Origin of the sequence: Antarcticirhabdus aurantiaca, assembly GCF_009765365.1 — a bacterium.
GTDB classification, from domain to species: Bacteria; Pseudomonadota; Alphaproteobacteria; order Rhizobiales; family Rhizobiaceae; genus Antarcticirhabdus; species Antarcticirhabdus aurantiaca.
Genome location: NZ_VTOM01000029.1, coordinates 1 through 54,565, shown reverse-complemented (window position 1 = coordinate 54,565; position 54,565 = coordinate 1). Strand labels below are relative to the sequence as shown.

General features: G+C 69.7%; 57 protein-coding genes, 1 tRNA gene, 1 pseudogene and 1 other annotated feature (1 of these 60 cut by a window edge). Of the genes and pseudogenes, 26 read left to right on the top strand and 33 right to left on the bottom strand.

Annotated elements, in window-relative coordinates; genetic code table 11:
- Positions 1-213: the beginning of a TonB-dependent siderophore receptor gene (locus FZN60_RS25365; RefSeq protein ID WP_158876521.1), read on the bottom strand. 1,980 nt of this gene lie to the left of the window's left edge; 213 of the gene's 2,193 nt are visible here — the first part of the coding sequence; its start codon is at positions 211-213; its stop codon lies off the left edge, out of view.
- A gap of 233 nt (positions 214-446) precedes the next feature.
- Positions 447-502, top strand: a sequence feature (sul1 is cis-regulatory element that is thought to sense ions involved in sulfur or methionine metabolism; They are found in Alphaproteobacteria).
- 70 nt (positions 503-572) lie between these two features.
- Here FZN60_RS25365 and FZN60_RS25360 point away from each other — a divergent pair.
- On the top strand, positions 573-2,057 hold the full coding sequence (locus FZN60_RS25360) for a SulP family inorganic anion transporter (protein ID WP_158876519.1): 1,485 nt from the start codon (positions 573-575) through the stop codon (positions 2,055-2,057).
- A gap of 46 nt (positions 2,058-2,103) precedes the next feature.
- On the opposite strand, the gene FZN60_RS25355 is transcribed toward FZN60_RS25360, so the two are convergent.
- From FZN60_RS25355 to FZN60_RS25325, 7 genes and pseudogenes are all read right to left on the bottom strand, one after another.
- Positions 2,104-3,027, bottom strand: coding sequence for a TauD/TfdA dioxygenase family protein (locus tag FZN60_RS25355; RefSeq protein WP_158876516.1), 924 nt, complete (start codon positions 3,025-3,027; stop codon positions 2,104-2,106).
- Between the two features lie 38 nt (positions 3,028-3,065).
- Positions 3,066-4,418 (bottom strand): LLM class flavin-dependent oxidoreductase, encoded by a 1,353-nt coding sequence (locus tag FZN60_RS25350; RefSeq protein ID WP_158876514.1) that lies wholly within the window; start codon positions 4,416-4,418, stop codon positions 3,066-3,068.
- Positions 4,419-4,471: 53 nt separating this feature from the next.
- Positions 4,472-5,242: an ABC transporter ATP-binding protein gene (locus FZN60_RS25345; RefSeq protein WP_158876595.1), complete on the bottom strand. Its 771-nt coding sequence runs from the start codon at positions 5,240-5,242 to the stop codon at positions 4,472-4,474.
- A gap of 14 nt (positions 5,243-5,256) precedes the next feature.
- Positions 5,257-6,264, bottom strand: a complete 1,008-nt coding sequence (locus FZN60_RS25340) for an ABC transporter substrate-binding protein (protein ID WP_158876511.1) — start codon at positions 6,262-6,264, stop codon at positions 5,257-5,259.
- 43 nt (positions 6,265-6,307) lie between these two features.
- A pseudogene (locus FZN60_RS25335) lies at positions 6,308-7,161 on the bottom strand (ABC transporter permease).
- A gap of 418 nt (positions 7,162-7,579) precedes the next feature.
- A complete protein-coding gene (locus tag FZN60_RS25330) occupies positions 7,580-7,726 on the bottom strand; it encodes a hypothetical protein (RefSeq protein WP_158876509.1) in 147 nt (48 codons plus the stop codon).
- 106 nt (positions 7,727-7,832) lie between these two features.
- Complete coding sequence (locus FZN60_RS25325; protein ID WP_158876506.1) at positions 7,833-8,048, bottom strand: hypothetical protein; 216 nt, start codon at positions 8,046-8,048, stop codon at positions 7,833-7,835.
- Positions 8,049-8,462: 414 nt separating this feature from the next.
- On the opposite strand from FZN60_RS25325, the gene FZN60_RS25320 reads away from it, so the two are divergent.
- Complete coding sequence (locus FZN60_RS25320) at positions 8,463-8,780, top strand: DUF1236 domain-containing protein (protein ID WP_158876503.1); 318 nt, start codon at positions 8,463-8,465, stop codon at positions 8,778-8,780.
- 82 nt (positions 8,781-8,862) lie between these two features.
- Here FZN60_RS25320 and FZN60_RS25315 read toward each other — a convergent pair whose 3' ends face one another.
- The 3 genes from FZN60_RS25315 to coxB are packed head-to-tail and all read right to left on the bottom strand — an operon-like array spanning position 8,863 to position 12,415.
- Positions 8,863-9,219 carry a hypothetical protein gene (locus FZN60_RS25315; RefSeq protein WP_158876501.1) on the bottom strand — a complete coding sequence of 119 codons (357 nt, stop codon included), beginning with the start codon at positions 9,217-9,219 and terminating at the stop codon, positions 8,863-8,865.
- On the bottom strand, positions 9,216-11,798 hold the full coding sequence (gene ctaD / locus FZN60_RS25310; protein WP_158876499.1) for a cytochrome c oxidase subunit I: 2,583 nt from the start codon (positions 11,796-11,798) through the stop codon (positions 9,216-9,218). The genes FZN60_RS25315 and ctaD overlap by 4 nt, the downstream gene beginning before the upstream one ends.
- Complete coding sequence (gene coxB, locus FZN60_RS25305; protein WP_369413077.1) at positions 11,795-12,415, bottom strand: cytochrome c oxidase subunit II; 621 nt, start codon at positions 12,413-12,415, stop codon at positions 11,795-11,797. Before coxB ends, ctaD begins: the two co-directional genes overlap by 4 nt.
- 84 nt (positions 12,416-12,499) lie before the next feature.
- Between coxB and FZN60_RS25300 the strand changes: the two genes are divergently transcribed.
- A complete protein-coding gene (locus FZN60_RS25300; protein WP_158876494.1) occupies positions 12,500-12,997 on the top strand; it encodes a DUF2231 domain-containing protein in 498 nt (165 codons plus the stop codon).
- On the opposite strand, the gene FZN60_RS25295 is transcribed toward FZN60_RS25300, so the two are convergent.
- The 3 genes from FZN60_RS25295 to FZN60_RS25285 form a co-directional block, all read right to left on the bottom strand.
- Positions 12,975-13,532 carry a CopD family protein gene (locus FZN60_RS25295; protein ID WP_246727186.1) on the bottom strand — a complete coding sequence of 186 codons (558 nt, stop codon included), beginning with the start codon at positions 13,530-13,532 and terminating at the stop codon, positions 12,975-12,977. The two genes, FZN60_RS25300 and FZN60_RS25295, sit on opposite strands and share 23 nt — an antisense overlap.
- Positions 13,533-13,683: 151 nt before the next feature.
- Complete coding sequence (locus FZN60_RS25290) at positions 13,684-13,929, bottom strand: hypothetical protein (protein WP_158876492.1); 246 nt, start codon at positions 13,927-13,929, stop codon at positions 13,684-13,686.
- A 31-nt stretch (positions 13,930-13,960) separates the two neighbouring features.
- Positions 13,961-14,143: a hypothetical protein gene (locus FZN60_RS25285; protein WP_158876489.1), complete on the bottom strand. Its 183-nt coding sequence runs from the start codon at positions 14,141-14,143 to the stop codon at positions 13,961-13,963.
- Between the two features lie 248 nt (positions 14,144-14,391).
- Here FZN60_RS25285 and FZN60_RS25280 point away from each other — a divergent pair, with 248 nt between their 5' ends.
- From FZN60_RS25280 to FZN60_RS25225, 12 genes are all read left to right on the top strand, one after another.
- The gene (locus FZN60_RS25280) at positions 14,392-15,468 is read left to right on the top strand and encodes a glycosyltransferase family 2 protein (protein ID WP_158876486.1); all 1,077 of its coding nucleotides are present in this window, start codon (positions 14,392-14,394) and stop codon (positions 15,466-15,468) included.
- The gene (locus FZN60_RS25275; protein WP_158876484.1) at positions 15,458-16,567 is read left to right on the top strand and encodes an acyl-CoA dehydrogenase family protein; all 1,110 of its coding nucleotides are present in this window, start codon (positions 15,458-15,460) and stop codon (positions 16,565-16,567) included. Before FZN60_RS25280 ends, FZN60_RS25275 begins: the two co-directional genes overlap by 11 nt.
- Positions 16,564-17,274: a PIG-L deacetylase family protein gene (locus tag FZN60_RS25270; protein ID WP_158876481.1), complete on the top strand. Its 711-nt coding sequence runs from the start codon at positions 16,564-16,566 to the stop codon at positions 17,272-17,274. Before FZN60_RS25275 ends, FZN60_RS25270 begins: the two co-directional genes overlap by 4 nt.
- Positions 17,271-17,852 carry a class I SAM-dependent methyltransferase gene (locus FZN60_RS25265; RefSeq protein ID WP_158876478.1) on the top strand — a complete coding sequence of 194 codons (582 nt, stop codon included), beginning with the start codon at positions 17,271-17,273 and terminating at the stop codon, positions 17,850-17,852. Before FZN60_RS25270 ends, FZN60_RS25265 begins: the two co-directional genes overlap by 4 nt.
- Before the next feature lie 186 nt (positions 17,853-18,038).
- Positions 18,039-19,043: a thiosulfate ABC transporter substrate-binding protein CysP gene (gene cysP / locus FZN60_RS25260; RefSeq protein WP_158876476.1), complete on the top strand. Its 1,005-nt coding sequence runs from the start codon at positions 18,039-18,041 to the stop codon at positions 19,041-19,043.
- A gap of 88 nt (positions 19,044-19,131) precedes the next feature.
- Positions 19,132-19,953 (top strand): sulfate ABC transporter permease subunit CysT, encoded by an 822-nt coding sequence (gene cysT / locus FZN60_RS25255; protein ID WP_158876590.1) that lies wholly within the window; start codon positions 19,132-19,134, stop codon positions 19,951-19,953.
- A complete protein-coding gene (gene cysW / locus FZN60_RS25250; protein WP_158876474.1) occupies positions 19,950-20,849 on the top strand; it encodes a sulfate ABC transporter permease subunit CysW in 900 nt (299 codons plus the stop codon). Before cysT ends, cysW begins: the two co-directional genes overlap by 4 nt.
- A complete protein-coding gene (locus FZN60_RS25245) occupies positions 20,846-21,634 on the top strand; it encodes a DUF1684 domain-containing protein (RefSeq protein ID WP_158876472.1) in 789 nt (262 codons plus the stop codon). Before cysW ends, FZN60_RS25245 begins: the two co-directional genes overlap by 4 nt.
- 284 nt (positions 21,635-21,918) lie before the next feature.
- Positions 21,919-22,311 carry a hypothetical protein gene (locus tag FZN60_RS25240; RefSeq protein WP_246727185.1) on the top strand — a complete coding sequence of 131 codons (393 nt, stop codon included), beginning with the start codon at positions 21,919-21,921 and terminating at the stop codon, positions 22,309-22,311.
- Between the two features lie 29 nt (positions 22,312-22,340).
- Positions 22,341-22,727: a hypothetical protein gene (locus FZN60_RS25235; protein WP_158876585.1), complete on the top strand. Its 387-nt coding sequence runs from the start codon at positions 22,341-22,343 to the stop codon at positions 22,725-22,727.
- A complete protein-coding gene (locus FZN60_RS25230) occupies positions 22,697-23,188 on the top strand; it encodes a hypothetical protein (RefSeq protein WP_246727181.1) in 492 nt (163 codons plus the stop codon). The genes FZN60_RS25235 and FZN60_RS25230 overlap by 31 nt, the downstream gene beginning before the upstream one ends.
- A gap of 16 nt (positions 23,189-23,204) precedes the next feature.
- A complete protein-coding gene (locus FZN60_RS25225) occupies positions 23,205-23,687 on the top strand; it encodes a hypothetical protein (protein ID WP_158876467.1) in 483 nt (160 codons plus the stop codon).
- A gap of 69 nt (positions 23,688-23,756) precedes the next feature.
- On the opposite strand, the gene FZN60_RS25220 is transcribed toward FZN60_RS25225, so the two are convergent.
- Positions 23,757-24,110, bottom strand: a complete 354-nt coding sequence (locus tag FZN60_RS25220) for a helix-turn-helix domain-containing protein (RefSeq protein WP_158876464.1) — start codon at positions 24,108-24,110, stop codon at positions 23,757-23,759.
- A gap of 171 nt (positions 24,111-24,281) precedes the next feature.
- On the opposite strand from FZN60_RS25220, the gene FZN60_RS25215 reads away from it, so the two are divergent.
- On the top strand, positions 24,282-24,818 hold the full coding sequence (locus FZN60_RS25215; RefSeq protein WP_158876462.1) for a PAS domain-containing protein: 537 nt from the start codon (positions 24,282-24,284) through the stop codon (positions 24,816-24,818).
- A gap of 40 nt (positions 24,819-24,858) precedes the next feature.
- On the opposite strand, the gene FZN60_RS25210 is transcribed toward FZN60_RS25215, so the two are convergent.
- Positions 24,859-25,491 carry a LysE/ArgO family amino acid transporter gene (locus FZN60_RS25210; protein WP_158876459.1) on the bottom strand — a complete coding sequence of 211 codons (633 nt, stop codon included), beginning with the start codon at positions 25,489-25,491 and terminating at the stop codon, positions 24,859-24,861.
- A gap of 74 nt (positions 25,492-25,565) precedes the next feature.
- Between FZN60_RS25210 and FZN60_RS25205 the strand changes: the two genes are divergently transcribed.
- Positions 25,566-26,450 carry a LysR family transcriptional regulator ArgP gene (locus FZN60_RS25205; RefSeq protein WP_158876582.1) on the top strand — a complete coding sequence of 295 codons (885 nt, stop codon included), beginning with the start codon at positions 25,566-25,568 and terminating at the stop codon, positions 26,448-26,450.
- Between the two features lie 25 nt (positions 26,451-26,475).
- On the opposite strand, the gene FZN60_RS25200 is transcribed toward FZN60_RS25205, so the two are convergent.
- From FZN60_RS25200 to FZN60_RS25140, 13 genes are all read right to left on the bottom strand, one after another.
- The gene (locus FZN60_RS25200; RefSeq protein ID WP_158876457.1) at positions 26,476-27,333 is read right to left on the bottom strand and encodes an alpha/beta fold hydrolase; all 858 of its coding nucleotides are present in this window, start codon (positions 27,331-27,333) and stop codon (positions 26,476-26,478) included.
- Between the two features lie 82 nt (positions 27,334-27,415).
- The gene (locus FZN60_RS25195) at positions 27,416-28,747 is read right to left on the bottom strand and encodes an ABC1 kinase family protein (protein ID WP_158876455.1); all 1,332 of its coding nucleotides are present in this window, start codon (positions 28,745-28,747) and stop codon (positions 27,416-27,418) included.
- 127 nt (positions 28,748-28,874) lie between these two features.
- A complete protein-coding gene (locus tag FZN60_RS25190) occupies positions 28,875-31,130 on the bottom strand; it encodes a TonB-dependent receptor (protein ID WP_158876453.1) in 2,256 nt (751 codons plus the stop codon).
- Positions 31,131-31,307: 177 nt separating this feature from the next.
- A complete protein-coding gene (locus tag FZN60_RS25185) occupies positions 31,308-32,066 on the bottom strand; it encodes an iron ABC transporter ATP-binding protein (RefSeq protein ID WP_158876451.1) in 759 nt (252 codons plus the stop codon).
- Positions 32,063-33,031 (bottom strand): iron chelate uptake ABC transporter family permease subunit, encoded by a 969-nt coding sequence (locus tag FZN60_RS25180; RefSeq protein ID WP_158876449.1) that lies wholly within the window; start codon positions 33,029-33,031, stop codon positions 32,063-32,065. Before FZN60_RS25180 ends, FZN60_RS25185 begins: the two co-directional genes overlap by 4 nt.
- Positions 33,024-33,974, bottom strand: a complete 951-nt coding sequence (locus FZN60_RS25175; RefSeq protein WP_158876579.1) for an ABC transporter permease — start codon at positions 33,972-33,974, stop codon at positions 33,024-33,026. The genes FZN60_RS25180 and FZN60_RS25175 overlap by 8 nt, the downstream gene beginning before the upstream one ends.
- Before the next feature lie 70 nt (positions 33,975-34,044).
- Positions 34,045-34,956, bottom strand: a complete 912-nt coding sequence (locus tag FZN60_RS25170) for a siderophore ABC transporter substrate-binding protein (RefSeq protein WP_246727180.1) — start codon at positions 34,954-34,956, stop codon at positions 34,045-34,047.
- Positions 34,957-35,030: 74 nt separating this feature from the next.
- Complete coding sequence (locus FZN60_RS25165; RefSeq protein ID WP_158876446.1) at positions 35,031-36,170, bottom strand: ABC transporter ATP-binding protein; 1,140 nt, start codon at positions 36,168-36,170, stop codon at positions 35,031-35,033.
- A gap of 13 nt (positions 36,171-36,183) precedes the next feature.
- Positions 36,184-37,026, bottom strand: coding sequence for a carbohydrate ABC transporter permease (locus FZN60_RS25160; protein WP_158876445.1), 843 nt, complete (start codon positions 37,024-37,026; stop codon positions 36,184-36,186).
- 3 nt (positions 37,027-37,029) lie between these two features.
- On the bottom strand, positions 37,030-37,962 hold the full coding sequence (locus FZN60_RS25155; protein WP_158876444.1) for a carbohydrate ABC transporter permease: 933 nt from the start codon (positions 37,960-37,962) through the stop codon (positions 37,030-37,032).
- 73 nt (positions 37,963-38,035) lie between these two features.
- Positions 38,036-39,286, bottom strand: a complete 1,251-nt coding sequence (locus tag FZN60_RS25150) for an ABC transporter substrate-binding protein (RefSeq protein WP_158876576.1) — start codon at positions 39,284-39,286, stop codon at positions 38,036-38,038.
- A gap of 34 nt (positions 39,287-39,320) precedes the next feature.
- Positions 39,321-40,490 (bottom strand): PLP-dependent transferase, encoded by a 1,170-nt coding sequence (locus FZN60_RS25145; RefSeq protein ID WP_158876443.1) that lies wholly within the window; start codon positions 40,488-40,490, stop codon positions 39,321-39,323.
- Positions 40,487-41,200, bottom strand: coding sequence for a FadR/GntR family transcriptional regulator (locus FZN60_RS25140; RefSeq protein ID WP_158876442.1), 714 nt, complete (start codon positions 41,198-41,200; stop codon positions 40,487-40,489). The genes FZN60_RS25145 and FZN60_RS25140 overlap by 4 nt, the downstream gene beginning before the upstream one ends.
- Positions 41,201-41,393: 193 nt before the next feature.
- On the opposite strand from FZN60_RS25140, the gene FZN60_RS25135 reads away from it, so the two are divergent.
- From FZN60_RS25135 to FZN60_RS25105, 7 genes are all read left to right on the top strand, one after another.
- Positions 41,394-41,786, top strand: coding sequence for a hypothetical protein (locus FZN60_RS25135; protein ID WP_158876441.1), 393 nt, complete (start codon positions 41,394-41,396; stop codon positions 41,784-41,786).
- A gap of 385 nt (positions 41,787-42,171) precedes the next feature.
- A complete protein-coding gene (locus tag FZN60_RS25130; RefSeq protein ID WP_158876439.1) occupies positions 42,172-43,056 on the top strand; it encodes an AraC family transcriptional regulator in 885 nt (294 codons plus the stop codon).
- A gap of 132 nt (positions 43,057-43,188) precedes the next feature.
- Entirely contained in the window at positions 43,189-44,244 is a 1,056-nt protein-coding gene (locus tag FZN60_RS25125) for an ABC transporter substrate-binding protein (protein ID WP_158876437.1), read from the top strand.
- A 91-nt stretch (positions 44,245-44,335) separates the two neighbouring features.
- Positions 44,336-45,148 (top strand): ATP-binding cassette domain-containing protein, encoded by an 813-nt coding sequence (locus FZN60_RS25120; protein ID WP_158876571.1) that lies wholly within the window; start codon positions 44,336-44,338, stop codon positions 45,146-45,148.
- A complete protein-coding gene (locus FZN60_RS25115) occupies positions 45,145-46,398 on the top strand; it encodes a sugar ABC transporter permease (RefSeq protein ID WP_158876435.1) in 1,254 nt (417 codons plus the stop codon). The genes FZN60_RS25120 and FZN60_RS25115 overlap by 4 nt, the downstream gene beginning before the upstream one ends.
- Positions 46,399-46,470: 72 nt before the next feature.
- Complete coding sequence (locus FZN60_RS25110) at positions 46,471-47,199, top strand: SDR family oxidoreductase (protein WP_158876433.1); 729 nt, start codon at positions 46,471-46,473, stop codon at positions 47,197-47,199.
- A 37-nt stretch (positions 47,200-47,236) separates the two neighbouring features.
- Positions 47,237-48,853 carry an FGGY-family carbohydrate kinase gene (locus tag FZN60_RS25105; RefSeq protein WP_158876431.1) on the top strand — a complete coding sequence of 539 codons (1,617 nt, stop codon included), beginning with the start codon at positions 47,237-47,239 and terminating at the stop codon, positions 48,851-48,853.
- A gap of 19 nt (positions 48,854-48,872) precedes the next feature.
- Here FZN60_RS25105 and FZN60_RS25100 read toward each other — a convergent pair whose 3' ends face one another.
- Positions 48,873-50,000, bottom strand: coding sequence for an extracellular catalytic domain type 1 short-chain-length polyhydroxyalkanoate depolymerase (locus FZN60_RS25100; RefSeq protein WP_246727174.1), 1,128 nt, complete (start codon positions 49,998-50,000; stop codon positions 48,873-48,875).
- A 52-nt stretch (positions 50,001-50,052) separates the two neighbouring features.
- Positions 50,053-50,469, bottom strand: a complete 417-nt coding sequence (locus tag FZN60_RS25095; protein WP_158876429.1) for a ribbon-helix-helix domain-containing protein — start codon at positions 50,467-50,469, stop codon at positions 50,053-50,055.
- Positions 50,470-50,839: 370 nt separating this feature from the next.
- Here FZN60_RS25095 and FZN60_RS25090 point away from each other — a divergent pair.
- Both FZN60_RS25090 and FZN60_RS25085 read left to right on the top strand, forming a co-directional pair.
- Positions 50,840-50,916: transfer RNA gene (locus FZN60_RS25090), tRNA-Arg, on the top strand.
- 339 nt (positions 50,917-51,255) lie between these two features.
- Entirely contained in the window at positions 51,256-52,215 is a 960-nt protein-coding gene (locus FZN60_RS25085) for an alpha/beta fold hydrolase (RefSeq protein WP_158876427.1), read from the top strand.
- Positions 52,216-53,079: 864 nt separating this feature from the next.
- Here FZN60_RS25085 and FZN60_RS29345 read toward each other — a convergent pair.
- Positions 53,080-53,454 (bottom strand): erythromycin esterase family protein, encoded by a 375-nt coding sequence (locus FZN60_RS29345; protein ID WP_369413076.1) that lies wholly within the window; start codon positions 53,452-53,454, stop codon positions 53,080-53,082.
- On the bottom strand, positions 53,339-54,424 hold the full coding sequence (locus FZN60_RS25080; protein ID WP_369413075.1) for an erythromycin esterase family protein: 1,086 nt from the start codon (positions 54,422-54,424) through the stop codon (positions 53,339-53,341). Before FZN60_RS25080 ends, FZN60_RS29345 begins: the two co-directional genes overlap by 116 nt.
- Positions 54,425-54,565: the final 141 nt, after the last annotated feature.

Here is a 54,565-nt window from a genome sequence, read left to right as displayed (position 1 = left end):
GGCCGGCGTGGTGACGCCGCTCGAGCGCTGGCCGGTCGCGGGAGAGGCGGTGGTGCTCGTCCCCGTCCCGCCGGCGCCGGCGCCGGCTTCGCCTCCGCCGTCGACGACCACGGTGTCGAGGGTGATCGATCCTCCGCTCTGCGCCGCGGCGTCCTGCGCGATGAGGCTGCCGAAGCAGGCGGCGGACAAGAGGAGGTGGCGGCGCAGCAGCATGGATCAAGTTCCGAAGGAGTGGACGAACCTCCTTCGCCGGCCAAACATGACTCTTCAAGTCAATTTAAGAACGCGGCGATGCGATCCGCGGCCAATGTGGCGGATCGGTGACGTTTCGGGCGGCTGACGGTCATCGGGCATCGGCGGCGCAGGCGAAGATCGGGCCCGTGCTCCGGCGCGCCGCGCGACGATGTTGCGGTGCAAGGCGCGCGGCCTTATGAGGAGACCATTCGACTGGACCCGGTGAAAGCCCGGGTGGCTCTTCCGGCCGCCGATCCGCCGGACAACGCAAACGACACGCGTCTTCTCGCTGCCCGCATTCGAGCCGGGCAGGCGGTCATGCTTTGCGGACATTTCCCATGAAAATGCCTTACCTGTCGCGCCGGGAGTGGGTATCGAACCCGCGCGGCGATGTCCTTTCGGGCCTCGTCGTCGCGATCGCCCTCGTTCCCGAAGCCATCGGCTTCTCCGTCATCGCCGGCGTCGACCCGAAGGTCGGCCTCTACGCCTCGGTGGTGATCGCCACCGTGATCGCCTTCGTCGGCGGGCGTCCCGCCATGATCTCCGCCGCCACCGCCGCGACCGCCGTCCTGATGGTCGACCTCGTGCGCGACTACGGCGTCCAGTACCTCTTCGCCGCCACCATCCTGATGGGTCTCATCCAGATCGTGGCGGGCGCGCTGAAGCTCGGGCGGCTGATGCGCTTCGTCTCGCAATCGGTGATGACGGGTTTCGTCAATGCCCTCGCGATTCTCATCTTCCTCGCCCAGATGCCCGAACTGATCGGCGTGCCGACGGCGACCTACGCGCTGATCGCGGCGGGGCTCGCGATCATCTACGGCCTGCCGTTTCTCACCAGGGCGGTGCCTTCGCCGCTGGTCGCGATCGTCGTTTTGACCGTCTTCGTCTGGGCGAGCGGGCTCGACGTGCGCACCGTCGCCGATCTCGGCGAGCTGCCCTCGGCGCTGCCGAGCTTCGCGCTGCCGGACGTGCCCTATACGCTGGAAACGCTTCGGATCCTGCTGCCCGTCGCCCTGGCGCTCGCCGCGGTGGGCCTCCTGGAATCGCTCCTGACCGCGCAGATCGTCGACGACATGACGGACACGCCGAGCAGCAAGAGCCACGAATGCGTGGGCCAGGGCGTCGCCAACATGGCCTCCGCGGTCTTCGGCGGCATGGGCGGCTGCGCGATGATCGGGCAATCCGTCATCAACGTGTCCTCGGGCGGGCGCGGGCGCTTGTCGACGCTCGTCGCCGGCCTCTTTCTCCTGGTGCTCCTCGTCCTCCTGCAGGACCTCCTGGCGGCGATCCCCGTGGGGGCGCTGACGGCGGTGATGATCATGGTCTCGATCAACACCTTCTCCTGGCGCTCGATCGCCCGCCTGCGCTCCAACCCCGTGCCGTCCTCCGCCGTCATGCTGGCGACGGTGGCGGTGACGGTGGCGACCCACGACCTCGCCAAGGGCGTCCTCGTCGGGGTGCTCCTGTCGGGCGTGTTCTTCGCCGGCAAGGTGGCCCGGCTCAGCCGGGTGTCGTCCTCGCTCTCGGCGGACGGACGCACGCGCACCTACCTCGTCGAGGGGCAGGTCTTCTTCGCCTCGGCCTCGACCTTCGCCGAGGCGATCGACGTGCTGGAGCCGGTGGAGCGCATCGTGATCGATGTCGGCGCGGCCCATTTCTGGGACATCTCGGCCGTGGGCGCGCTGGACCGGGTGGTCATGAAGGCGCGCGGCCACGGCCGGATCGTCGAGGTGCGCGGGCTCAATGCCGCCAGCGCCACCATGGTCGAGCGCTTCGCCGTCCACGACAAGGCCGGCGCCGGCGACGCGGTGACCGGCCACTGATCTGCGAATGGGCGCAACCGGCCGCGCTCAAGCGCGGCCGGCGCCGTCAGGCCGCCTTGGCCGCGGGCTTGGCCGCCACCCGCAGGGCGGTGCTGGGACGCCCGTCGACGCCCACCGGCACGTCGCCGTCGACGGTCACGCGGCGCACCACGCGGTGGGCGTCGCCGTAGTCGTTGACGGCGTAGTGCTGCGTGGCGCGGTTGTCCCAGATCACGACGTCGCCCGCCTGCCAGCGCCAGCGGACCGTGTTCTCCGGCGCGGTGACGTAGGACTGGAAGAGGTCGTAGAGCACGGCCGAGTCGCGCTTGGAGAGGCCGGCGAAGCGCTGGACGAAGTTGCCGAGAAGGAGCGAGCGCTCGCCGGTCTCCGGATGGACGCGCACCACCGGATGCTCGGTCTCGTAGACGGTTGAGGTGAAGACCTCCTCGTAGTGCCGGCGCTCCTCGGCGCTGGCGCGCGGTCGCACGGCGGCATAGTCGTAGACGTTGCTGTGGATCGCGCGCAAGGTATCGGCGAGGCGCCGCAGGGGCTCGGGCAGGGCCTCGTATGCGGCATGGGTGTTCGACCAGACCGTGTCGCCGCCGGCCTCCGGGATCACGACGCCGCGCAGCACGGAGAACTTCGGATAGGCGTCGACGAAGGTGACGTCGGTGTGCCACTGGTCGGCCCGCCCGCCGCCCCGACTGGAGTCGAGGTTGAGGATGGAGGCGCTGTTGTTGAAGGCGCCCTGGGTCGGGTGGGGCACGAGGTCGCCGAGCCGCCGGGCGAACTGCTCGTGCGCGGCGTCGTCGAGGTGCGCCTGACCGCGGAAGAACACCACCTTGTGGGCGAGAAGCGCGGCGTTGATGGCCGCGATCGTCGCCTCGGGCAGGTCGCCCGACAGGCGGACGCCGCGGATCTCGGCGCCGACGCGGGCCGTGACGGGAACAACGGCGATCGGCGCGGCCTCGGCGAGGGAAAGGCTGGTCATGCAGGTCTCCTGGGTTCGGGACGGGGGAGGGGGTCGAGCTATTCCGCCGCGGCGGCGAAGCGGGAGGCAGAGCGCGCGGCCGGGTGATCGAGGCCGAGGTTCTGGCGCAGGGTCGCGCCCTCGTAGTCCTCGCGGAACAGGCCGCGGCGGCGCAGTTCCGGCAGCACCAGCTCGACGAAGTCGACGAGCCCGCCGGGCTTGATCGGCGACATCACGTTGAAGCCGTCGGCGCCGTAGGCCTCGAAGCGCTCTTCAAGGAGGTCGGCGACCTGCGCGGGCGTGCCGACCACCTGCCAATGGCCGCGCGCGCCGGCGACGCGCTTGTAGAGCTGGCGGATCGTCAGGTTCTCGCGCCGGGCGAGCGCGAGAAGGAGCGCCTGCCGGCTGCGGTTGCCGTTGGTCTCGGGCAGGTCCGGCACAGGGCCGTCGAGGGGATAGGCCGAAAGGTCGACGCCGATCGTGGTGGACAGGAAGTCGAGCCCGACTTCCGGCTGGATCAGCTCCTGCAGCGCCTCGAATTTCTCCTCGGCCTCCGCCAGGGTGCGCCCGACCACGGGGAAGACGCCCGGCAGCACCTTCAGCTCGTCCGGCCGGCGGCCGTAAGCGGCGAGCCGCCCCTTCAGCCGGGCGTAGAAGGAAACGGCATCCTCCAGCGTCACCTCCGCCGCGAAGACCAGCTCGGCCGTGCGCGCCGCCAGCTCCATGCCCGCCTGCGAGGCGCCGGCCTGGACGAGAACCGGATGCCCCTGCGGCGAGCGCGGGATGTTGAGCGGCCCGCGGACCTTGAAGTGCTCGCCGCTATGGTTCAGGAGCCGGAGCTTCTCGGGGTCGAAGTAGCGCCCGCTCGCCCGGTCGCGGACGAAGGCGTCGTCGTCCCAGCTGTTCCAGAGGCCGAGCACGACGTCGGCGAACTCCTCGGCGCGCGCGTAACGGTCCGCATGGCGGATCGCCGCGTCGTGGCCGAAGTTGAGCGCGGCCTCGGGGTCCGCCGAGGTCACGAGGTTCCAGCCGGCGCGCCCGTTCGACAGGCGGTCGAGCGAGGCGAACTGGCGGGCGAGGTTGTAGGGATCGGAATAGCTGGTCGAGGCGGTCGCCACGAGCCCGATGCGGCTCGTCACCGCCGCCAGCGCCGAGAGGAGCGTGATCGGCTCGAAGGGGGTGACGCCGCTATGGGCCTTGCGGCTCGCGGCCTCGCGGTCGGACAGGCGCACGCCCACGCCGTCGGCGAGGAAGAGGGCGTCGAACTTCGCGGCCTCGGCGATGCGGGCGAGCTCGACATAGTCGACCAGCTCGGTGCCCTGCTGCGCGTCCGGATGGCGCCAGGCGGCCAGGTGATGGCCGGTGAAGTAGAGGAAGGCGCCGAGCTTCATGCGCTCGTTGCGGCGGGCCATGGGATCGTCCTCGTTTTGGATCTGGGGGAGATGAGGGGCGAGAACCCCGAGCGTCAGTGGAGGCCGAACTCGGCCATCAGCTCGCCGCGCAGGCGCACGAAGCGGGGATCGCCGCGCTCGCGCGGGCGCGGCAGGTCGACGTCGAGGATGCGGGCGCCGCGCTCCTTGTCCTTGGGCAGGATGAGCACCCGGTCGGCGAGAAACACCGCTTCCTCGAGGTCGTGGGTGACGAGTACCATGGTGACGTTCTCCTCGCGCCAGATGCGCGCGAGTTCCTCCTGCATGGTGATCTTGGTCATGGCGTCGAGCGCGCCGAAGGGCTCGTCGAGGAGGAGGATCTCCGGCTGGACGGTGAGCGCCCGGGCGATGCCGATGCGCTGCGCCATGCCGCCGGAGAGCTGGCGGGGATAGGCCTCGGCGAAGTCGTCGAGACCGACGAGGCGGATGGTGTCCCGCGCCCGCGCCTCGGCCTGCGCGCGCGGGGTGCCGCGCACTTCGAGGCCGAAGGCCACGTTGCCGAGCACCGTCTGCCAGGGCAGGAGGCGCGGCTCCTGGAAGATCACCGCGCGCTCGGCGCCGACGCCGCTGAGCGGCCTGTCGCCGATCGTCACGACGCCGGCATCGGCGGCTTCGAGGCCGGCCAGGATGCGCAGCAGCGTCGTCTTGCCCGAGCCGCTGGCGCCGACCACCGCGAGGCATTCGCCCGAGCGGATCTCGAAGCTCAGCCTGCGCAGGACCGACAGCGGCCGGCCGTTGAGGGGATAGGACTTCGACAGGTCGCGGATCGTCACCTCTCCGCGACCGGCCCGCGAGGTCGTGGCCATGGCTGCGCGGCTCATCAGTTCGTCGCCTTCGCGGCGTCGGGCTGGAACAGGAGGTCGGCGGCCTTGAACTTGCCCTGCGGCAGGCTGCCCTCGCGCTCCAGCACCTCGATCCAGAAGGACAGGTCGCGCTCCGTCGCCCGGCCGCCCTCGCGCAGGCCGAAGCCCTTCCAGTAGCGGGCGATCTCGGCGTTCTCGCCGCGCTCCTCGAAGATGCGAGCGAGCACCTCGCGCGCTTCCTCCGGGTGCTCGCGCGACCAGTCGGCGGCGCGGGCGGACTGCTCGACGAAGTCGCGCGCGGCCTTCGGATGAGCCTCGACGAAATCGCGGCGCAGCACCGCGAAGCCGCCGGCGATCTCGCCGAGGACGTCGGTGTCGTCGAAGATCGGGCGCACGCCGCCGTGCTCGAGGAGGACGCCGCCGAAGGTCGTCTGCCAGTAGCCGATGGCCGCGACGTCCACCTGGCCCGAGCGCAGGACCTGCTCCAGCTGCGGGCCCGGCACCGTCACGAGGTTGGCGGCGTTCGCCGGCAGCCCGGCGCCGTGCAGCGCTTCGCGCACGGTATAGTCGAGATGGGCGCCGAGCGTGTTCACCGCGATCGTCTTGCCCGGCAGATCGGCGATGGAGCGGATCGGGCTGTCGTCGAGAACGTAGAAGACGCTTTGGACGCCGTCGTTGATGCCGTTGGTCGGATAGGCCGCGACGAAGTCGTTTCCGCCGGTGATCGAGTTGATCACGGCGGCGGTGGCCGCCGAGCCGATGTCGACGCTGCCGGAGGCGAGGCCGAAGAGCGATTCCGGCCCGCCCTTGGCGTAGCCGACGTTCTCCAGCGTGATGCCGAGGCCGTCGAAGTAGCCGAGCTCGAATGCCAGCTCGTGCGGACTGACGCTGCCATGGCTGGCGAGGAAGCGCAGCGTGACGGGCTCGGGCGTCTGCGCGCCAGCCGGGCCGGCGGCGAGGAGTCCGAGAACGAGGCCGCCGAGCGTCGCCCGCGCGAGTCCGCGAGCCTGCGAGAGGATGGTCATGGGAAGATCCTTTGATCGGGAGGAGGGATGAGAAAAAGGGAGGTCAGACGGCGGCGTTCGGGCCGTTCCAGCGGCAGAGCCGGCGCTGCAGGCGCACGAGCACGGCGTTCGCGGTGAGGCCGAGAATGGCGAGAAGCGCGATGGCCGCGAACATCAGCGGGATCTGGAAGTTGTACTGGGCGTTCATGACCTGGAAGCCGATGCCCTTGTTGGCGCCGATCATCTCGGCGGCGATCAGGAGCAGCAGCGCGGTCGTCGCGCTGAGGCGCAGGCCCACGAAGATCGCCGGCACGGCGCCCGGCAGCACCACGCGGCGGAACACGGTGAGGCGCGAGGCACCGTAGGTGCGCGCCATCTCGACGAGCTTCGGGTCGACCTCGCGCACGCCCCCGATGGTGCTGAGCAGCAGCGGAAACAGCGTCGCCCAGAAGATCACGAAGACCTTGGACGCTTCGCCGAGCCCGAGGATCAGGATGAAGACCGGATAGAGCGCGAGGGCCGAGGTCTGGCGGAAGAGCTGGAGGATCGGGTCGAGCGCGGTGTTCACCGCCCGCACGTGACCCATGAGGAGCCCGAGCGGGATCGCGACGACGACCGCGCCGGCGAAGGCGATGCCGGAGCGCTGCAGCTGATGGCGATGTCGTCGAGGAGCGCGCCGCCGACGAGGCCCTGCCAGAGCGCGGCGGCGATCGTGTCGAGGGGCGGGAAGACGGCCGGGTTGAGGAGGCCCGTGCGGCTCGACACCTGCCAGGCGACGAGGAAGCCGACGAGAAGGCCGTAGCGGGCGAGGATGGTCTCGGCGAGGCGGCGAAGCCGCGGATCCACGGCGATCCGAAAGGGAGCTGCGGGCGATCGTCGGTCGAGGGCGGCGGGATGGTCGATCCGGTGCAGGGTCATGCGGCGTCCTTCGGCTCGGGATGGCGGAGGCCGTCACCGCAGCGCGGCCGCTCCTTCCATGCCCATGAGCCTAGCCAGCAGCTCGCCCGCTCCCAAACAATAATCTACCAAATCTATATACAAAATTAGAAACGCGGACGGGCTATTGTTGGATTGCTGTCGAGGTTGAGTTCCGCGAAGGGCAGGCCGGGCTCAATCGAGCCTGCCGCGCAACTCGGAGGGACGCGAAGTCCTCAGCCGGGCCCTTTGCCGCCGCGCCGAGGTGGTTGGCTCAGGCGCGCATCACCAGCGAGACCGTGCCATCGCCTGGTCGTCGCCTCAGCGGCGAGGCTGGAAAAGTACCGACCGGATTGCCGGCGGCGAGCGGGTCCGCTCGCAACCCCGGCCGGCGCGCCGCGGCGCGGCGCGCGACGATCGGTCAGAAGACTGGGCGGCCCGGGTTTTCGGAGGAGGAGGTGACGGGGAGGTCGAGCGGCGGCGCGATCACGGACGCGCCGACGAGTGCCATGAGAACGATCATTGCGCCACCGAAGCAGACGGCAATGAAGGGGCGGTCGTCGGCCATCGCGCCAGAAGGTCCGTTGTCGATGTTGCAGGCGGTTCGAGAACGTCCACCTGCCTGACTTGTTCCAGGCCATGAATCCGCCGCACCGGGCGGATGCGCGCCGCCTTCAGGCGGCCAGGCCGATGGCGACCATGACGGCGAGGCTCAAAGGCCAGAGTGCTCCGGCGAACATGCCGATGACGAGGGCCGGAATCCAACCGAGGGTCAGGCCCGCCGCCCATCCATGATCCTGGATCGCGTAGGCCCAGGACAAGGCAAAGGCCGACCCGCCGACGGTCGCGAAGCCGATCTTGTAGAACTGCGCGATCCGTTCGCCCCGCATCTGCCTCGCTCCCTGCCAAAGGGGGGTGCCGTGCGTCCCGACGCCAAGGGCGGGGGCAAGCTCTGCTATGCCGCGCCCGGAACGCTGCGCCTCGTGCGGGCGCTCTCTTCCTCGATAGACGCGCGCGTTGAAACTGTCGCCCCGCCGTTCACCGTTTCGACCAGGTGTTCGATGGTACAGGCGCTTTCCGTTCCAGCCTTCAATCTGAATCAAAGCGTCAGGTTCCCAGAACCGCGGAGTATGTAACCAGCCATCAACCAATATTCGCGCACATTCGAAGGTTGATGATCGTTCCGGTTGTTCGAGGAAAAGGTGCGGTTGGTTGCGCGTTGCGAGGCGCTTGGCAACTCTTTTCGATGACGCACGTTTCGGGGCCACTCGCATGGAAGGGACATCCAAGGTGAGTGAACCATCATGAAGACAACTATCCTGTTCGCGTCGGTCGTTCTCGTCGCTCTCGGTGCGCCGGCCATGGCCCAGACCGGGACCACCCAGACCGTCACCACTCAGACCACGACGACCACCGTTCCGGCCGAGGTGCGCACCTACGTCACCGGCCAGGAGGCGACCTCCGTCACGGTCGACGGCGACGTCGTGGTGGGCGAGGCCCTGCCCGAGACGGTCACCATCACGCCGATCCCCGACAATGCCGGCTTCGGCTACGCGGTGGTCAACAACAAGCGCGTCGTGATCAACCCCGAGACCCGCACCGTCATCGAGGTGGTGGAGTAATCCCTCACCGAGGCGCGGGAGGGCTCGTCGCGAGCCCTCCCGGACAAGGGGCACCGATCGAGCCCGTATGCGGCGGTCACGCTCACAGGCAGGCGGACAGGCCGAGGATCGGGGCGTAGTTGACGAGGGTCGCGGCGAGGGCGACGAGGCTCGCCCAAAGGCTGGTCCGGCCGAAGAAGCCGGCGAGTCCGTCGCCGGCCGATGCCCGCCTGGCCCGTCCCCGCATCCAGAGGACGAGGCCGGCGATCAGCGCGAGGTGGGCGAGCCACAGGCCGACGAGCACGAGGCGCTGGAGGCTGACCGGTCCGACCTGAACGGCCTCCCAGCCGAACGCGCAGCCGATCGAGAGCGCCGCGTAGAGCGTGACGAAGGCGGAGCTCCAGATCACGAGCCCGGCCGTCAGAAGCAGGAGATTGGCGGCGGAGCGCTGGCCGATCATGGGACCGCGAGCTCCCGGAGCGGCGCCAGACGCCCGAGGCCGACAAGGAAGCCGAGAGCCAGGAGGGTCGCGGCCGCCGTGTAGCCGTGCCACAGCGCGCCGGTCCGCAGATCCGCCGAGCGCTTCGCCGACACGTAGCCGGCGAGGCAGCGCCAGGCGCCGAGGCCGGCAAGCACCGCCCCGATCGCTCCGTGAAGCGCCACGTAGCCGAGAACCGCGACGCTCACCGCCATGTGCGCGTGAAGCGTCGGCGTGGGCACGGCGGTCGCGGCGATCAGGATCGCGCAGCCCGCGGCGAGGGCGTGGGCGAGGGCGGCGGCGACGAGGAGGGCTGCCGCGAGGCGCGTGCTCCGGGGCACCGCGATCAGGGCGGCGCGGCCGAGAAGGGCCGCGGCGAGGGCCGAGACGAGAAGGCCGACCGTCGGCGTCCATGGCAGATCGAGCGGCGCCGGTCCCGGCCAGCCCGGCGCGACAAGCCACAGAAAGAGCCCCCCGAACATCAGCGAGGCGAAAAGCGTCGCGTCGGCGACGAGCAGGAACAGCATGCCCCACCACGTGGCCGGCCGCTCGACCTCGGCGTGGAGCGGCAGGGCCAGGCCCATGCCGGCGCTGAGCGGTCCGTGGTCCTGCCGCTGGCCGGCCTGCCCGCTCCAGGCGAGAAGAAGGCCGGTGACGAGAAGGAGGGCGACGGGTGACAGCCAGTAGAGCTTGAACAGGAGCGACAGGACGAAGGCGCCGATGGCGAGCGCCGTGAGGAGCGGCAGAAAGGTCGGGCGCGGCAGGACGGCGATGTGTTCGGGCCGCCCGTCGGCGATGCCGACGACGAGGGTTTCCTGCCAGCCGTGGCGGGGCTCGGCGAGATAGCCCTCGCCTCGCTCAAGCGCCGCGCCGAGATCGGGACGGTCGCGCAAGGGGGTGCGGCTCGACACGGCCGGAATGGCCGCGAAGGCGTAGGGGCGCGGCGGGATCGCCGTCGCCCATTCCAGCGTCTCGGCGCCCCAGGGATCGGGCTTCGAGCGCCGGCCGAAGCGGATCTGGAACAGGACGTCGGCGGCAAAGAGCGCGAAGCCCGCCGTCATCACGAAGCCGCCGATCGAGGAGACGAGGTTCGGCCAGTCCCAGCCGTAGCCTTCCGGCACGACGGCCCAGCGGCGCGGCATGCCGAGAAGGCCAGTGAGGTGCATGACGAGGAAGGTCGCGTTGAAGCCGAGAAAGATCAGCCAGAAGGCGAGCTTGCCCACCCCGTAGAGCGGCTCGCGGCCGGTGACGTGCGGCAGGTAGTAGTAGGCGGCCGCGAGCATGGGAAACACGAAGCCGCCGACGAGGACGTAGTGGAGGTGGGCGACCACGAAGTGCGTGTCGTGCGCCTGCCAGTCGAAGGGCACGATGGCGAGCATGACGCCGGTGAGGCCCCCGCAGACGAAGATCAGGAAGAAGCCGACGACGAAGAGCATAGGCACGCTCATGCGCGGGCGTCCCGCCATCAGCGTGCCGAGCCAGAGAAAGATCTGGACGCCCGTCGGAATCGCGACGAGCACGCTCGCGGCCGAGAAGAAGCTCTGGGCGAGGTGGGGGATGCCCACCGTGAACATGTGGTGGACCCAGAGGCCGAAGGACAGGAAGCCGAGCGCCGTGATCGCGACGACGATCCAGGAGTAGCCGAGGATCTCGCGGCGGGCGAGGACTGGGATCATCGTGGTCAGGATGCCGGCCGCCGGCAGGAAGATGATGTAGACCTCCGGATGGCCGAAGAGCCAGAAGAGGTGCTGCCAGAGGAGCGGATCGCCGCCGCGGGTGGGGTCGAAGAAGGGCAGGTCCGCCGCCCGTTCCAGCTCCAGGAGGATCGAGCCGAGGATCAGCGGCGGGAAGCCGACCAGCATCATCCCGGCGGTGACGAGGATGTACCAGGCAAAGAGCGGCATCTTCGCGAGCGTCATGCCCGGCGCGCGGAACTTCAGGATGGAAACGGTGAGCTCCACCGCGGCGGCGACCGCCGAGATCTCGACGAAGGTGACGCCGAGGAGCCAGACGTCGGCGTTGATCCCCGGCGAATACACGTTCGAGGACAGGGGCGTGTACATGAACCAGCCGCTGTCGGGCGCGACCCCCATCACGAGCGCCGCGATCAGGATCGAGCCGCCGAAGAGATAGCACCAGAAGCCGAGGGCGGTGAGGCGCGGAAAGGCGAAGTCTCGCGCGCCCAGCATCTTGGGCAGGAGATAGATCGCCAGTCCCTCGAACATCGGGATGGCGAACAGGAACATCATCACCGTGCCGTGCATGGTGAAGATCTGGTTGTAGACGTCCGGGCCGACGAAGGCGCTGCGCGGCGAGGCGAGCTGGGCGCGGATCAGCATGGCGAGCACGCCGCCGATGGCGAAGAACACGAAGGCCGCGACGATGAAGCGCCGGCCGAGAACGGTGTGGTTGACCGAGGACAGGCGCCCCCAACCCGGCGGCGTCGCCCAGATGCGCTCGAGGCCGCGCTGCGCGGCGGTGAGCTTGGGCGGCAGCGCGGCGTCGCCCGAGGCGGGCTCGGCGACGTCGCCCGGCACGAGCGGCAGGTCGACCTGGCTCATCGCGGCGCCTCCCCGGACAGGACGGCCGCGAGGGCGGCCTCGAAGCCCTCGGCCTCGTGGGCGAGGGCGGTGAAGATCATGCCGGTGTGGCCGGTCCCGCAGAATTCGGAGCAGACGCCCCCATAGCTGCCCGGCCGGTCGGCGGTGAGGCGGATCGTGTTCACGTGGCCGGGGATCGCGTCGATCTTGCCGCCGAGCCGCGGCACCCAGAAGGAATGGATGACGTCGGTCCCGATCACCCGCACGTCGACCGGTTGGCCGGCCGGGATGTGGAGGGTGCCGACGCTCTCCCCGCCGCCGGGATAGCGGAAGCGCCAGAGCCACTGCTCGGGCAGCGCCTCGACCGTATAGGCCTGCGTGCCGGGATGGGGCAGCAGGCGCTCGCCGGTCGCGAGGGCGAAGACGAGGAGGGCGGACAGGACGACGCCGGGAAAGGCGAGCCCGCCCCAGACCAGCCAGCGCTTCGGCGGCACGTTTGCACCGAGGCCGGGCTTGAGGAGAGCCAGCGCGAGAAGCGCGGATACGAACAGGAAGATCGCGCTCGACCCGGCCAGCATGACCCACCAGAGCAGCGCGGTGGAGGCGGCGTTCGGCCCGGCCGGGTCGAGCGCGGACAGGTTGCCGGCGCAACCCGAAACGCCAGATGCGATCGCGGCGACGAGGGCGGCCCGGCGCCCGGCCGAGGCGAAGGAGACGCACCGATGAAGAGCCCGACGGATTCGAACCCCGTGATCCGCAAGGTCGCCGAGAAGGACGTCAGCTCCGCGGTCGCCATCGCCGGGCATCCGATCCACGCCATGGCCGTGCACTTCCCGATCGCGCTCGCCATTGCGACGCTGGGTGCCGACGTCTTCTACTGGTGGAGCGCCGACCCGTTCTGGGCGCGCGTCGGGCTCTGGTCGATCGGCTTCGCCTTCGCGACGGGCGTCGCGGCGGGGCTGGTGGGCACGGCGGAGCTCCTGCTCGTGCCGGGCATCCGCGCGCGGGCGGCGAGCTGGACGCACGCCATCGCCGCGATGATGTTCCTGTCGATCTGCGGCATGAACTTCGTTCTGCGCCTGGTCGAGCCGGACGCGGTCCTGCCGCTCGGCCTCGCCTTGTCGGGCTTGGGTGCCGTGTTCACGGGGCTGGCTGGCTGGCACGGCGGAAAGCTGATCCTGCATCACGGCGTCGGGATCATGGTGTCAGACCAGGAATGAATTCGGCCGCGAGCGCCCTCAGGCCCCCGGGCTGAAAGAAAACCTCGGGAATCGCGCCCAAGGGCAGCTCGGGCTTGGCGAGCACGACCCAGACGATGCCGGTCATGACCAGCGCGAGTGCGGTGACGCTCGCGCCCACGCGCCAGCGCGCGAAGCGCCCTTCCGGCTCGAAGACCGAGAGCACCACGAGCCCGATCCAGACGTGCAGCGCGACCAGGATGCCGACGAGGACGAGCTTGGCCGCGAACCAGGGCGAGACCACCTCGCGCTGGAAGATCAGCGCCGTTCCCGACGCGATGGCGAGAAAGGCGGCGGGCGAGATCACGGTGATGTAGGCGAAGCGCGTGAAGGCGTGCAGCCGGTGCAACGGCGCTCCGTCGCCCACCGCCTGCCGCTGGCCGAGCAGGAGCGGCATCAGCAGCAGCCCGCCGGCCCAGACCGAGAGCGTCGCGACGTGAAGGAGCTTCAACCAGACGATCGTCATGCGCCGGACGTCGGGCCGAGCCTGCGTCTCGACGGGGGGACGATCACCCATGCGCTCATCGGCAAAACTCCTCCGCCCGCCAAGCCATCACGACAAGGCCGACATATCGCGCCGCGTCGGCGCAGCAACCGTCGATCGTCACGCGCGCGGCTCAAGGCGAAGCCTCGGTCCGGCGGGGCCGATCTCGGGGCAGAAGGCTTCGTCAGTGAAGGGTCGTGCTGGGCGCCTCGGCGAAGCTGTCGATCCCGTATTCCTCCACGGCCGCCCGGAAGGCGCGCAAGGCCTCGCGGTCGGTGGGGAAGGGGTCGGCCCACACGGTCGATCCGCCGCCCTCGTCGATCACCTCGAGCACCCATCCGGCCGCTTCGCCGAGCGCCCGGTAGATGCGCACCTCGACCGTCACGTCGTCTTCGGTGACCGGGCCGCTGAGCGGGGATACGTCGTGCATGGGAACTCGGCTCGCGCGCAGGTCGAAGAGATCATCGATGGGACTTGAGGTACTCCTTGCCGCTGCGCGTGATCTGCCAGCGGTCTTCCTTGCGTTCGGCAAAGCCGAAGGCGGACAGATCGGAGATCAGGCGGGTGTCGGGGGCGTCGATGGGGCCGCGCGCGAGCTGGGAAAGCAAGGTGCGGCCCTCGGCCGTCATACGGGCCAGAGCCATGGGAGTTATCCTTGTGCGTGAAGGCCTTATATATCGGCGGCAAAGCGCCCGGCTGCAAGGGGCCGCGGGCTCGTTCCTCCCGGATGCGGGCCTCTTACCACGAGTCCGGGATCGTGTCCGGTCGCGACCACACTATTTGACGTGTCCTCAAGGTTGTGCGGCAGCAGGCCCGGCATAGTTCGCTGCACAGGAAAGATTCGGTCGGCTACACTTGGGCGACTGCAGAATGGGTCTTTCGGCGGAGGCCCATGCGCGTCGATCGGCAGTTCCTTCATCCCGTGGTCGCCGTACCCGTGCGCAACGAGGAAGGGCGCCTGCCGCGGCTGCTCGCCGCGCTCGCCGCGCAGGATCACCTGGACAAGGCCGGGGAACGGTTGCGCACGGTCCTCGTCCTCAACGGTTGCACCGACGGATCGCGCCAAGCCGCCCTCGCGGCCGCGCGCATCAATCCAGCGCTCGACCTCGACCTCATCGAGACGGCGGCGCCCGAGACCATCTCCCACGTCGGGTCGGCGCGGCGCCTCGGCATGGAGCGGGCCCTTGCCGGCAGCGCCTGTCCGCCCGCCGCGACGGTGATCCTGACCACCGACGCCGATGCCGTGCCGGCGCGAGACTGGGTGTCCATGAACCTCGCCGCCATCGCGGCCGGCGCCGACCTCGTCGGCGGCCACATCGTCGGCGATGCCGAGGAGGAGGCCCTTCTCGGGCCCGGCTTCGCGGCCCGGGCCGCGGCAATCGCCCGGTACGCGGCCCTCGCCGACCGCCTCGCCGCGCTCGTCGACCCCTTGCCGCACGATCCCTGGCCGCGCCACCGCGACCATACCGGCGGCAGCCTCGCCGTGCGCGGCGACGTCTACGCGGCGGTCGGCGGCATGCCCGCGCTGCCGGTGCGCGAGGACCTGGCCTTCGTGTCGCGGGTGCGGGCGGCCGGCGGGCTGCTCGTTCATCCGGCGTCGGTCCGCGTAACCGTTTCGGCCCGCCTCGTCGGGCGCGCGCCCGGCGGCATGGCCGACTGCCTGACGGGCTGGATGCGGGACGAGGCCGAAGGCCGCCCGGTTCTGGTCGAGGCGCCCGACGCGATCGAGGCGCGGTTGCTGCGCCGGCGCTTGCTGCGGGACCTCGACGGCTGCGGCGCCGAGGCGCGGCGGCAGGTCGCCCGCCGGCTGGGCCTGGACGAGGCCGCGCTCGCCGGCAGCGCCGCCGCGCTGATCGAGCGCTTCGCGCCCGACGAGCCGGACGCGCCGGCCGGCGTGCCGGTCGCACCGGCCACCGCGCGCCTCGCCGCCCTGATCGCGAGCCGGGAGGCGGAAAGCCGTGCGGCCTGACCGGACCATCGAGGCCGAGGCCGGGACCACGCCGGTCTCGGCCATGCTGCGGGACGAGGCGGCCGCCCGCGACCGCGACGGCGCCTTTCCCGAGGCCGCCTTCGCGATCCTACGCGCGCAGGGGCTCGTGGCGGATCCGCCGCTCGGGCGGGGCGAGATCCGGCAGCTCCTGCGCCGTCTCGCCGCCGTCGGGCGCGCCGACCTCAGCACCGGCCGCATCTACGAAGGCCACGTCAACGCGCTCGATCTCGCGCGCCGTCACGGCACGCTGGCGCAGGTCGACGACGTCGCGGGGCGGGCGCGCCGCGGCGAGCTCTTCGGCATCTGGAACACCGACGATCCCGGCGATCCGCTGCGCCTCGAGGAGGGACGCCTTCTCGGCCGCAAGACCTTCGCCTCCGGGGTCGACGGCCTGTCGCGCGCGATCGTGACCGTGCCGACGGAGACCGGGCGCCAGATGATCCTCCTGCCGCTCGCCGGCCTGCCGGTCGACCGCTCCTGGTGGCGCCCGCTCGGCATGCGTGCCTCCGGCAGCCACGTCGTCGACTTCACCGGCCTGGCCGTTTCGCCCGACTGGCACCTCGGCGCGCCCGGCGCCTATGTCGCCCAGCCCTGGTTCTCGGCCGGAGCGGCGCGCTTCGTCGCGGTTCAGGTCGGCGGCATGCACGCCGTCTTCGACGCCGCGCTCGATCACCTGACGGCGACCGGCCGGGCCGGGGCGCCGCACCAGGCCCACCGCATCGCCCGCATGGGGATCGCCGTCGAGACGGGCTACAACTGGCTGGAGCGGGCGGCGCGCGACTGGATCGCGGCCGAGGACGCCGATGCCGCGTCCCCGACGGCCGCGCACCTCGTCGCCACCGTCGATGCGGCCCGCTCGGCGGTGGAGGCCGCCGCGCTCGCCGTTCTCGAAGAGGCCGAGCGCGGCGTCGGGGCCGCCGGCTTCATCGCCCCCCATCCCCTGGAGCGCCTGATGCGCGACCTTCGAACCTATCTGCGCCAGCCCAATCCCGACGGAGCCCTGACGAGCCTCGGCGCCGCCATCGCCGCCGGCACCTGGGCGCCGGGAGAAGCCTTGCTCCGGGAGAGCGAGGCGTGAGCCTTCTCGACGCGGCATCAATCGCGGCGCGGCGCGTTCTCGTCGTTTCGCCCCATCCCGACGACGAGTCGCTCGGCTGCGGCGGCCTGATCTGGAGCCTTGCCGGCCGAGGCGCCCTGTTCCACGTCCTCTTCGTCACCGACGGCGGCGCCTCGCATCCCGGCTCGCGGCTCTGGCCCCGCCCGCGGCTCGCCGCGCAGCGGGAAGCGGAGGCGGTGGAGGCGCTGCGCCGTCTCGGCATCGGCGAAGCGGCGCGGACCTTTCTGCGCCTTCCCGACGCCGACATGCCCCCGCCCGGATCGCCCGGCTTCGACGCCGCGGCGGACGCCGTCGCGGGCATCCTCGACGCCTTCCGTCCGGACCTCGCGCTCCTGCCCTGGCGCCGCGACCCGCACCGCGATCATCGCGACGCCTTCGCGCTCGCGAGCGCCGCCCTCGATCGCGCGAGCCCGGACTGCGCGCGGCTCGAATATGCGATCTGGCTGGACGAGCTCGGCGCGCCCGAGGACCATCCCCGCGCGGGCGAGGCCGAGCGGATCGCCTTCGACGTATCGGCCGCGCAGGCGGCCAAGCGCGCGGCCGTGGCGGCGCACCTGTCGCAGACGAGCGACCTCGTTCCCGACGACCCGCACGCCTTCCGCCTGACGGGGGCGACGATCGACCGTCTGACCGGACCGTCGGAAACCTATTGGCGGTCCGCTTCGTGAGGCCGATCACGCCGGACGGCTTCGAGGCGAAGTTCCGCGTCGACGTCGATCCCTGGAACTACCGGGCCTCGCGCTTCGAGGCGGCCAAGCGCCAGGTGCTGCTGCGCGCCTGCGGCGGGCGCAAGGTCGGCCGGGCGCTGGAGCTCGCCTGCGCGATCGGCGTCACCTCGCGCGCGCTCGCGCCCCTCGCGCTGCGGCTCCTCGCGGTGGACGCCTCGCCGACCGCGCTCGCCGAGGCGCGGCGCCTGACGCCGCCGGGCGCGCGCGTCGCGTTCCGCCGGGCGCTCCTGCCGAACGAGCTGCCGCGCGGGCCCTTCGACCTCGTGGTCGTGTCGGAGATCGCCTATTACCTGAACCGGCGCGACCTCGACCGGCTGGCCGCCGCCCTGTGCCGGGTGCTGGCGCCGGGCGGGCGAGTCGTCGTCCTCCATCACCTGCGCCCCTTCGACGATGCCGCGCAGCTTCCGAGCCTCGCCCATGGCCGCCTGTGCCGGCGCCTCGAAGCCGTCGCGGTGCCGCGCTTCGTTCACCGCACGGGCCGCTACGACGCGCGCGCCTTCGCGCGGCGGCGGGGCTGACGGCGGGCGGCGTCGCCCGCTCCGCAGATTTCCAGCGCGACGCTGAGCATTGCCGTTCGCGAAACGCGTCTTGGCGGGAAGGATTTTCTCCGCCGCCGCTCGAAGTGCGGCGTTCGCGCCTCGCCTTGAGCCGGGCGGGACCGCAAGATGGCGGCGCCTCCCGAAGTCTCCAAGGTTATCTCTCCGATGTTCCGTTCGCTGCTTCTTGGCGCCTCGCTGGCCGCCGCAATCCTGTCGCCGGCCGCCGCGCAGGACGCGCCGACGACCCTCCTCAACGCCTCCTACGACGTCGCCCGCGAGCTCTTCGCCAAGGTCAACCCGGCCTTCGCCGAGAGCTACAAGGCCGAGACCGGCCGCGACGTCACGGTCGACCAGAGCCATGGCGGCTCGTCGCGCCAGGCCCGCGCCGTCGCGGAAGGACTGGAAGCCGACGTCGTCACCCTGAACCAGGTGACCGACATCGACTTCCTCCAGACCAACGGCTTCGTCTCGGCCGATTGGAGCCAAGCCTTCCCGAACAACGCCTCGCCCTACTACTCGCTGCCCGCCTTCATCGTGCGCGAGGGCAACCCGAAGGCCATCCGCAACTGGGACGATCTCGTGCGCGAGGATGTCAAGGTCGTGTTCCCGAACCCGAAGACCTCCGGCAACGGGCGCTACACCTATCTCGCCGCCCGCGCCTACGCACTCGAGGCCTTCGACGGCGACGAGGCCAAGGTCGACGCGTTCATCACCAAGCTCTTCGACAACGTGCCGGTCTTCGACACGGGCGGCCGGGGCGCGACGACGACCTTCGTCGAGCGCGAGATCGGCGACGTGCTCGTGACCTTCGAGGCGGAAACGCAGGGCATCGCGCGCGAGTTCGGCGAGGACCGCTTCGACACGTTGATCCCGCCCGTCAGCCTCCTCGCCGAATTCCCGGTGGCGGTGGTGGAGACGGTCGCCAAGCGCCGCGGCTCGGCCGAGCTCGCCAAGGCCTACCTCGACTTCCTCTACACCCCGGCCGGCCAGCGCATCATCGCCGAGCACGGCAACCGCGTGCGCGACGAAACGGTCGCCGCCGAATTCGCCGACCGCTTCCCGGACGTCCGGCTGGTCACCGTGGAGGACGTCTTCGGCGGCTGGAAGAAGGTCCAGGCCGAGCACTTCGCCGCCGGCGGCAAGCTCGACGTGCTTTACGGCTCGCGCTGAGCCCCATAAGCCAGCTTCGCAAGCGGAAACGGTCGGCGGTCGGCGTCGGCCGTTTCCGCGCATCCGATGAACTGCCGGAGTTGCCGTGCTGCCGCGCCGTGTCCTGCCGGGGCTGAGGCTCTCCCTCGGCGTTACCCTGCTCTACCTCTCGATCATCGTCTGCCTGCCGCTCGGCGCGCTCGTGTGGAAGGCGGCGAGTCTGGGGCCCGAGGCCTATTGGTCGATCGTGTCCTCGCCGCGGGCCGTCGCGAGCTATCGCGTCACCGTGCTCTGCGCGCTGGCCGCGACGCTCGTGAACCTCGTCTTCGGCCTCGCGCTCGCCTGGGTGATCACGCGCTACCGCTTTCCCGGCCGGCGCCTTCTCGACGCGGTGGTGGACCTGCCCTTCGCCCTGCCGACGGCGGTCGCCGGCATCGCGCTGACCTCGCTCTTCTCGGCGAACGGCTGGCTCGGCGGCCCGCTCGCCGATCTCGGGATCAAGGTTGCCTACACCCCGCTCGGCATCATGGTGGCGATGACCTTCACGAGCATCCCCTTCGTGGTGCGCACGGTGCAGCCGGTGCTGGAGGATCTCGATCCGGCGATCGAGGAGGCGGCGCTGTCGCTCGGCGCGGGCGAGGCGCGGACCTTCCGCAGCGTCGTCCTGCCGCTTCTCGCCCCCGCCCTTCTCGCCGGCACCTCGCTCTCCTTCGCCCGATCGCTCGGCGAGTTCGGCGCGGTGATCTTCATCGCCGGCAACCAGCCCTTCTCGACCGAGATCACCTCGCTCCTGACCTTTATCCGCCTGGAGGAGTTCGACTACCCCGCGGCCGCCGCGATCGCCTCGGTGATCCTTCTCGCCGCCTTCGTGATGCTCGCCGTCACCAACCTTCTCCAGGCGCGGGCTTCGCGCCACCTGGGGGCGGCATGAACCGCCGGGCGTCCGTGCGCATCGGCGAGACGCCGCTCGCGCGGCGGCTGCTGATCGGCTTCGTGCTCGCTTTGTCCGCCGTCTTCATCCTCGCGCCGCTCGCGGTGATCTTCGGCCAGGCCTTCTCGATGGGGCTCGGCTATTTCGCCTCGACGATCGCCGCGCCCGACACGCGCCATGCGATCCTCCTGACGGTTCTCACTGCGCTGATCGCGGTTCCCCTCAACACCGGCTTCGGCATCGCCGCGGCCTGGGCGGTGACGAAGTTCGACTTTCCCGGCCGCCGCCTCCTCGTCGTCCTGATCGAGATTCCCTTCTCGATCTCGCCGATCGTCGCGGGCACGGCCTATCTCTTCGTCTACGGCCTGCAGGGGCTCTTCGGCCCCGCGCTGCAGGCGGCCGAAATCCGCATCCTGTTCGCGCTGCCCGGCATCGTCCTCGCCTCGATGTTCGTCACCGCCCCCTTCGTCGCGCGCGAGCTGATCCCGCTGATGGAGGCGCAGGGGCGCAGCGAGGAGGAGGCGGCGGTCTCGCTCGGCGCGAACGGCTGGCAGGTCTTCCGCCGCGTGACCCTGCCCAACGTCAAGTGGGCGCTCCTTTACGGCGTGGTGCTCTGCAACGCCCGCGTCATGGGCGAGTTCGGCGCCGTTTCCATCGTGTCCGGCAACATCCGCGGGCAGACCAACACGCTGCCGCTCCAGATCGAGCTCCTCTACAACGACTACAACACGGTCGGCGCCTTCGCCGCGGCCTCGATCCTCACCCTCCTGGCCCTGGTGACGCTGGCCGTGAAGGTTCTCCTGGAATCGCGCGGCGCCGGCCGCCGCCGCCACAGACCCGCCGCAACGCCGGCGCCGGGCGTGGCGGCACCTCGACAGGAAGGATTGGCCCCATGAGCGACCTCAAAGCCGACCACGACGCCTGGAAGGCGCGCCGCCTCGCGGCGCTCGCCGCCCCGGACGGCTGGCTCAACATCATCGGCCGCTATCCGCTGGAGACCGGCACCGTCTCGGTCGGCAGTGCCGCCGGCAACGACATCGTCCTTCCCGCCGGCCCCGACGTCGTCGGGCGGTTGACGCAAGGCGAGGACGGGCGCGTCGTCTTCTCGCCGGCCGATGGCGGGCAGGACCTGGATCTGCCGCTATCCAAGTCGAACCCGCCGCGCTTCACGGCCGGGAGCCTGCTTCTCGAAGTCACAACGCTCAACGGCGAGAACGCCCTTCGCGTGCGCGACACCGCCTCGACGGCGGCGCGAGACTTGAAGCCGCTGCACACCTTCCCCTTCGATCCCGCCTGGCGGATCGTCGCCGACTGGGTGCGGCTCGATGCGCCGGTCTCCCTCGGCATCGACACCAGCCGCAACATCCCGACCGAGGTGGAGGCGACGCACAAGGCCGTCTTTCACAGGGATGGACGGCACTTCGAACTCCTCGCCACGCACGGCACGCCCGAGCGGCCGCAATTCGTCTTCCGCGACGAAACGGCGCGAGGCGGCGAGACCTATCCGGCCGCGCGTTTCCTGTTCGGCGAGAATGTGACGGAGACGACGATCCTCCTCGACTTCAACCGCGCCGTCAGCCCGCCTTGCGCCTTCACCGACTTCGCCGTCTGCCCTCTGCCGCCGCCCGCGAACGTCCTGCCCATCCGCGTGGAAGCCGGCGAACTCGCCCCGACGCATTGAAGCGGGGCGGCGGGCGAGGACGATCCCTCGGCCGCCGCGTCGCGGCAGCGGAACCGGATGCGGGCCGGACTTTTGGCGCGTTCGGAGGCTGCGGAGGATGATAAGCTGGACATAGAGATGTTCAGCTTCGGGCAATCGACCCGAACCATAACTTCTAGCGTTAGATGGCGCGGGCCATCGAGACCAACGCTAGACGAAAACGGCCTATGTGCAGCAGAACGATCATCTCGTCTCTTATTTGTCTCGGGTTGTCGCAGCATGCATACGCGGCAACCGGCAACATCATGTTCAACGGCACTGTCGGAGCGACCTGCGCCCTGAACATCACCAGCCCGACCGGCGTGCTCGTGCCGAGCGGAACGCTGCAGTCGCTGAGTTCGCGTCTTTCGGGCGGCGCGGCGGGCGTCGTGACGGTCACCACCACCGGCGGCGTGACCCTCAGCCTGGAGCCGACCCCGAGCGCCGTCACCGTTCCCGCCGGCGACACGACGTCGACGGTCTGGACGCCGAGCTACAGCGTCACCGGCGCGCAGACGATCGCGAACACGACGACCGCCACCTCGCTGACGGCGGCGGGCACGAACGTCGTCAGCGTCGACCTCACCGGCACGAAGACCGGCTCCAACACCTTCGTCAGCGGCGCCTATTCCGCGACCGTCACGGTCAAGTGCGAGTAGGGCCGACCATGGCCTCCGCTCGCTCCCGCATGTCCCGCCTCCGGCAACTGGCGGCGGCCTGTCTTCTTCTCGCCGGCGGACCCGCCTCGGCCCAGTCGCTGACCCCCATGCGGGGCGAGGTGACGAGCTTCTCGGACGTCTTCGCCGTGCGCGTCTTCCCGTCCAATCCCTATCCCCAGCGCATCCGCATGGAGGTGCGCGTTTACGACCAGGAGTTCCGGCCCGTCGAGGCGCAGGTCTCGCCGGCGGCGTTCATGCTGGGAAGCGAATCGTCGCGGCCCGTCACCGTTGTTGTTCCGTTCGACGGCGCCGAAAGGCGGAAAGTGCGGATCTGCGTCGAGAGTGTTCCCTTCCCCAACCAGCAAACTCAGATCAGGGCGCAGATATGCGGTCGATTTCTCGGGCAGCGGCTCTGACCGCGGCGACGTTCATCTGGGGCGCCCTCGCGCCGCTTGCTCATGCGGAGGACGTTTATTACCTGAACCAGAGCCAGAGCGGCTTCAATCTTCCCGGCGTCAACCTGCCGCAAGGGCAGGACGAGGTGAGGGCCTCGGACGGGACGACCTGCCGCTCCGCCGTGTCGGGATCGGGGGCCTATCTCGACGTCGGGGCGATCGACGGCAGCAACACGGCGCAGGGCAGCATCGCCACCTATGGACGGGTCGTTATTCCCCTGGGCGTCAGCGGACGGCGCCTCGATTGTTCGAAGCTCTACGAGCTCGAAGTGGCGCGGTTGAAGATGGAGCTGGAGCTCCTGAAGATGGGGCTGAAAGGCGAGGGCGCCGCCGCGGCCACGTCGTCGAGCCCGTCGGCCCGCAACTGGGACAAGGACGGCTGGTCCGACGGGAGCGGGAGCAATGTCCTGGTCAGCCAGTAGGTCCGCGCGGGCGGGGATGAGCCGAACCGGAACCCTCGTCGCCGCTGCCGCTCTTCTGCTCGCGGCGGTCCGTCCCGCGGCCGCCGTCCTCGGCACCTGCACAATCGTCGTCGGCGCTCCGGGCGTCCTGACGCCCAATGCCGGCCTGACGACGCTGAGCACCCAGAACAGCGGCGGATCGCCGGCGACGGCGACGATCACGACGCTGGCCGGGGGCGTCATTCCCAGCCTCGTCTGCGCGCTGAACCTGCCCTTGAACTGCTTCCGGCTTTCCTTGACGCAGCCGACCGACTTCATGGCCGCCCCGGCCGCGGCCAGGACGGCCTCGACCTTCAGCGGCGGCTGGCGGGTGGCCGGCGGCTCCAGCTCGCTCAACGTGCTCTCGGCCGTCATTCTGAACGGCACCTACACGATGCATTTCGATCTCACGGCGACCAAGGCTTCGGGCGTGTTCGCGGCCGGAACCTACCAGGCCCAGCAGACGATCCGCTGCGAATGATCGCCGTTCGGACCGGGCCGGTGATGCCGGGCGCGCCAGCGCGACGGGCCCTGCCGGCTCAGGGCGCCGTCAGCGCCGGGCCGCGAGCGCCTGGAGGAGGGCCTCGAAATGGCGCCGAACCTCGGGATCGTCGATCGCCGACAGGATCGTCGGGACTGCCGGTGCCGTCTCGGACCCGCCCGGGGCCGCGCCTCGACCATCGCGAGGCAGCGCGTCGAAGAAGACGTCGATGTCGACGTCGAGATGGAGCGCCAAGCGGTAGAGCGTCGCGGCGCTGATGCGGTTCGCCCCGGTCTCGTACTTGCGGATCTGCTGATAGGTCAGGCCGGCGCTGCGACCGAGCTCGGCCGCCGACAGGGAGCGCGCCTCGCGCAGCTGCTGGAGGCGTCGGCCGAGCGTCACTTCGACAGGAAGTTTTGACATCGCTCCATCACACGACTACGGGTTCCAGAGGACGACTATTTGAAGGATTTGATGCGATCATTTCGTTCAACTTCAAGTAAATAGATGCGGTCAGAACCTCTCATAGTTGATGATGGCGTGCAACATTCATCTGTTTCTTGATCGTGGTCAGGAAGGGAGAAAGGTGAAAGCATGGGGCATGAACCAACGCGGCCGGGCAGCGCCGCAACCGAGGCGCATGTCGGCTTCTGGAGCTTCGACATCGCGTCCGGGCTCAGCTTCGTGGATCCCCCGATCAGCGCCTTGTTCGGGGTCGACCCCGTCGAGGGAGCGAGGGGCGTCGCGCGCGATCGCCTGAGGTCCTGCATCCATCCGGACGATCGCAATGCCGCCGCCCGCGAGATGGAGCGCGTCCTTCGGCGGCATGACCTCTGCTCGTGGTTCTACCGCCTGCGAAACGCCGACGGCACATTCGACACGATGCACGCCGTCGGGCGTTGCTTCGGAGACATGGCTGGACGGCCGACGCATTTCTCCGGCATCCTGATGCGGATCGAGCAACACGAGCAGCATCCGATCGAGTCGGAGCTGATCGACCGACTGGCTTCCCTTCGCGACCTGGCCAAGCTGACCCCCGATCCGATGCTGCCCCGCCTGATCGAGGCGGTCATGCTTCACGTCGGCCGGGAACTCGCCAAGGAGCTCGAGGCGTCGCGCGGTCGGAACTGACCGCGCCCTCGCGCAGCCTTCGGGTCGGTGCCGCAAGCCCTCAGCGCAGGAGCGCGCCCGCGGCGAGCGAGGCCGCGAGGCTCAGCATGACGATCCCGACGCAGGCATCGAGGACGCGCCATGCGGCCGGGCGCGTGAAGACGGGCTGCAGGAGGCGCGCGCCGTAGCCGAGCGCCGCGAACCACGCGAAGCTCGCGCTCGCCGCTCCCAGCACGAAGGCGGGGCGCAGCGCTTCCGGCTGCGCCGATCCCGCCGTTCCCATGAGGAGCACGGTATCGAGGTAGACGTGCGGGTTGAGGAAGGTGAAGGCGGCGCCCGTCGCCACGGCGCGGCCGAGCGACAACGCGCCGGCCGCCCCGACCGATACGGCGCCGGGCGAGGCCGTGCGGCGCAGCGCGGCGATGCCGTACCAGGCGAGAAACGCGGCGCCTCCGAGCGCGAGGATCGTCGTCAGCTGCGGGGCGGCCGACAGGAACGCGCCGACGCCGCCGACGCCGCCGACGCCCGCCGCGATGAGCAAGGCGTCCGACAGGCCGAAGAACAGGACGAGGGCCCCGACATGCTCCCCCCGCAGCCCCTGGCGCAGGACGAAGAGGTTCTGGGCGCCGATGGCGACGATCAGCGCGGCCGACAGGGCGAAGCCGGCGGCGAAGGGCGGAAGGAGATGGGTCATGGCGGCCGTCATGCCGGGGACGCCGCGCGAAGTACAACTTGTTCTTCTAAACCCGATGAAGCATGGCTTCATCCATGCTGGATTATCCCGCCCTGTCCACCGTGGCGGCCGTCGTGCGCGAAGGCAGTTTCGAGCGCGCTGCGGCCGTTCTCGGCATCACGCCCTCCGCCGTCTCGCAGCGCGTGCGCGGCCTCGAGGAGCGGCTCGGCGCGATCCTCGTCGTGCGCGGCCAGCCCTGCGAGGCGACCGATCTCGGCCGCTCCCTCTGCGCCCATCTCGACCGGGTGAGCCTGCTTGAGGCGGACCTTTCGCCGGAGCTGGCGCGAGGCGAGGCCGAGCCTTCGAGAACCGCGCTCAAGATCGCGGTGAACTCCGACAGCTTGGCGACCTGGTTTCCGCGGGCGGTGAGCGCGTTCGGGATCGAGACGGGCATCCCGCTCGACCTGACGCTCGACGACGAGGCACACACCGCCGACCGGCTGCGCTCCGGCGAGGTGCTGGCCGCCGTCACCGCCGAGGCGGGCGCCGTGCAGGGCTGCCGGACGATGCCGCTCGGCGCCCTGCGTTACGCCGCCTGCGCGAGCCCCGCCTTCGTCGCCCGCTTCTTCGCTGGCGGCGTCACGGCCGCCGCGCTGGCGACGGCGCCGTGCCTGCGCTTCGACCGGCGCGACGCGCTCCAGGCGCGATGGGCAAGCCGAGTCGTCGGCGCCGAGTTCGATGCCCCGACCTACCGTGTCGCCTCGACGCACGCCTTCCTGGATCTGGCGCGGGCGGGCCTTGCCTGGGGCATGCAGCCGGTGATGCTGGCCGGCGAGGACATCGCCGCCGGCCGGCTCGTGGAGCTCGTGCCGGGGTCGCGGATCGACGTGATGCTCCACTGGACGGTCGCCCGGCTTCCCGTCACCTCGCTGCGCCAACTGACCGAGGCGGTGCGATCGGCGGCCGCGGCCCTGGCCTGAGCCCGCCGGCCGCGCCCCGTTCGCGTCAGCGCGCGAGAAACGAGAGGAGGGCGGCGTTCACCGCGGCGGCCTCCTCGCGCTGGAGCCAGTGCGTGGCCGCCGGAAAGGTCTGCAGCCGGCCGTCGTCGCAGAAGGCGAGGCTCGCCTCGGCAAGGCCCGGCTCGAGCGCCTGGTCCCGCAGGCCCCACAGAACCAGCGTCGGCACGCCGATCCGCTCGCTCATGCGCGGGCGAAAGCGCAGCGCGCGGTACCAGTTGAGCATCGCGCCGATCGCGCCCGGCCGCTCCCAGGCCTGCCGGTACGCCTCGATGTCCTCGGGCGGAAAGGTTCCCGGACGGCTCGTTCGTTCGAGGGCCCGCACGAGAAGGGCGCAGCGGCGTACCGACAGGACGGCCTCGGGCAGGATGGGAAACTGGAAGAAGGCGGCGTAGCTGCTGCGCAGAACCTGCGAGGGAGAGCGCATGGCATAGGGAAACAGCGCTTCGGGATGCGGCGCGTTGAGGATCACGAGCGTGTCGAGGCGATCGGGCATCCTCGCCCCCGCCGCCCAGGCGACGATCCCGCCCCAGTCGTGGCCGACGAGGTGGAAGCGTTCGTGTCCCAGCGCGTCGGCGAGCGCCGCGACGTCGTCGAGGAGCTTCGGCAGGGCGTATTCGCGGATGCCCTTCGGCTTGTCGCTGGTGTTGTAACCGCGCTGGTCGGGCACGACGACGCGATAGCCGGCGCCGGCCAGCGCCTCGATCTGGGAGCGCCAGCCGATCCAGAAGTCGGGAAAGCCGTGAAGAAGCAGGACCGGCGGCCCGTCGGCGGGACCGGCCTGCGCGACGTGGAGCCGGACGCCTCGAAGGTTGATCTGTCGGTGGTCGATGTCGAGCGGGGTCATGCCTCGGCAACGCGCCGCTCCGCGCCGGGATCCGGTTCGGCCGCCTTGAGACGGGACATCGTGCCGCGCCGATCCGCGGCGATCAGGCCGCGGCGAGGTGGCGATCGAGGAGGGAGGCGAGATCGACGCGCGCGCGAAGGCGCAGGGCGAGAAGATAAAGGCCGGCATATTTGCGCTGGAGAAACAAAGGATCGGCCGGGGGCACGAGGTAGACGTTGCGGTCCTCGGACAGGCGAAGCGCTTCGTCGCGGAGTTCGACGAGGGCCGCGTCGTTCGCGAAGTCGGCCGGCCCCTCGCGCCGGAGAAAGGCCGAGGCGATGGCGAAGAGGTCGAGAATGCGCGCGTGGCGCTCCGGCGGCACGGAGGGGCCGGACAGGCCGAGGGCGACGATCGCCTCGCTCGCCAAGGCGCGGTCCGCCGTCTTGGCCGCCCGCAGGAGATCGCGGCATCGGGACACGAGCGCCTCGTCGAAGCTGCGCGTCGCGCCGAAGTCGAGGAGGGCGATCCGACCGGTCTCCTTCTCGATCCGGTAGTTGGCCGGGTTCGGGTCGGTCTGGACCAGGCGGAAGTCGAAGAGCTCGCGCAGCGACAGGTCGATCAGGGCCGCGGCGATCCGGTCGCGCTCGCCCTGGCTCATCTGGACGGCGGTCTCGATGGGGTCGCTGTCGACGAAGGACATGGCGAGGACGTGCCGCGTCGACAGGTCGGCCTGGAGTGAGGGCACGACGAAGCGCTCGTCGCCCGCGACGAGCTCGCCGAAGCGGGTCAGATGCTCGGCCTCGCGGCCGTAATCCGCTTCCTCGCGAAGCTGCGCCTTCGCCGCGTCGAGGAGCGGCGACACGTCGAGGTGGCGCGGGATCAGCCCGGACATGCGTAGGACCGCCGCGACGTTGTCGACGTCGCTGTCGATCGAGCGGGCGATGCCGGGATACTGGACCTTGATCGCCACGTCGCGCCCGTCCGTGGTCAGCGCCCGGTGGACTTGGCCGATCGAGGCGGCGGCGATCGGACGGTGCGAGACGTATTCGAAGCGGGAGCGCCAGTCTGCGCCGAGCTCGCGCGAGAGCACCTGTTCGAGCTGGGCACGGGGCATCGGCTCGGCGTCGGCGCGCAGTCGTGCCATGATCTCGGACAGCTCCGGCGGCAGGAGCTCGCCTGCGTCCATGGACAGGAGCTGGCCGAGCTTCATCGCCGCGCCGCGCATGCGGGCGAGCTGGTCCGTGGCCTTCGTCACGTTGCGCGGCGTCAGGACGAGGTCGGACAGGCGCGGCCGCTCGCCGCGTGCCAAGCGCCCGGCACCGTCGCGCAGGACGTTGCCGGCGACGCTGCCGGCGAGCCCGCCGATCGCGGCGAGCCGGGACAGCCGGCCGCTCGGCACGGGGCGCCCACGGTCGAAACGGCTGTCATTCGGCATGCTGGACGTCCTCGGTCATTCCGGCGGGCCCGTGCCCGGTCGACCAAGGATCGTGCCGCAGCCTGCGAAGTCCAGCGTTGCCCGGCCGCGGCGAAAGCCCGCGGGGAGAGCCCTGCGGGCCTTCGTCTCAGAAGTCGATCGAGGTCGAGACGAGGAAGGTGCGGGGCGCGCCGGCGGCCAGGAAGCCGCGGGCCGAGGACGCCCAATAGGTCTCGTCGAAGACGTTCTCGACGTTGGCGCGCACCTCGACCTCCTTGTCGTAGGGGCCGGTGAAGGCGTAGCGCGCGCCGAGGTCGACGCGGGTCCAGTCGTCGATCGTCTGGTTGTTGGCCTGGTCGTAGAAGGTGCTGCCGGTGTGGACCATCCGGCCGGTGAGGGTCAGTCCCTCGGTGAGCCAGGTCACGTCGTACTCGCCGTAGAGGTTGATCGCGGTCCGCGCGACGCCCGGCACGGTGTTGCCGTCGAACAGGCCGCCCGCGGTCCGCTCCAACTCCGCGTCGAGGAGGGTGATGCCGCCGAGGAGCCGCACGCCGTCCAGCGGCTCGCCGAACAGGTTGATCTCGAGGCCGCGATTGACCTGCAGGCCGCCGACCGAGAAGACGTTCGTCGCCGGGTCCGTGAAGCCGCTCGGCTGGCGGATCTCGAAGAGCGACGTGGTCAGGCCGACGCTGCCGAGGTCGACCTTGACGCCGATCTCCTTCTGCTTGCTCACGACCGGCGCGAAGATCTCGTTGGCGTTGCGCGCGCGAACCGGCGCGGTCGGCCCTTCGGTCAGGGCCTCGATGTAGTTGCCGTAGACGGACACCTCGTCGGTCAGGCGCACGACGGCGGCTACCGCCGGGCTGAACTCGGCGTCCTGATAGTCGTAGGTGAGGTTGCCGAGCGTCGGGCCGGGAACGGTGGAGTAGGCCCGCGAGCGGATGTCCTGGTAGCGTCCGCCGAGCGTCAGCTGGACGCGCTCGTCCATGACGGACAGCGTGTCGGACAAAGCGAGGCTGGTCAGCTCGATGTCGGCGAAGCGCGGCCGGCCGCTGGCGCGCGGGAAGGCGCTCGAGTCGACGGATCCTTCCGGCAGGAAGGAGGGGTCGTAGATGTTGGTGCGGAAGGTCGGCAGGACGATCCGCGCGAAGCCGCCGCGATCGTTCTCGTTTCGCGCCTGCGCCGCGGACAGGTTGAGCTGGTGGCCGACGGGGCCGGTCTCGAAGCGCGAGCGCAGGCCGACTTCGCCGGTGATGCCCTCGATCTGTTGGGGCTGGATGGCGAGGCTCGCGGTCGCGTTGCCGCTCGGATCGTTGATCAGGTAGGACGAGGTCAGGAAGTCCTCGCGGTAGCGGCTGGCGCCGCCGGCCGCGTAGAGCGTCGTGTTGTCGAGGATGTCGTATTCGATCCGGCCGGCGGCCATGGCGTGGACGCTGTCGATGTATTCGAAGGAGTTCGACGTGTTGATCCGCCCGTTTGGCGCGCGCGGGATGCGGATGCCGGGCGCGGCCGCGTTGAACAGCGAGGTCGGCGCGTCGATCTTCTGGTCGGAATAGTTGACGTCGAGCGAGGCGCGCAGGCGGTCGCCGCGATAATCGAGGCCGAGCGAGGCGACGCCGACCTCCTGCTCGTTGCGGTCGAGGGCGGTGTCGCCGTCCCGGTAGGAGCCGTTGACGCGGATGCCCCACTCGCCCTCCGCGCCCCAGCGGCGGCCGACGTCCATGTGCGTCCAGACCTGCGTGTCGCTGAGATAGGTCGTCGTCAGGCGCGTCAGCGGCTCGTCGGTCGCGCGCTTCGGGATGAGGTTGATGGTGCCGCCGACGCGGCCGGTGCCGCCGTTGAGGAGCGCCGAGGGGCCCTTCAGCACCTCGACCCGCTCGATCCCCTCCAGGAAGGAGCGCCGCGGATTGGCGATGTAGAACAGGCCGTCATAGGCGGTGTCGAGGTTCACCACCGAGAAGCCGCGGATGAAGAAGGCGTCGCGCTCGCTGAAGGCGGGCGCGTCGTTGCGCACGGACGGGTCGTTGAGGACGACGTCGGCGACGGTGCGGGCCTGCTGGTCGCGGATCAGCTTGTCGGTGAAGCTCGTGACGCTGAAGGGCGTGTCGAAGATCGAGCGGTTGCCCAGGATGCCGAGCCGCGCGCCCGAGGCGACGTCGCCGCCCGCGAAGGGCGCGGACGGCTGTCCGATCGTTCCGGTGGCCGGGGGCTGGCCGCTCCCGGCGCCGCCCTCGACCACCACCGTGTCGAGAACCAGGGTCCCGGCGGGCGCGGCGGTGCCCGCTCCGTCGGCGCTCTCGGCGGCTCGACGCGGCTCCTGGGCCAGCGCCGAGCCGGCCAGCATCGCGAGCAGCGACGCGCTCAGGGACATGAGGCGCAAGCGGCTGGTCGCGCGCGGGGACATGGCGGTTCTCCGGGTTCCCACGGGCCCCTCGCCCGCGGATTCGTGTCACCTCCGGCTTACGCAGCCGATCCGTTTCCGCTCAACGAAGAACGCCTCTAAATTATGATTAAATTAGTCATCTTTGCAAATCGGCAACAGTGTCCGTGGCGGCGCGGACACGCGCTCCACGGCGGGCCGTCACTCGTAGAACAGGCCGACGCGGCGGCCGCCGATCTCCTGCACGCTGATCGCCATGTCGTAGATCGCCTGCAGCACGGGCTCGCGGATGATCTCCTCCGGCGTTCCCTGGCTGTGGATGCGGCCGTCGCGCATGGCGACGATGTGGTCGGAATGCCAGGAGGCGAAGTTGATGTCGTGGAGGACGATCACCACCGTCTTGCCGAAGTCGCGGCAGGCATCCCGCCAGAGCCGCATCATGGCTGCGGCGTGGCGCATGTCGAGGTTGTTGAGCGGCTCGTCCAGGAGCACGTAGTCGGTGTCCTGGCACAGGACCATGGCGACGAAGGCCCGCTGGCGCTGGCCGCCGGAGAGTTCGTCCAGGAAGCGGCCGGACAGCTCCGTCAGGTTGAGATAGGCGAGAGCCCGGTCGACATGGTCCGCATCGCCCGGCACTGGGCGCCCGCGCGAGTGGGGATAGCGCCCGAAGGCGACGAGATCGCGGACCGTCAGGCGGGCCGTCATGTGGTTGTCCTGGCGCAGCACCGCGAGGCGCCGGGCGAGCACCGGGCCGGCGGTCGTCGCGACGTCCAGCCCGTCCACCGTGATGCGGCCGCCGTCGAGCCCGACGAGCCGCGCGATCATCGACAGGAGCGTCGACTTGCCCGCGCCGTTCGGCCCGATGATCGAGGTGATGCCGCGCGCCGGGATGCGCAGCGTCACGTCGTCCACCACGAGAGCGTCGCCGTAGCGCTTGCGGGCGTTTCGGATCTCGATCATCGGACCGCTCCGCGAATGACGAGGATCAGGAAGACGAGGCCGCCGAGGAACTCCACGATGATGGACAGGGCGGTGTCGAAGGCGAAGACGCGCTCCAGGACTGTCTGGCCGCCCACCAGCGCGACCACCGCGAGAAGCACGGCGGCGGGCAGGAGGACCCGGTGCCGACTCTCGCCGAGAAGCGCGCGGGCGAGGGATGCCACGAGGAGGCCGAAGAAGGTGATCGGCCCGACCAGCGCCGTCGACACGGCGACGAGCACCGAAACGGCGACCAGGATCGTCATGACGCTGCGCCGGTAGTCGACGCCGAGGCCGATCGCCGTCGCGCGGCCGAGCGACAGGATGTCGAAGCAGTGGCCGATGCGCCAGAGAACGAGGCTGACGGCGCCGACGAGCACGAGCGAGATGCCGAGAAGCGTCGTGTCGACGCCCGAGAAGCTCGCGAACAGCGTGTCCTGAAGGACCTGGAAGGCGTTGGGATCGAGCAGGCGCTGGATGAAGGTGGAGAGCGAGCGGAACAGGATGCCGAAGACGATGCCGACGAGAACGAGCCGGTGGAGGCTGCGCTCCTCGCCGGCGAAGAGCCAGCGGAACAAGGCGAAGGAGAAGCCGACCATCAGCGCGACGTCGAGAAGGAAGCGCGCGTGCGGATCGAAAGCGACCAGCATGCCCGTTCCGAAAAACGCGACGACCAGCGTGCGGACCAGAACGAAGAGCGCGTCGAAGCCCATGATCGAGGGCGTGAGGATGCGGTTGGCGGTGGCGGTCTGGAAGAGCACGGTCGAGACCGCGACGGCGTAGGCGACGGTCACGAGAACCAGGAGGCGCCGGCCGCGGAACGGAATGACGAAGTCCCAGCTTCCCCGCGCGCCGAGCGTCATGAAGGCCGCGACGGCGACGATCGCGAGAAGCGTCAGCGCGGCGAGCACGAGCGTCGGCCGCCGGGACCGGCGCGCCTCAGCCATGCGCCCTGCGGTCCCGCAGGATCAGCCACAGGAAGACGGCGCTGCCGATGACGCCGACCACCACGCCGATCGGGATCTCGTAGGGGTAGCGCACGAGGCGGCCGAGAATGTCGCAGGCGAGAACGAAGAGCGCGCCGAGCACCGCGACCCAGGGCACCGACACGCGCATGTTGTCGCCCAGCATCAGGCTGACGAGGTTGGGCACGACGAGGCCGAGAAAAGGGATCGAGCCGACGGACACCAGGGTGACCGCGGCGATCACCGAGACGAGACCGAGACCGAGCGCGACGACGCTCTCGTAAGGCAGGCCGAGGCTCGTCGCGACGTTCTCGCCCATGGCGGCGAGCGTGAAGCGGTCGGCCGCGAGAAAGGCGAGAACCGTTGCCCCGAGGCCCAGCCAGAGGAGTTCGTAGCGCCCGCGCAGCACCCCCGAGAAGTCGCCCGTGGTCCAGGCGAGAAGCGAGGGCAGGAGGTTGAAGCGATAGGCGAGAAAGGTCGTCACCGCCCCGATCACGCCGCCCAGCATGATGCCCACCAGCGGCACCAGCATGGCGTCGCGCAGCGGCACCGCGCGCAGGATGCGCAGGAAGAGGAGCGTGCCCGCGAGCGCGCAAAGGGCGGAGACGGCCATCTTGGCCATGATCGGCCAGCCCGGCGCGAGAAGCGTGACCAGGAGGAAGCCGAGCGAGGCGGCTTCCGTCGTGCCGGCCGTGGAGGGTTCCACGAAGCGGTTGCGCACCACCATCTGCATCACGAGGCCGGCGATGGCGAGCGACGAGCCGGCAAGGAGGAGGGCGAGGGTGCGGGGCAGGCGGCTCGCCAGGAGCAGGCGCGTTTCGCGCTCGCCCGAGCCGAGAAGCGCCCCGAGGCTCACCTCGCCGACGCCGACGAATAGGCTGACGCCGGCGAGAACCAGCGTCAGGAGCCCCGCGCCCGCGAGCAGCCAGGACCCGCCGCGAGCCGAGCGGGCGAGATGGGCGAGCGTCGTCACGAAGGCGTTCGGCGCCGCGCCCTCAGGACGCGCTGCGATAGCCCGCGATGACCTGGTCCAGCATCAGCATGAGGCCGGTATAGCCGTGCATGGTGACGTAGGCGGCGGCGGGATCGAGATAAACGATCTGGTTCTTCGTCCAGAAGGTGGTCTGGTGGACCAGTTCGTTGTCGAGCGTCGCGCGCGCCGAGCCCTCGTTGCCGATTCCCGCATCGCGGTCGACCACGAAGAGCCAGTCGGGATTTTTCTCCAGGAGGTACTCGAAGGAGATCGCGTCGCCGCCGTGGTCGCGGTCGTCGACGTCGTCGATCACGGAGGGAACGTTCAGCGCGTCGTAGATCCAGGCGACGCGTGAGCCCGGACCGTAGACGCCGAGCCGCCCGCCATTGACGACGACGACGAGGCCGGTGCCCCGGCCGGCGGCCGCTTCGCGCGCCTCGGCCAGCTTCGCGTCGAGCGCGGCGATCAGCTCGGCGGCCCGCGCCTCGCGCTGGAAGATCTCGCCGTAGCGCCGGATGTTCGCCGTCACACCGGCGACGATGTCGGCGTTGTCGACGGTGGTGTCGATCGTCGGCGCGATCTGGCTGAGCGTCGGGAAGCTCTGGCGCGAGCGGGCGGCGACGATCACGAGGTCCGGCTCGGCCGCGGCGATCGCCTCGACGTCGGGCTCCTGCAGAGAGCCGATGCGGGGCGTGTCGGCCGGAACCTTGCTCGCGAGATAGGCGGGCGTCGCGGTGGCGGGGACGCCGGCCACGGGCACGCCGAGCGCCTCGAGATTGTCGAAGGCCGCCCAGTCCGCGACGATGACGCGGCCGGGAACGCCTTCCAGAACGGTTTCGCCCTGCGCGTGCGCGATCGTCACAGGCTGGGCCGCGGCCGGCAGGCTCATCTGCGGCGCGAGCGAGCAGCAGGCGAGCCCGACCGAAACCAACACGTGCTTCAACATCCTGGCACCCCAGCGAGATCGACGAACGACGAGACGGGCCGGTGCTAGGTAATATGAATTAGCTAGTCAAGTTTCGTGCCGGCCGGCCGCTCCGACAGCCCAGGCGAGTGCCCGGACGCGGCCGGCTCGATGCGCGCGCCGCTCGCCTCGTCGAAGAGGTGCATGTGCTCGAGGGGAAGGCGGACGTGGACCCTCTGGCCGGCCGTCCATTCGGTGTAGCCGGGCCGGTAGGCCTTGAGGGCGACGTCGCCGAGGCTGAGATGGACGATCGTGCCCATGCCGGTCGGCTCCACCAGCTCGACGCCGCAGGCGATCGCGCCGGGCGTGTCGCCGTCCGCGACGAGGACGTGCTCGGGCCGGATACCGACGGTGACGGCGTGGCCGTCGGGTTGATCAAGGTCCGGCAGGGGGAGGGCGGCGTGGTCGGCCTGGAGGTGCGGCGGGCGGCCCGCCGCTGCGGCGCGGTAGGTGCCGGACACGAAGTTCATCGCGGGCGAGCCGATGAAGCCGGCGACGAAGCGGTTGGCGGGGCGCCCGTAGAGGTCGAGGGGCGTGCCGATCTGCTGGATCTTCCCCGCGTCGAGCGCGACGATCCGGTCGGCGAGGGTCATCGCCTCGATCTGGTCGTGGGTGACGTAGATCGAGGTGGCGCCGAGGCGCGCGTGCAGCTTCTTGATCTCGGCCCGCATCTGCTCGCGCAGGCGCGCGTCGAGGTTCGACAGCGGCTCGTCGAACAGGAAGGCCCGGGGGCGGCGCACGATGGCGCGGCCCATGGCGACGCGCTGGCGCTGGCCGCCCGAAAGCGCCCTGGGGCGCCGCTCGGTGAGCTTGGACAGGCCGAGCGTCTCGGCCGCGCCCTTCACCGCTTCCGCGATCCGCTCCTTGGCGGTCTTCCGCAGCTTCAAACTGTAGCTCATGTTCTGCGCGACGGTCATGTGCGGGTAGAGCGCGTAGGACTGGAACACCATGGCGATGTTGCGGTCCTTCGGCGGCACGTCGTTGACGCGCTCGCCGGCGATCCGGATGTCGCCGGAGCTCGCCTCCTCCAGGCCCGCGATCATGCGGAGCAGGGTGGACTTCCCGCAGCCGGACGGGCCGACGAGGACGACGAACTCGCCCGAGCGGATCTTGAGGTCCACCGGCTCCAGGACGTGGACGGGGCCGAAGGACTTGGCGACGGCGTCGAGGTCGATGGTGGCCATGGGTTTTGGTCCTTCAGCCCTTCACCGCGCCGGCGGTGAGGCCGGCCACCAGGAAGCGCTGGATCAGGAGGAAGAACAGGAGCGCAGGGATGAGCGCGAGGACGCCCGCGGCCATCATCTGCCCGAAGTTGACGCCGAACTTCGACACGAAGGACAGGAGCCCGACGGGGAAGGTGCTGGCGTCCGCCTTGGAGATCAGCATCAGCGCGAAGAGAAGCTCGCTCCAGGCGGCAGTGAAGACGAAGCCGAGCGTCGCCGCCATGCCGGGAAGCGTGAGCGGCACGATGATCTGGCGGAAGGCCTGGAAGCGGCTCGCCCCGTCGATCATCGCGGCCTCGTCGAGGTCCTTCGGGATGGCGTCGAAGAAGGACTGCATCAGGAAGACGGCGAAGGGCACGTTGAAGGCGGAATAGACGATCACGAGGCCGGTCAGGCTGTTGGTGAGGCCAAGGGGCGTCAGCATGCGGAAGATCGGCGCGATCAGCATGACCAGCGGGAACATCTGCGTGACGAGAAGCAGGCCGACGAGCCAGAGCTTGCCGCGGAAGGAGAAGCGCGACATCGCGTAGCCCGCGCCCGCCGCGATGATCGTCACCACCACCGCCGTGGACAGCGAGACGATGAGGCTGTTGCGGAAGAACAGCGGGAAGTCGCTGTTCCGGAGAACGAAGACGAAGTGCTCGAAGCTCGTCTGCGAGGGCCAGAGCCGCACGCCCTCGCTGTAAAGGAGGGCGTTCGGCGTCACCGACACCTTCAGGAGCCAGAACAGCGGAAACAGCGCGACGAGGATGTAGAGAAGGATCGCGGCGCGGTGGGCAAGGGTGCCGGCGAGGCGCCGGCGGGCGACGGCAGCCATGGCTCAGGACCTGTTCAGAAGGGTTTGGCGAAGCGCCACGAGGAGGAGCGAGTAGATCATCAGGAGCGCCAGGAGGACCATGGCGATCGCCGAGGCGTAGCCGAAATCGAGGCGGCGGAAGGCGGTGGTGAAGATGTAGCTCGCCACGATCTGCGTCCGGTCCGCCGGGCCCCCGTTCGTCATGACGACGATGAGGTCGGCGAAGTTGGCGATCCAGACGGTGCGAAGCAGGATGGTGATCGCGATGGTCGGCGCGAGAAAGGGCAGGGTGATCGAGCGGAAGCGCTCGAAGGCGCCCGCGCCGTCGATGGCGGCGGCCTCGTAGATGTCGCGCGGGATCGACTGGAGCGCGGCGAGCAGGGTGATCGCGAAGAAGGGGATGCCCCACCAGACGTTGGCGACGATCGGCCCCCACATGGCGAGGTCCGGGTCGGCGAGGATGTTGAAGGGCTCGTCCATGACCCCCAGCGCCGTCAGCCAATGCGGGATCGGCCCGACCACGGGGTTGAACAGCCAGGCCCAGTCGAGGCCGGACAGGAAGCTCGGCACCGCCCAGGGCAGGAACACCAGCGCCTGCGCGATCCCGCGGCCCGCGAAGGGGCGGTTGAGGAGGAGGGCGAGGATCAGGCCGAAGGTGAACTGGAGGACGACCGAGGTACCGGTCCAGAACACGGTGTTGCCGAGCGCCAGGCGGAAGTCCTGATCAGCGGAGAGCTTCACGAACTGGTCGAGCCCGACGAAGCCACCGCTGAAGGGATTGAGGAGGCGGATGTCGCGGAAGGCGTAGGAGATGCCGATGACGAGCGGCACCAGCATGATCGTCGCGATGAGGATCACCGCCGGTGCGGCGTAGAGATAGGGCTCGAGCCGCGTCGCCCAGCGGCGGCGCGCGGGCAGGCGTCCGGGCTCGAGCCCCGTATGGCCGATAGCTGTCATGAGCGCTTCGTCGCGGATGGGAGAGGGAGGCGAAGGGCGGCGCGGTGCCGCCCTTCGTCGAGGCGCGAAAGGCTCAGTTGCCCATCTGCTTCTGCTTGGCAGCGGTCAGGTACTCCGCCCACTGCTTGGCCAGATCTTCCGGCGCGATCGAGCCGAGAAGCGCTTCCTGGCTAGTCTTGATGACAAGCGAGTCCTTGAAGAAGGCGAACTCCTCGAGGTCGGTCGGCATCACGGTGGGGACGACGTTCGGGTCGGACAGCTCCTCGAACCAGCCCTTGAACTTGTCCTGCGCGTAGAAGGGGTCGTTCTCCGCCGACTTGTGGATCGGCAGCGCGCCGGTGCGCTTGTTCCAGGCGATGTTGCCCTCTGGTCCTTCGAGAGCGGCGATGAGCTTCCAGGCGAGGTTTTTGTTCTCGCTCGACGCGAACATCGACCAGCCGGCATAGCCGATCGTCGGAAAGGCCTTGCCCGCGGGCCCCTTGGGCATGGGCGCGACGCCGTACTGCTCGGGGGTCAGGTGCTCGTCGACGGCGATCAGCGCGTCCGGGTCCTGGTCGAGCATGGCGCAGGTGCCGGAATAGAAGCCCGCGACGATCTCGTTGAAGCCCCAGTTGATCGAGTCCTTCGGGGCGTAGCCGTTCTTGTAAAGGTCGACGACGTAGGTGAGGCCCTTCACCCAGCCGTCCTGGCTGAAGGTCGAGGTGCCGTCCTGCGTGAAGAACGCGTTGTCGCCGTTCATCGTGGCGCCGAACATGACCCAGCCGTTGAGGCCGCCGGGACCGCCGCGCAGGCAGTAGGCCGCCTTGCCGGCGGCCTTGATCTTCTCGGCGGCGGCGGTGAACTCGTCGAGCGTCGTCGGAGGCGCCTCGACGCCGGCGGCCTTGAAGACGTCCTTGTTGTAGAACATCGCGCGCAGGTAGAAGCCGTAGGGCAGCATGTAGGCCGTGTCGTCGACGGCGCGGGCGAACTGGAGCGCGCGCTCGTTGAGGCCGGCGGTGTGCTCCCACTTTTCGAGATAGGGCTCGAGGTTCTCCAGCGCGCCGTTCTTGGCGTAGAGCGCGAGCCAGGTGTCGGGCATCTCGACGACGTCGGGCGTCTCGCCGGCCGAGACGGTGGTTGCGAACTTCTCGAAGGCCTCGCCCCAGGGCAGCGAGGTGATCTCCACCGTCACGCCGGGGTTCTGCTGCTCGAAGGTCGAAACGATCTCCTTCAGCGTCGCGGTGCGCTCGGGGCTGGTGATGACCTCGGTCAGCTTGAGGGTCTGAGCGAGGCTTGGGCTGGCGAAGAGTCCCGCGAGCATCGTCGCGGCGAGAAGCGTCCTAATCATGTCATTCCTCCCTTGGTTCGTCGTTGATGGTTCAGAGCGTTGCGGCCGCGATGGCGGCTTCGAGGTCGCTCCACAGGAGCGCCTCGCCTTCGAGGCCGACGTGGAGGCGCACGGAGCGCGGATGGATGCCGAAGGCGAGCGCCGAGTTCGGCTGCGCCGCCTGCGCGCGCACGATGGCGCCGGGAACCGCCAGGCTCTCGTGGCCGCCCCAGCTCACCCCGAGCGCGAAGGTCGAGAGCGTGTCGGCGAAGCGCACGACGTCGACGCCGTCGCGAAAAACGAAGGAGAAGAGGCCGGAGGTGCCGCGAAGCCCCGGCGGCAGCGCGTTGGCAAGGCCCGGATGCGCGACGCTCTCCACCGCCTCGTGGCTCTTCAGGCGCCGCGCGATGGAAAGGGCCGCCGCCTCGTGCGCCTTCATGCGCAGGGGAAGCGTGCGCAGGCCGCGGACGAGGAGCCAGCCGTCGAAGGGCGAGAGCTTGCCGCCAAGATAGGGGTGGGTCTCGCCGCGGATGCGCCCGACCAGCGCCTTCGACCCCGCGACGACGCCGGCGACGACGTCGCTGTGGCCGCCGAGATACTTCGAGGCCGAATGGAGGACGAGGTCGACGCCGAGCGCAATCGGCGTCTGGAAGACCGGCGAGGCCCAGGAATTGTCGATCACCGTCATGACGCCGGCCTCGCGCGCGAGGCGCGCGAGCGCACCGACGTCGTGCGCCTCCATGACCCAGCTCGTCGGGCTTTCCATGTAGAAGAGCTTGGCGCCGGGCAGGGCCCTGGCGACTGCGTCCTCGTCGAGCCCGTCGACGTAAGTCACGGCGATGCCCATGCGCTTGGCGAAGGTCTCGAACAGGCGGTAGGCGTCGGGATAGACGTGGCGAACGGCCACGATCCGCTCGCCGGGCGACACGAAGGTCAGCACCGTCGAGGCGATCGCCGCCATGCCGCTGGCGAAGGAGAGGGCGTCCTCGGCGCCTTCGAGGGCCGCCACCTTCTCCTCGAAGATCCGCGTCGTCGGGTTGAGCCCGCGCGAATAGGTCGGGCGCTGCACCTCTCCGCGGTAGACGCCTTCCATCTCGGCATAGGAGCCGAAGGTGAAGAGCGAGGTCTGGACGATCGGGGGCACGACCGCGGCATAGGGGTTCGGCGCGTCGTGGGCGACGATGCCGGATGCGAGATCGAGCCAGTCGGCCCCGTCGGTCATTTCGACATGTCCTTGATGTCTTCCTCGACGATGGCGAGGATCTGCAGCGTCTTTTCGCGGGCGAGGGGGGCATCGCGCCCGGCGATCGCGTCGAAGAGCTCGCGGTGGAAGGGAAAGGAGCGGCGCGCGAAGTCGGGCCGGTCGAAGGGCTTCTCGAAGAAGCTCTCGAAGGCGCCGCGCATTTGCTCCATGATCTGGCCGAAGAGCGGGTTGTGGGTGGCGTCGTAGATCGACAGGTGGAAGGCGAGGTCCTCGCGCCCCGCCGTGCCCTTTTCCAGGTGGACGCGCTCCATCTCCTCCAGCGTCGCCCGCATCTTCGCGATGTCGTCCGCGTCGGCCCGGACCGCCGCCAGCATGCTCGCCTCGACCTCCAGGCCGCGGCGCACGTCCAGCGTTTGCAGGAGGCCGTCGCGCACCGGCCCGGGATCGAAGGACAGCGGCACGTGGACGGTCGCGGCCGAGACCGGCTTCAGGAGGAAGGAGCCGGAGCCGCGCCGCGTCTCGACGACGCCGAGCGCCTGGAAGTGACGCATGACCTCGCGGACCGTCGAGCGCCCGATGCCGAGGGCCGCCATCACCTCGTGCTCGGTGGGAAGGCGCTCGTTCGGCTTGAGGCCGGTGCGGGAAATGTATTCCGCAATGACGTTGATGGCGTCCCGCGTGCGGTTGGCCGGGGGTAGGCGCGGCAGTCCCGTGACGCTCCCCGACATGACCCCCTCGCTGCCGCCTGAAAGTTATCAGACAACAGACATCAGGGCGGTTGCCGAGTCAAGAAGCGGCCGGAACGGTGCTTGGCCGGATCGGCTTGGCTAACGAATCCGCGCCGCCGCGGCGTTTCGCCCCGCGGAACATTGCCGTTGATCGAGCGGTTGATCGTCACACTGATGGAGAGGAACGAGACCAATGATCGATTTTGACATCGTCCGCAGGACAGGCTTGGCCGCGGCGGTCGGCCTCGCGATGGCCGCGAGCGCCCCGGCGATCGCCTTCGCGCAGGACTCCGGCGGATCGTCGTCGAGCTCGAGCGGCGACAGCGGCGGCACGTCCGGCGACACCGGCGGCACCTCGGGCGACGACGGCACGACGGGTGGCGACAACGGCACCACGGCAGGAGACGACAGCTCATCGGGCGCCTCGGGAGCGGCGTCGGCCGCTTCGGGATCGACGGCGTCGGGCGGCACCGGCAGCGACACCTGCGGCGGGACGGACAACGTGCCGGGCGGCGAGGACGTCCAGTGCGACAACCCCACCAACAATGGCGCGACCTCGTCGAGCGGCGCGTCCTCGTCCCAGTAAGCGGATCAGTTCCGGTTACGGAAAATACCTCGGAGGCCCGGCAGCCCTGCTGCCGGGCCTTTCGTTTTTCGCCCCACGAGTTCGGTGACGGGGCAGCCTCGAACCTCCGGCGCGGACCTCTCCCTTCCGGACATCATGCCGAAGCGAGTCCCATCCGCACTCCGCCTGCGCGACGCACCCGTGATTGCCGTTCCGCCCGTCTGTGCGGCATTGATGCAACGCGTCTCGTTTGGAACGACAAAAAAGTATCGATCGGCGGAAAAGCGCGAGGTAGCCCGGCACCCGCGGCTCTCGTAGGTTCAGGGTCGCAGAGGGCGGGGAACGCGCTCCTGCGGCAGGGCGCCGGGAGGCTTCGAAACGGAAGCGGGCGCCGGGAGGATCCGACATGCATCCGGACCTGGAGCTCGTCCAGATCAGGCAAGGTGAGTCGTTCAAGGCGTGGGTGCACGGCTATCCGTTCCACACGGTCCGCTGGCACTTCCACCCCGAATACGAGATCCACCACGTCGTCGCGACCAAGGGCGACTATTTCGTCGGCGACTTCATCGGCGCCTTCGAGCCGGGCAACCTCGTCCTGACCGGGCCGAACCTTCCGCACAACTGGGTCAGCGACGTTCCCTCGGGCGAAGCGATCGCGCTGCGCTGCCGCATCGTCCAGTTCTCCGAAGGCTTCGTGGGCGAGACGACGCGCGCCCTTCCCGAATTCGCCGCCTGCGCCGACCTTCTGGAGCGCAGCCGCCGGGGCGTCCTGTTCGGCGCCGAGGCCACCGCCGCGGCCGGCGCGCTGATGGAGGCGATCGTGGGCGCCGCGGGCCTCGGCCGCCTCGCGCTGTTCATGTCGCTGATGGACGTCCTCGCCAACGACGCCGACGCCCGGCCGCTGACGAGCGCGAGCTATTTGCCGGACCCCTCCGGCTTCATGAGCGGGGGCGTCAACGAGGCGCTCGCCTTCATCAACGAGCACCTGACGCAGGACTTCACCGAAGGCGACCTCGCGGCGATTTCCGGCCGCAGCCCGAGCACCTTCTCGCGCGCCTTCCGCCGCCACACCGGCATGACGCTCGTCCAGTACGTCAACCGCCTGCGCGTCAACCTCGCCTGCCAGCTCCTGACCAGCGACCCGGACCGCTCGATCACCGACATCTGCTTCTCGGCCGGCTACAACAACGTATCGAACTTCAACCGCCAGTTCCTCGCTCAGAAGGGCATGTCGCCCTCGCGCTTCCGGAGCCTGTCGCGGCGCAATCAAAGCCTGTCCTTCGCCGCCTGACCCGTCGAGGGGCGCGGCGCCCGATCACCTTCGAACTCGGACGACACCGCGCATGGGAGGCGCGGTCGCCGTGATGGGCCCGGCGTGCCCGAAACGCCCGACCTGCCAGCGCAACACATGGGAGACACTGTCATGACGCATCGCCTCGACCGGATCGGCGGCCTCGCCGTTCTCGCCCTCGGCCTTCTCGCCGGCACCGCCGGCCTCAGCCACGCCCAGGAGGCGACGGTCGCCTTCCTGATGCCCGACCAGGCCTCGACCCGCTACGAGGAGCGCGACTATCCCGGCTTCAAGGCCGAGATGGAGAAGCTCTGCTCGGGCTGCACCGTGATCTACCAGAACGCCAACGGCGACGTCGCCCTGCAGCAGCAGCAGTTCAACTCGGTGATCGCGCAAGGGGCGACGGTGGTCGTCCTCGATCCCGTCGATTCCTCCTCGGCCGCCTCGCTCGTCCAGCAGGCCCACAGCCAGGACGTCAAGGTCATCGCCTATGACCGGCCGATCCCCGACACCCCGGCCGACTACTACGTGTCCTTCGACAACAAGGGCATCGGCCAGGCCATCGCCCAGTCGCTCGTCGACCATCTGAAGGCGAGCGGCGTGCCGGATGGCGCGGGCGTCCTCCAGATCAACGGCTCGCCCACCGACGCGGCTGCCGGCCTCATCCGCGACGGCATCGACGCCGCACTCGACGCCAGCCCCTACAAGACGCTCGCCGAGTTCGACACGCCGGACTGGGCGCCGCCGGAGGCGCAGCAGTGGGCGAGCGGCCAGATCACCCGCTTCGGCGAGGAGATCAAGGGCGTGGTGGCCGCCAACGACGGCACCGGGGGCGGCGCAATCGCGGCCTTCAAGGCGGCGGGCGTCAACCCCGTGCCGCCGGTGACCGGCAACGACGCGACGACCGCCGCGCTCCAGCTGATCATCGCGGGCGACCAGTACAACACGATCTCCAAGCCCTCGGAGATCGTCGCGGCCGCCGCCGCCAACGTCGCCTTCCAGATGATCCAGGGCAAGACGCCGGAGCCGAAGACGACGCTCTACGACACGCCCTCCGAGCTCTTCGTGCCGGTCGTGATCACCAAGGAGAACATCAAGGCCGAGATCTTCGACAAGGGGATCACGCCGGCCGCGACGGTCTGCACCGGCGACTACGTCGCGGCCTGCGAGGCTCTGGGCATCAAGTAACTCCCGACGCCCGGAGCCGCCGGCCGCCGCCCCTCCCGCGGCGGCCGGCATTCCCCGTTCCCTGTACCCGGAGGCACGTTCCGTGGCCGACATCGCGTCACCCGCCGTCCCGCCCGATCCCGGCCGCGGCGAGCCGGTCATTTCCTTGCGCAACGTGTCGAAGAACTTCGGCGCCGTGTCCGCGCTCACCGACATCGAGCTCGACGTCTATCCCGGCGAGGTCGTGGCGCTCGTCGGCGACAACGGCGCGGGCAAGTCGACGCTCGTCAAGGTTCTCGCCGGCGTCCACCATCCCTCGTCCGGCACGATCCGCTTCAACGGCCAGGAGGTCTCGCTGTCGAGCCCGTCGGCCGCCCTCGACCTCGGCATCGCCACCGTCTTCCAGGACCTCGCTCTGTGCGAGAACCTCGACGTCGTCGCCAACATCTATCTCGGCCGCGAGGCCAATCCCTGGAAGCTCGACGAGGTCGCGATGGAGGTCCGAGCCTGGACGCTCCTGAACGAGCTCTCGGCCCGCATCCCCTCCGTCCGCGAGCCCGTCGCCTCCTTGTCGGGCGGTCAGCGCCAGACGGTCGCCATTGCCCGCTCGCTGCTGCTGGAGCCGAAGCTCATCATGCTGGACGAGCCGACGGCCGCCCTCGGCGTCGCGCAGACGGCGGAAGTCCTGAACCTCATCGAGCGGGTTCGCGAGCGCGGCCTCGGCGTCATCGTCATCTCGCACAACATGGAGGACGTGCGCGCCGTCGCCGACCGCATCGTGGTGCTCCGCCTCGGGCGCAACAACGGCGTCTTCACGCCGGACGACTCCCACAACGACCTCATCGCCGCGATCACCGGCGCCGCCGAGAACTCCGTGTCTCGCCGCGCCGAGCGCCGCGCCGCCAGGCAGGAGGGCCACGCGTGAGCTCGAACCCGAACTCCGTCGCGGGCCGCGCCCTCGACCGCGCCGACGCGCGCCTGCGCCAGGACGAGGGCCTCGGCGGGGCGCTGCGCGGCTTCCTCGACCGGGTGCGCTCCGGGGATCTGGGCATGATCCCCGTCGCCGTCGGCCTCGTCCTGATCTCGGTGATCTTCACCGGGCTGAACCCGGTCTTCCTGCGCCCCGGCAACGTGTCGAACCTCCTCTACGACTGCGCGACGACGGGCATCATCTCGCTCGGCATCGTCTGCGTGCTGCTTCTGGGCGAGATCGACCTGTCCGTCGGATCCATGTCCGGCCTCGCCTCCGCGATCCTCGGGGTGCTCTGGATCAACCACGGCTGGCCGGTGGCGTGGGCGATCGTCGTGGCGCTCGGCCTCGGCGCGCTCGTCGGCGCGCTCTACGCCACGCTCTACAACCGCATCGGCATGCCCTCCTTCGTCGCGACGCTGGCGGGCCTCCTCGCGCTTCTCGGCTTCCAGCTCTACCTGCTGGGAAGCTCCGGCTCGATCAACCTGCCCTTCAGCCTGCCGCTCGTGGTGTTCGGACAGAACGCCTACATGCCGAACGGGCTGTCCTTCGTCCTGGCGCTCCTGCCCGGCGCCGCTCTCCTGTGGAGCGGTCTTCGCGCCCGGGCGCGCCGGCAGGCGGCGGGCCTGACCGGTGGGGCGGCGAGCGTCGTCGTCGCCAAGGCCGCGGCGCTGACGATCGGCCTCGTCGCCGTCGTCCTCTACCTCGCGCAGGGGCGGGGCGTGCCCTGGATGTTCGCCCTCTTCGTCGGCCTCGTCGTCGCGATGGACTACGCCATCCGCCGCACCAAGTGGGGCCGCTCGATGATGGCGGTGGGCGGCAACCGCGAGGCGGCCCGGCGCGCCGGCATCAACGTGCGACGCATCTATCTCAGCGCCTTCGTGCTCTGCTCGACGCTGGCCGCCCTCGGCGGCATCCTGTCGGCCGCCCGCCTCGGCTCGGCCTCGCAGCAGGCGGGCGCCGGCGACGTCAACCTCAACGCCATCGCCGCGGCGGTGATCGGGGGCACCTCGCTCTTCGGCGGGCGCGGCTCGGCCTATTCGGCGCTGCTCGGCATCATCGTGATCCAGGCGATCTCGAACGGGCTGACGCTCCTGAACCTCTCGTCGAGCCTTCGCTACATGATCCTCGGCGGCGTCCTCGCCCTGGCGGTCATCGTCGACTCGCTCGCCCGCCGCTCGCGCGCCTCGCACGGCCGGGGCTGACCGCGCCTCCGTTCCGCCGCGCGGAAGGCGCGCGGCGGGACCTTTCCTTCGATCCAATTGGGAACCGCCTCCATGAGCCAGGATCTTTCCGGCAAGGTCGCCGCCGTCACCGGCGCCGCCTCCGGCATCGGCCTCGAATGCGCCCGCGCGATGCTGGGCGCCGGCGCGACCGTCGTTCTCGTCGACCGAGCCGAGGACCGCCTCGCCGCCCTCTGCGCCGAACTCGGCCCCAAGGCCCACCCGCTCCGCGTCGACCTCACCGACGGCGCGAGCGTCGACACGATGATGCCGCGCATCCTGGAGACGGCCGGCCGGCTCGACATCTTCCACGCCAATGCCGGCGCCTATGTCGGCGGGCCGGTGATCGAGGGCGATCCCGATCAATGGGACCGCATGCTGAACCTCAACGTCAACGCCGCCTTCCGCTCGATCCGCGCGGTCCTGCCGCACATGGCCGAGCGCGGCTCCGGCGACGTCGTGGTGACGAGTTCGGTCGCGGGCCTCGTGCCGGTGGTCTGGGAGCCGGTCTACACGGCCTCGAAGTTCGCGATCCAGGCCTTCGTCCACACGCTGCGCCGGCAGGTCATTCCGCACGGCATCCGCGTCGGGGCCGTGGCGCCAGGCCCCGTCGTCACGCCGCTCATCGACGACTGGCCGGCGGCCAAGCTCGAGGAAGCCCGCGCTTCCAACAGCCTGATGGACGCCAAGGAAGTCGCCGACGCCGTTCTCTTCATGCTGACGCGGCCCCCCGGCGTCGTGATCCGCGACCTCGTGATCCTGCCGCAGGGCGTCGATCTCTGACGAAGGACGAAGGACGAAGGACGAAGGACGAAGCGCGATGAGCGACCTTTATCTCGGCATCGACGTCGGCACCGGCAGCGCGCGGGCCGGGCTCTTCGACGCAGACGGCCGGCTCGTGTCGAGCGCCAAGCGCCCGATCCGCATCTGGCGCGAGGCCGGCGAGATCGTCGAGCAGTCCTCCGACGACATCTGGGCCGCGGTCTGCGAGAGCGCCCGCGAGGCGCTGGCGCTCGCCGGCGGCGATCCCGTCCGCGTCAAGGGTATCGGCTTCGACGCGACCTGCTCGCTCGTCGTCGTGGGCAAGGACGGCGAGCCGCTCGCCGTCGGTCCGTCCGAGGACCCGGCCCGCAACGTCGTCGTCTGGATGGACCATCGGGCGATCGAACAGGCGGGCCGCATCAATGCCGCCGGCCATCCCGTCCTCGCTTACGTCGGCGGGCGCATCTCGCCGGAGATGGAGACCCCGAAGCTCCTGTGGCTGAAGGAGAACCGGCCGCACACCTTCGATCGCGCCGGCCACTTCTTCGATCTTGCCGACTACCTGTCCTGGCGCGCCACCGGCAGCCTCCAACGCTCGGCCTGCACGCTGACCTGCAAGTGGACCTATCTCGCCCACGAGAAGCGCTGGGACGAGAGCTACTTCCGCGAGGTCGGCCTCGGCGTCCTCGCCGACGAGGATTTCGCCCGGATCGGCCGGGAGGTGCTCGACATCGGCGAGCCGGTCGGCGCGGGCCTGACGCCGACGGCCGCGACCGAGCTCGGCCTTCGTCCCGGCACGCCCGTCGGCGCCGCGCTGATCGACGCCCATGCCGGCGGCGTCGGCACCGTCGCCGCGGCGGGGGGCGACCTCGCCCTCATCATGGGCACCTCGGCCTGCGCCATGGCGGTGACGCCGGAAGCGCGCTTCGTCGAGGGCGTCTGGGGGCCGTATTTCGGCGCCATGCTGCCGGGCGCCTGGCTCCTCGAAGGCGGCCAGTCCGCCTATGGCGCGGCGCTCGACCACCTCGTCGCCTCCCATCCCGCTTTTTCCGCCGTCAAGGCCGAGGCGGACGGCGAAGGACGCTCTATCCTCGACCACCTGGAAGCCCGCGCGATCGCTCTCGCCGGCTCGATCGAGGCGGCGGCCGAGCTTGCCGCCGACCTCCACGTCGTGCCCGACCATCTCGGCAACCGCTCGCCGCGCGCCGACCCGCAGGCCACCGCCGTCGTCTGCGGCCTGACGCTCGACGGCGGCTCGGACGACCTCGTGCGCCTCTTCGTCGCGAGCCTGTGCGGCCTCTGCTACGGCACGCGCGACATCGTCGAGGCGATGCGGGGGGAGGGCGTGTCGCTGGAGCGCATCGTCGTCTCGGGCGGCGCCGCGCGCTCGGCGCTCCTGCGGCGCATCCTCGCCGACGCGACGCGGATGCCGGTCGTTCTGCCGGAAACCGCCGAGCCCGTGCTTCTGGGCAGCGCCATGCTCGGCCTCGTCGCCTCGGGCGCGCAGCCGAACCTTGCCAGCGCGGCCGCCCGCATGTGCCGCACGCAGGAGGTGGTCGAGCCGGCCGGCGGCCGCACGGCCCGCTTCCACGACGCCAAGCACGCGGTCTACCGCCTGCTGCAGTCCGGCGAAGCGCGCGCCCGCGCCCTCATGGCACAGGCGATGCGGGGCTGACGCGCGGCGCGCCCGGCTCCTAGCGGCGGGGGTGCTCCAGGAAGAACCGCAGCATCTCGCGCGACGCGTCGGGACCGGCGGGATCGGCGTAGGAGCCGTGGGAGTCGCCGCCCGACCAGGCATGGCCGAGGCCCTCGACGCGCCAGAGCTCGCGCGCCGGCGCGGTTCCGTCCGCCGGCCGCACGCTTCTGACGAAGGCGCGACCGTTGGCGCTGCCCTGGATCACCCTCTCGTTCGCTTGCCGTCCGGCTGTGCCGAGCCCCGCGAGCTGCTCGCCATTGGCCGGATGGACGGTGGTGTCGCGGGTGCCGTGGAAGATGATGGCGGGCACCTCCGGCGCGCCGGCGTCCCGCTGGGAGCGACCGCTGCGCATGACGGAGAGCGCCGCGGCGACGCTGTCGGCGCTGCCGCGCGGCAGGCCCGAATGGATGCCGACCGCGGCGAAGAGGTCGGCCCGGGTCGAGCCGAGAACGGCGGCCATCGCGCCGCCGGCGGACAGGCCGGCGGCGAAGATCCGGTCGCGGTCGACGGGGTGGCTGCGGGCGATGTCGGCGACGATCCCCGCGAGGATCGCCGGCTCGCCGGCGCCGCCGCGCTGATGAGCCGGATCGAACCAGTTCCAGCACAGGGACGGATTGGCCGAGCGCGGCTGCTCGGGATAGGCGACGAGGAGGCCGAACTCCTCAGCCAGCGCGTTCATCCGCGTGCCGGCGGCGAAGTCCTCCGGGTTCTGCGTGCAGCCGTGCAGCATCACGACGAGCGGCCGCGGTCCCTCGTCGGCAGCGGCAGGGACGTAGAGGCGGAAGCTGCGGCGGCCGAAGGGGCCGTCATGTTGGAGGCGAAGGAACTCGGCGCCCTGCGGAATGTCGACTTCGGCCGCGGCCGGGCGCGGCGGTGTCGTCGCGCCTTGCGCGAAGGCAAAGCGCGGCCGGCTGCACAGGCCGGCGCCGGGCGGGGGCGGCGCCGGGCGCGTCCCGGCGGCCGGTTCGGCCGACAGCTCGATGGTCAAGCCGTCGAACCCGGCCGCGGAAGCGTTCGAGGCCGGACGCGCGCCGAGCCGCTCCTGGATGAGGGCGGTCGCCTGCGACAGGCGCTGGGACAGAACGAGGCGTTGCGCCTCGGCGATGAAAGGAAGGGGAAGATCCACGGAGCGGCTCCTTGCCGGATGGTGTGACGGGACGGGCGGGCCGCTGGGCCCGTCAGCGGATGCGGTCGGCCAGCGCGGCTTTCACCGCGGCGCTGGCCTGAAGGGCGCCGAGAACGGTGATCGACCCGATCGTTTCGCGGGCCAGATCCGGCGGAATGTCGTCGTCGAAGGCCGCCAGACCGAGGACACGGACGTGGAGGAGGCGGCCGGCAGCCCGTGCTTCTTCGAGGTCGGCGCGGGAGAAGTGGCGCAGGCCGAGTTCGAGCGTCAGCCGTTCGGAGGACTGGCGCAACGCCGCTTCGTGGGCGTCGAGGTGCCTGCGGATGGCGGTCCTGATAACGTCGCTCCGGTTGGAATAGAAGCCCTCCCGCACGAGAAGGTCGATGCGGCCGAGATCGACGTAGCCCAGATTCAGGGTCACCTTCTCGGTCTCGCCCGCCTTGTCCTGCCCCTCTGCCTTCCTCGGCATCTCCGACACTCACGTTATGACATCCACTTGGATGTTATATGGCTTCTTATTTGACGCATACAAGGCTGAGCCAAGCGCCTCTGCGAGGCAGCCGGGCGCTTCCGACGCGTCTCCGAGAGGCGAAACCATTCGCGGCCCGTCAGGCTGACGGCATGAAGCCTCGGCGAGGGGAGGCGGGATCGATCCAGCTCTGCCTCTGCGCGGCGCCGCGGTCCTGTCCAGCTGCCGCCCTCCGCGGGTTGCCCTGACGGTCGCGCCTTGCGTCCGTCTCGCCCACCGCCATCAGGCCAGACTCCGTGCAGCGACAACAGAAGCGCACACCCCCGGCCAGTTGACCGCTGCCCGACGTTCGGGTTAGGGAGAATGCTAGGCACCCGTAGCTCAGCTGGATAGAGTGACGCCCTCCGAAGGCGTAGGTCACAGGTTCGAATCCTGTCGGGTGCGCCAAAATTCGACCACTCCGGTACAGAACTGCGAACACAGACCGGATTGGGCCGAAAGCTGACGGGTCGCTTCCAGACGCCGTAGATGGAAAGCTGCCGGTCAGCGGCCTGCCGTCGTGCCGCGCACGACCAGCGGCCCGTCGATCTTGATGAGGTGCGGACGCGAAGGTTTCGCTGTGTTTGCAAGCCGGATCTGTTGATCGACACCACCTGGTGGGGCGCCGACTTCGACAGAGCTAACGAGTTGAGACGTAGATCGGCGTCGAAGTTCGGTGCTTAAACACAGGGCTGAACTATCAACGGCCGCCTTCGTTGATTTTCATTCTGGTAGTCGGAGCCCGACATGTCCCGGAAGGTTCTGATCATCGCTGCAGCACTCGCCGCCGGCACGGCAGCGGCCATTGCGCTGCGCACGCGGCAGGCCGAGCGGCAAAACCCGCCCCTTGGTAGCTTCATCTCGATCGACGGTGTTCGGCTGCACTACCTCGAAGCTGGATCCGGTGAGACCGTCGTTTTCCTCCACGGTAATGGTAGCCTGATCCAGGATTTCGCCACCAGCGATCTCATCCGCCTCGTTGCGCAGACGCACCGCGTCATCGTCTTCGATCGTCCCGGTTATGGCTGCAGCGAACGTCCTCGCGACCGGATCTGGTCACCGGCCGCCCAAGCCGATCTTCTTGCGAAGGCCGCTCTCCAGATGGGAGCACGACGTGTGCATCTCCTTGGACATTCCTGGGGAACGCAGGTGGCTCTGGAATGGGCTCTGCGGCAGCCCGAGAGTGTGAGATCCCTAACGCTTGCTTCTGGCTACTACTTTCCGACGCCGCGCTTGGATGTCGCGCTCGCCGCAGGCCCGTCTGTCCCCATCATCGGCGAGGTGATGAGGTACACAATGACGCCGGTGCTGGCGCGGCTGATATGGCCCATGCTGCTTCGGAAGCTGTTCGCCCCTGCACCGACGCCGGAGCAGTTCCATGCCGTACCACGAGCAATCGTCCTCTCGCCGCGATCTCTGCGGGCGTCGGCCGAGGAGTCCGCGATGATGATCCCTGCGGCCGCAGCGCTGGAGGATCGATTTGCCGATCTGGAGGTGCCGGTGCTGATCGTGACGGGTGACGGCGACCGTCTGGTTGATCATGAGCATCAGTCCGTCCGGCTCCACGACCTGCTGCCGAACAGCAGACTCGTCGTTCTGGCAGGGGTCGGACACATGGTGCATCACCTGGAACCAAGACAGATGTCCGAAGCGATGATGGAGATGATGAACTTAAGCCGCATCGCGGCTGGAGCGACAGGCGCGTAGCTGGTCAGATGGGTCGAGTCCGCCCACCCCGTAGAAGGGCAGGCGGGATCGATTATCATTTCAACGGAGAGGAACGTGAAGAGGTCAGGCGTATACCGCACGGGCCTCTACGAACATTGGGGGGCGCGGCACGGCAACCGCGGCCGCGCTCGGCGGTGGATCGTCGTCATCGTCTCTGCCCCATCGCCACCTGGGCTCCCTCGGGAGCGGCAGGATAGGGGATCCTCGCCGACGCCCGAAGCTGATCCGCCAAGGCCGAGACGTTCTAGGCTGAGCCTCCGTCTCATCGAGACGCGTCATGGCTCGCAAGACATCATCGATGCCGATGACAGCACCATTGTCGAGCTGGCGCAACGCCGGTGCGTTTTTCACGGCGCGGCTGTCTGACGCCCATGAAGCCAGGATCGCCCGCTTGTGCGCTGTGGACAGCGAAAGGTCAGCGAGAACGTCCTCAGGATGGCTGAAGAAGTCCACCTTTGATGGAAGCCCGCCTGTGGAAGCGGAGGAACTCGGGGTGTCCTCGAAGGCTGAACCGTTCAGAAGACCTGAAACTTCGTTGCTTTGCATAGCCACATCCTCTGGTGAGCAACATGGATACACGACGCCGCCGGAGCGGCGATCAGAGCCGGACCTTTGCAGGCTCCAGCGACATCATAATGTGCAATGCAAGCAGAGGCTCGTCAACCGCGTCAGGAGTGGCAATACTTCGACGGCCGCTTCGGCAGTGTTGTTCGGCGGCAACCTCTGCCAGCTGGAAGGTCGACTGGGTCGACACGTTGCCGCACCGAGCGGCGTCGAAGCTGCATGACGATCTATAGTCCAAGCATCGAAAGCCTTCTTTTCAGTCTGCAGTGTGTCGGCTCCTCAGGTGCCGAATGGGTAGGTCTCTGGCACTCCAGATGGCTGGACGCTCGGCAGCGGGGTTACGGCTCTCGTATCGTCAAACCACACATAGGCGTCGAACTGCTCGGGCAGCACGGCTTGAAAGTAGTGGCTGTGGAACTCGGTTCGAGGACGATAGAGGACGCCGATCGCCCGCTCCAGTCGCGGCTCTATGAGGACCTCTCGCGCCGCCTCGTTCACCGGCGATCTCAGATCGAGAAGAGCGCGAGGAAGGCCAACGTCATGGAAGACGCGTTCGTAGGAGTCGTCCCGCGAGGGCAGGACCGTCTTCACCTGCATCGGCTCGTCCCAATCGTCTGCCGCAGCCACCGTGCCGTGATCGGTGCCGAACCCGATGAGGATGGTTTCTTTTCCAAAGGCGGTGCGGCACAACATCTCCGATGTTGAACTCGCCCTGCCACCCCATGGCGGTCGCACTTGCATTGCCGATGTGGGAGTTCTGCGCCCAGACAACCGCCTTGGCATTGGGGCCGCGGGCTTCGATGACCGAGCGAAGAGTGTCGAACATGTGCCGGTCCCGCAGGTTCCAGGACTCGGTCGAACCACGATACATGATGCGGTAGTACTGCTCGGCTGCGCGCACAACCCGGGCGTTCTGCGCGGCATCGAAATAGTCCTCGCGCTCTTCGGGGCTGGCGACGTCGAGCTGACGAGCGAGAAGCTCGCGAAGCTGGGCGGCGACAGCATCCTCGCACGGGTCGCGCTCGCTCCTCAGCACCGCTCGGCCATAACGTTCAGGCTCGCTCTGCCAAGGCGTCAAGCAGCCGTAGCGCTGGCGGGCGGCCTTGGCGCCTTCGGGATCGACGCGATCGAGATAGTCGAGGACCGCACTGACCGAGCTGCGCAGCGAATAAACGTCAAGCCCGCGGAAGGCGGTGCGATCCTGCGGAAGGCGATCGGCGTTGTGGCCGCGCAGCCATTCGACGAAGGCCTCGACTTCGGCATTTCGCCACATCCAGGTGGGAAAGCGCGCGAACGCCTCTTCGTCGTAGGCGTCGCCCGGTCGATGACGGACATAACGGTCCATGCGCGCCGCATCGGGCCAGTCAGCTTCAACGGCAACGATGCGAAAGCCATGGTGCTCGATCAGCCGGCGGGTGATGGCCGCTCGCGCCCGGTAGAACTCGGAGGTGCCGTGGCTTGCCTCGCCAAGCAGTACGACGTGCGCCGAGCCGAAGCGGTCGAAGCAGCGTGCGAAAGCCTCATCCTCGACCTCGGGCAATGGCTCGCAAAAGCACCGGATCGCGTCGGCAGCCTCCTTGGCGCGCTGCATGCCGCCCCAACTGGAAGTACCCGCGTCATCCATGATTGCCCCTCCTTGTGGCCTGCCCCCGTTAGGTGGCCCGGTTCAAATCTAATGCATGGTTGGCTTATCGGCGACGTTTGAGGTGGCCGGCGAAGCGGGTTGGGGTGGCGCAGCCGGCCACGGCACGACGGCTGGTGCCGG

Excerpts from the sequence above, each read along its gene's own strand:
- FZN60_RS25205 (WP_158876582.1), top strand. The coding sequence starts at position 25,566 with ATGCTGGATTATCCCGCCCTGTCCACCGTGGCGGCCGTCGTGCGCGAA.
- FZN60_RS25135 (WP_158876441.1), top strand. The coding sequence starts at position 41,394 with ATGATCGATTTTGACATCGTCCGCAGGACAGGCTTGGCCGCGGCGGTC.
- FZN60_RS25235 (WP_158876585.1), top strand. The coding sequence starts at position 22,341 with ATGTCCCGCCTCCGGCAACTGGCGGCGGCCTGTCTTCTTCTCGCCGGC.
- FZN60_RS25285 (WP_158876489.1), bottom strand. The coding sequence starts at position 14,143 with ATGGCTCTGGCCCGTATGACGGCCGAGGGCCGCACCTTGCTTTCCCAG.
- FZN60_RS25130 (WP_158876439.1), top strand. The coding sequence starts at position 42,172 with ATGCATCCGGACCTGGAGCTCGTCCAGATCAGGCAAGGTGAGTCGTTC.
- FZN60_RS25340 (WP_158876511.1), bottom strand. The coding sequence starts at position 6,264 with ATGACCATCCTCTCGCAGGCTCGCGGACTCGCGCGGGCGACGCTCGGC.
- FZN60_RS25350 (WP_158876514.1), bottom strand. The coding sequence starts at position 4,418 with ATGGCCCGCCGCAACGAGCGCATGAAGCTCGGCGCCTTCCTCTACTTC.
- FZN60_RS25195 (WP_158876455.1), bottom strand. The coding sequence starts at position 28,747 with ATGCCGAATGACAGCCGTTTCGACCGTGGGCGCCCCGTGCCGAGCGGC.
- FZN60_RS25245 (WP_158876472.1), top strand. The coding sequence starts at position 20,846 with ATGAGCGACCTCAAAGCCGACCACGACGCCTGGAAGGCGCGCCGCCTC.
- cysP (WP_158876476.1), top strand. The coding sequence starts at position 18,039 with ATGTTCCGTTCGCTGCTTCTTGGCGCCTCGCTGGCCGCCGCAATCCTG.
- FZN60_RS25240 (WP_246727185.1), top strand. The coding sequence starts at position 21,919 with ATGTTCAACGGCACTGTCGGAGCGACCTGCGCCCTGAACATCACCAGC.
- FZN60_RS25160 (WP_158876445.1), bottom strand. The coding sequence starts at position 37,026 with ATGGCTGCCGTCGCCCGCCGGCGCCTCGCCGGCACCCTTGCCCACCGC.
- FZN60_RS25325 (WP_158876506.1), bottom strand. The coding sequence starts at position 8,048 with ATGCGGGGCGAACGGATCGCGCAGTTCTACAAGATCGGCTTCGCGACC.
- FZN60_RS25200 (WP_158876457.1), bottom strand. The coding sequence starts at position 27,333 with ATGACCCCGCTCGACATCGACCACCGACAGATCAACCTTCGAGGCGTC.
- FZN60_RS25230 (WP_246727181.1), top strand. The coding sequence starts at position 22,697 with ATGCGGTCGATTTCTCGGGCAGCGGCTCTGACCGCGGCGACGTTCATC.
- FZN60_RS25180 (WP_158876449.1), bottom strand. The coding sequence starts at position 33,031 with ATGGCTGAGGCGCGCCGGTCCCGGCGGCCGACGCTCGTGCTCGCCGCG.
- FZN60_RS25320 (WP_158876503.1), top strand. The coding sequence starts at position 8,463 with ATGAAGACAACTATCCTGTTCGCGTCGGTCGTTCTCGTCGCTCTCGGT.
- ctaD (WP_158876499.1), bottom strand. The coding sequence starts at position 11,798 with ATGAGCCAGGTCGACCTGCCGCTCGTGCCGGGCGACGTCGCCGAGCCC.
- FZN60_RS25190 (WP_158876453.1), bottom strand. The coding sequence starts at position 31,130 with ATGTCCCCGCGCGCGACCAGCCGCTTGCGCCTCATGTCCCTGAGCGCG.
- FZN60_RS25330 (WP_158876509.1), bottom strand. The coding sequence starts at position 7,726 with ATGGCCGACGACCGCCCCTTCATTGCCGTCTGCTTCGGTGGCGCAATG.
- FZN60_RS25225 (WP_158876467.1), top strand. The coding sequence starts at position 23,205 with ATGAGCCGAACCGGAACCCTCGTCGCCGCTGCCGCTCTTCTGCTCGCG.
- FZN60_RS25080 (WP_369413075.1), bottom strand. The coding sequence starts at position 54,424 with ATGGATGACGCGGGTACTTCCAGTTGGGGCGGCATGCAGCGCGCCAAG.
- FZN60_RS25345 (WP_158876595.1), bottom strand. The coding sequence starts at position 5,242 with ATGGCCACGACCTCGCGGGCCGGTCGCGGAGAGGTGACGATCCGCGAC.
- FZN60_RS25185 (WP_158876451.1), bottom strand. The coding sequence starts at position 32,066 with ATGATCGAGATCCGAAACGCCCGCAAGCGCTACGGCGACGCTCTCGTG.
- FZN60_RS25360 (WP_158876519.1), top strand. The coding sequence starts at position 573 with ATGAAAATGCCTTACCTGTCGCGCCGGGAGTGGGTATCGAACCCGCGC.
- FZN60_RS25300 (WP_158876494.1), top strand. The coding sequence starts at position 12,500 with ATGAAGAGCCCGACGGATTCGAACCCCGTGATCCGCAAGGTCGCCGAG.
- cysW (WP_158876474.1), top strand. The coding sequence starts at position 19,950 with ATGAACCGCCGGGCGTCCGTGCGCATCGGCGAGACGCCGCTCGCGCGG.
- FZN60_RS25105 (WP_158876431.1), top strand. The coding sequence starts at position 47,237 with ATGAGCGACCTTTATCTCGGCATCGACGTCGGCACCGGCAGCGCGCGG.
- FZN60_RS25145 (WP_158876443.1), bottom strand. The coding sequence starts at position 40,490 with ATGACCGACGGGGCCGACTGGCTCGATCTCGCATCCGGCATCGTCGCC.
- FZN60_RS25140 (WP_158876442.1), bottom strand. The coding sequence starts at position 41,200 with ATGTCGGGGAGCGTCACGGGACTGCCGCGCCTACCCCCGGCCAACCGC.
- FZN60_RS25125 (WP_158876437.1), top strand. The coding sequence starts at position 43,189 with ATGACGCATCGCCTCGACCGGATCGGCGGCCTCGCCGTTCTCGCCCTC.
- FZN60_RS25210 (WP_158876459.1), bottom strand. The coding sequence starts at position 25,491 with ATGACCCATCTCCTTCCGCCCTTCGCCGCCGGCTTCGCCCTGTCGGCC.
- FZN60_RS25155 (WP_158876444.1), bottom strand. The coding sequence starts at position 37,962 with ATGACAGCTATCGGCCATACGGGGCTCGAGCCCGGACGCCTGCCCGCG.
- FZN60_RS25085 (WP_158876427.1), top strand. The coding sequence starts at position 51,256 with ATGTCCCGGAAGGTTCTGATCATCGCTGCAGCACTCGCCGCCGGCACG.
- FZN60_RS25355 (WP_158876516.1), bottom strand. The coding sequence starts at position 3,027 with ATGACCAGCCTTTCCCTCGCCGAGGCCGCGCCGATCGCCGTTGTTCCC.
- FZN60_RS25215 (WP_158876462.1), top strand. The coding sequence starts at position 24,282 with ATGGGGCATGAACCAACGCGGCCGGGCAGCGCCGCAACCGAGGCGCAT.
- FZN60_RS25290 (WP_158876492.1), bottom strand. The coding sequence starts at position 13,929 with ATGCACGACGTATCCCCGCTCAGCGGCCCGGTCACCGAAGACGACGTG.
- FZN60_RS25280 (WP_158876486.1), top strand. The coding sequence starts at position 14,392 with ATGCGCGTCGATCGGCAGTTCCTTCATCCCGTGGTCGCCGTACCCGTG.
- FZN60_RS25220 (WP_158876464.1), bottom strand. The coding sequence starts at position 24,110 with ATGTCAAAACTTCCTGTCGAAGTGACGCTCGGCCGACGCCTCCAGCAG.
- FZN60_RS25095 (WP_158876429.1), bottom strand. The coding sequence starts at position 50,469 with ATGCCGAGGAAGGCAGAGGGGCAGGACAAGGCGGGCGAGACCGAGAAG.
- FZN60_RS25110 (WP_158876433.1), top strand. The coding sequence starts at position 46,471 with ATGAGCCAGGATCTTTCCGGCAAGGTCGCCGCCGTCACCGGCGCCGCC.
- FZN60_RS25315 (WP_158876501.1), bottom strand. The coding sequence starts at position 9,219 with ATGATCGGCCAGCGCTCCGCCGCCAATCTCCTGCTTCTGACGGCCGGG.
- FZN60_RS25295 (WP_246727186.1), bottom strand. The coding sequence starts at position 13,532 with ATGGGTGATCGTCCCCCCGTCGAGACGCAGGCTCGGCCCGACGTCCGG.
- FZN60_RS25165 (WP_158876446.1), bottom strand. The coding sequence starts at position 36,170 with ATGGCCACCATCGACCTCGACGCCGTCGCCAAGTCCTTCGGCCCCGTC.